The following is a 54,609-nucleotide window of genomic DNA, read 5'->3' as shown; positions in this document are numbered from 1 at the left end:
CAGCACGGGCCAGCCCATAGAGCGCATCAAGAAGGATACGGAGCGGCTGTTTTTCATGACTCCGGAAGAGGCCAAAGCCTACGGTCTTATCGATCAGGTGTTGACCAGCTCCAAAGCCCTGCCGAAGTTGGCAACAGCCAAAAGCTGAAGCAGAGGGATCCGTCGATGGTTCAGGTCCCTGTACAGCCTTTAACGGCGGAGGAGTACCTACGCCTCAAAAGCTGGCCTTATGAAGGACGGCTTGAACTTGAAGACGGGTATATTCGGGAAGTGCCAACTGAGGAGCGCATTAACACCCTCATTGAGCTGTTTCTGATTGCGGAATTGCTCAAGTTTTTGCCCGTCCAACGCCTGAGCTTGGGCCAAGTTGAGGTCGAAGTGCCCGCAGCCAAGGCTCGGTTTCGCAACCCAGATGTGATGGTTTTACATCCTGACCATGTGAGCTTGCTGGGGAACGGTCGCGGAACCCTTCGGCTGCCCATGCCCCCGCCGCTGCTGGTGGTGGAAGTGGTTTCTCCTGGAATAGACAATGAAAAACGTGATTATCAAGACAAGCGCAAAGACTATGCTGCCCGTGGGATCCTGGAATACTGGATTGTGGATCCCGCCAAGCAGTCGGTGTCGCGCTGGGTTGGCGGGGAATACGAAGACGAGGTTAAAACCGGCCCTGAACGCATTGTTTCCTCGGTTTTGCCCCAGCTAGATTTAAGCGCGCAAGACCTCTTGCAAGCGCATCGTTCTGTGTAGTGTTCTGTACTTTGCCAGGAGAAACTTATGCCGATTGGAGTGCCTCGCGTTCCCTACCGTCTGCCCGGTGAGCCCTACAGCCAGTGGATCAGCCTCGACGACCGCCTGTACCAAGAGCGGATCTTGTTTATCGGCGAGCCCATCGACGACAACCTGGCCAATACCATCGTGGGGGTGATGCTCTACCTCAACTCCCAGGATCCGCAAAAGGATATTGTGATGTACATCAACTCTCCTGGTGGCTCTGTAACGGCGGGCATGGCCATTTACGACACCATGAACCACGTCAAGCCCGACATTGTTACCGTTTGCGTGGGCCAAGCAGCCTCGATGGGGGCCTTCTTGCTGGCTGCCGGCACCAAGGGAAAACGCTTTGCCCTGCCCCACTCCCGCATCATGCTGCACCAGCCTTCCCTGGGGATGATCCAAGGTCAGGCCAGCGATATCGAAATTCGCGCCCGCGAAACTTTGCGGGTCAAGCGGCGTATGAATGAGCTCTTGGCGCAAATGACTGGCCAGCCGCTGGAGAAAATCGAGCGGGATGTGGAGCGGGATTTCTACCTCTCGGCTACGGAAGCCCAAGCCTACGGCATTGTAGACCGAGTGATCCAAGAGCGCTCGGAAGCAATGGCCGGCTAAGGGGGATTTTGGCTCGCTGCAAAAAGACGGCCTGGGCAAGATCCCGAGTAAGATTAGGGAGCTGAGGACTGGCTCGCTGTGGTTTGACCGTTTGACGGGCCTGGATTCCGGCAGGTGTGATGTTCCCCGGCTTATACGGTACTGGTTCTAGGGTGCTGGGAGAGGGGCTGAGGATCCCTGGGGTAGCTAGGATAAGGCGGAGTGGACCGAGAGATTTGCATCCGGTGAACCGAAAGCATTGGGTCAAAAGGAGCAGTGGATGGGCCAGTCTGCTGGTGTTCCTGCTGTATCCGCCGAATCAGGCCTTGGCTTTGCCCCCGGCTTCTGAAATCCCTGAGGAGGTGCTGCGGGCGCAGCCAGATTTGCAGGCTCGCTCTCCGGTCGATAATCAGCCCCTCACCGCTGGCGAAGCTCTGCAACTCCAGGCAGCCCTGGCAGCCCGGCCCGAAACCGGATCTGTTTCTCCAGAGGTGGAGCGGCTGATCTTTTTGCTCAAGCTGCGCAGGGGTTTCCGCGACCTGTTTCCTTTTTTGTTCCCATAGCCCTCCTAGCTAGCCCAACAGTTTTCCGAACCCTTAGGGGCGAGGGGGAAATACCACAGGGATCCTTTTCTGGTAGCGGTAAGGGCCGGCGCGGGATCCCCAAGTTTGTTGGCCGGTGGTGGCGTCGAAGCCGCGATCCCAGGTGATGAATTCCTGGGCTGTGAGGTCAAACTCGATGTGGATGTAGGTGCTGTCGCCGGGGTTGAGGCGGCAGCCACCGCCCGGCAGCATCTGGCCGTGGTAGCAGTCTGCGCGCTTTTCTACGAGGATGCGACAACCGGGCAAATGCTGCAAGTCAGACAGAGAAAGCTGCGCCAAGCGCTGCAGATCCTGAGAGGCACCTGCCCAAGCCGCTTGATCCCGCAACTTATAGTTCTCGATCCGCAAGGGATCCGCCAATACCTGCAGCACCCGGCTGCGGTAAAACCGGCCCGGCGTGTGCTCGTTAAATTGCTCGGTAAAAAAGCCGATTCCTTCTGAAAACAGGTGGGGAAGGCGCACGTACCAAAGGCTCACCGGTACAAACCACACCGGTTCTGCCATGGCTTGGGCGCGGTTGCTGTAGTAACCTTCCAGCCAATCGGCAAAAGTATTGAGGTCGGAATCGGAAGTTGCCGCAGCAGAAGCTGTCATATGCAAGAAGGAGGATCGCCTGTCTTCGGGATTTCTCGATCCTAGGGTTATTCTCACCCCTAACCCTGCTTCCGGAGGGAGAAGGTTGGGTGCCGAACCGGAGGGCTCAGTGTTGAGGAGCTTGCTCTGCTGAAGGCAATTTTTCTTCTACTATAGAAAGCTATGACAAAACTCACCCCCAGCTCCAGCTACAGCATTGCTCTACGTCTGCGCCTGCCCAACCAGCCAGGAGCGCTGGCCCGTGTTACCCAAGCTATTGCCGAGGTGGGAGGCAGCCTCAGCCAGATCGACCTCATCCACCAATCGGCAGCCGAAACGGTGCGGGAAATCTGCGTGGATGCCGTTAGCAGCGAGCATGCCGAGCAAATTCGCGCCGCTGTTGCCTCTTTGCCCAACGTAAAAGTGGAGCGGGTGGTGGATCGCACCTTTGAGCTGCACCGGGGGGGAAAGCTACAGGTGGTGGCCAAAAGCCGCCTGGAGAGCGCCGCCGATCTGGCCATGGCCTATACCCCGGGCGTGGGTCGGGTGGCGCTGGAAATTGCCGCCGATCCCAGCGCTGTGTATGAATACACCATCAAGGGCAATTGCGTTGGCATCGTAACCGATGGCAGCGCCGTGCTGGGCCTGGGGAATATCGGCCCGGAGGCGGCTCTGCCAGTGATGGAGGGAAAAGCAGCCCTGTTCAAACGCTTTGCTGATATCGATGCTTTCCCGCTCTGCCTGGCCACCCAGGAGGTGGGGGAAATTGTGGAGACGGTGGTGCGCCTGGCGCCGGGGTTTGGCGGCTTCAACCTGGAGGACATCAGCGCCCCCCGCTGCTTTGCCATCGAGTTGCAGCTCAAGGCCCGTCTCAACCTGCCGGTGTTCCACGACGATCAGCATGGCACCGCCATTGTGGTGCTGGCAGCGTTGTTGAATGCCTTGAAGGTGGTTAAAAAAAGCCTAGAGGAGGTGCGCATTGTCCTCAACGGGGCAGGAGCAGCCGGTATTGCGGTAACTCAACTGCTGCGACGGGCCGGGGCCAGACATATCCTGGTCTGCGACCGCCAAGGGATCCTCAGCCGCTCCCGCGCCGACCTCACCCCCGAGAAAGCTGCCGTTGCCGTTGAGGAGAGCGGATCCCTGGCAGAGGCTTTGGTGGGAGCAGATGTGTTCATCGGGGTGAGCGTGGCCAATGCTTTGACACCAGAGATGGTGGAGAAAATGGCGCCGGATCCCATTGTCTTTGCCTTGGCCAACCCGGTGCCAGAGATCCAGCCCGAGCTGGTGGCAGATCGAGTCGCCGTGATGGCCACCGGGCGCAGCGACTACCCCAACCAGATCAACAATGTGCTGGCCTTCCCAGGGGTGTTCCGCGGCGCTCTCGATTGCCGCGCCAAGCAGATCAACACTGAGATGTGCCTGGCTGCCGCCCAGGCCATTGCCAATTTGATCCCACCGGAAGATTTGGATCCCCAGTGGATCATTCCCTCGGTCTTCGATGGGCGGGTAGTTCCTCAGGTGGCTGCCGCCGTGATCCAAGCTGCCCGCCAAACAGGAGTGGCCGGGATCCCTTGAGGGTTCCCCCTGGCCAAAAGCGGGTGGAAGGCAGCAGGCCTCAGCTAGAAGCCGCAGGAGCCCCGCACTGTACCCCCCTCAATCCCCCCGCCCCCCTGCCCCCCGTATACGGGGGGTTGGGGGGGAAGGGGGGCGGTCGGAGCCGGGTAGTTTACGATTTGCTTTTGCGGAGATCCGCACTATCAAATTGCTCTATCCACAACTCCCAGCAATCGGCGCGCCGGTTGCAAAGTTGCTCAAGATATTTGCAATAAGATCTTTGGGCTCTGACAGAGTTAACCGGAGACTTGCTTGTTATTTTTGTTACAAGATCGGGGATCCTCTCTACCTAGAGTCGAGGAAGCCGGACTAAGTCCTGATAGGCTGGAGGAAAGTTTGGGATCCCTGCCATGTTCTACTTGCCGGTCTCGCTGTTGCTGTTTTTGATGCTGGTGCTGCTGCTGCCTTTCCTCTGGCTGGGGCTGGCGGTGGATGTGGTGGCGTTGGCGGTGGGCAAGTTGGGGTTCTCGCGGGAGGGGGCGCTGTTGCTGCTGCTGGCTATCCTGGCGGGCAGCTCGGTCAATATTCCCCTGTATCGTGTGAAGTGCGAGGTAACGCTGGTGGAAGACCTGGCCAGCCTGTGGATACGGCAATTTTGGGGGATCCCGTTGGCCAAGATCTCTCAGGAGACCGTGGTTGCTCTGAACGTGGGCGGGGGGCTGATCCCGGTGCTCTTGGCCCTGTATCAATTTGGCCGGGCCGATGGGCTGTTGATCCTGGCCGTAACGGCGCTGGTGACTGTGGTCAGCTACTATGCTTCCCACGTGGTGCCCGGAATCGGCATTCAGATGAATCCCTTGACCGCCCCGGCTACGGCAGCCTTGGCCGCCATGTTCTGGGCTGGAGATCAGGCGCCGGCGGTGGCCTTTGCTGGCGGGGTTTTGGGCACGGTGATCGGAGCGGATCTGCTGCACTTGCCGGAGGTGCTGCGGCGCAATTGCTCGGGCATTCTCAGCATTGGCGGGGCCGGGGTTTTCGATGGCATTGCTCTCTGTGGCCTGTTTGCCCTGTTGCTGAGCTAAACCAGCAAATAGGTGAGGGAAAGGGTAACAGCCTGGCCGGGATCCAGCCAGCGCAAGTCGGGATCCCCTTCGGGGGCACGCTGGGTCAACTCCTCGAGGAGAATTTGCGTCCATTCCAGCGGCCCATTGAGCAACAGCGGCGAACGGGCTACCCCCAGCTTGCGGGCCATGGTTTTGAGGGCTTCCAAGCTGGCCGACAAGGGGCGAGTGCTGGCCACAAACAGCAGCTCGGTCAGCCCCTGGGCATGGCAGGTGAGCAGATCGGGATTGACGGCAGAGCGCGAATTGCCAGCCATCTCAGGCAGAGGTGGCAAAGTCAGGCTGCTCTTGGCCTCCAGGCGCAGCGGCAGGGCAAAGTCCTCCTGGGGCATGGGGGCCAGCAGGTGCAGTTGCCCGCTGGAATCGACCATCAACAGGTACCCGAACAGATCCTGCTCGCCCTCGTTGCGCAGAGTGAGATAGAGGGGATCCCCGCGCATAAAGCGTGGCATGCCTGGCTCGCCAGGAGCAGCGGCCCCTTGGGCAAGCCGTGACCCCCGCAAGGGTTTGCCCTTGGTGGACAATTCCCCCACCACCGCCAGCGGCGAGATTGCCGCGTTGAGGGTAGCCCGCAGGCGCTTGGCCGCCAGCAGATGGGCCAGACGGGGCACCAGCCGCTGCACTGCCGTAGCGGCAGCTTCCCCAGCCGGCCCGCAGGAATTGAGCAGCAATTCTCGCCCCGGCCAAAAGAGGCTGTAGCTGTTGACTTCCAGGGGTTTGGGCAGAGCGTCCAATTGAAAGGCGGCGGCCATTTCGGGGGTGATGCGGCCCAGCAGGCAATCCACCTGGCGCTCGCGCGGGTTGGCCGTCTCCATCCAGCTGTAGCCGGCGATGGCGTTGGTCAGATCTACTTTTTCAACGCGGCCTAAGTTGTCTTCCAGACCCACCAAAAGCTTGAGGCTGCTGGAGAGGCTGCGCAACTGCTCCCGCACCAGCGTGCCCACGGGGGGAAATTGACCTTCCCCGTTGGCCGGCTGCACCTGTGCCAACAGGCCGCTGCGAGAACGAATCAGCAGCGGCACCGGCGAGGCGGTGGAAGGCTCGGCAGCAATGGGAACCAAAAGAGTACCTGGCTGCAAGCCGCAGAGTGCCGCCGGTGGGATCCCACCCAGCCACACCTGGGCCCGATTCCCCTTCACTTCCTGGATGGCGCCGCTGACTCCCACCTGAGGGGGGGTGAGGAAGTAGGGCGGGATGCGCCGAGCCGTTTCTTTGCCCTCCAGGATGGGGCGCTGACAAGCAAACAGGCCCAGCTCCCGCTGACCGGCCACTTGGTTGAAGGCTATCAGCAGGCGGGTGGCAGGTGTGGTCTCCCACAGGTACTGCGTCAACAGGTAGGTGAGTATCCCTGCATGAAATCCCGGCCAAGCGGCTTCTGCCGCCAAATCTTGGGGGGTGGTGGCGGCAATTAACAACCCCTTGGGCGGAGAGGGCCAAATCTGCTGCACTTCACCAGAAGGCAGGCGACCGGGAGCCACCGCCTCTGGGGAGGTAGAGGCTACTTCCTTGGGGACTTTCGGCGGGCGGGAGCGCAGTTGCAAGTTGCCCCGTACTGCGGGTGCAACATAGGTAAAGCCACAATCGAGTACGGTCGTGAGCTGGGCTGTGCCCAAGCTTTGCACAAGCTGGAAAAAGCGCTCCAGACCCATAGCCGCCGCTTCTTCAGGGCCAGCCAACAGCAGCGCCGGCTGCCAGCGCTCGGGCGAAGATCCCGCCCGCCATTGGCCGTAGCCGCTAAACTGCACCACTACCGTTTCAGCCGTCTGACTTGCACTTCCCAAGTGCTCGGCAAAGGCTGACTGGATCGCGCTTGAAGTGGCAGCTCCATCGGTGAGGATGAGAATGTCTGCCGGGTCAAAGCCAAAGCGATACCGCAGCAGCTCCCGCTGCAGCTCCACATCCGTGACACACCCCTGTAACGGGGATCCCTCGCCGGGGTAGCGGTTAATGCCTATCAAGAGAGCCAACTTGCGGGAGCTGGCCGCCAAAGCTTGCCCGTAGCGCTCAGCCTGACCCACCAACCAGCCGGGAGAGAGACCAAGGCCGGCAGCAACCAGGAGTAACTTTTGTAGAAAAGACCGCCTTTCCATGTCAACCCTGTGGGCTGCCTCGCTGGCGTAACAGCCACCCTGTTGGCGAACGAGCCACAGCTCAACTCTGCACCGGATCTGTTGCTGCCTATTTCAGGATATCCCCACCCCTCCAGCTTTTTCGAGGGATCGGGTGACAGTTTTTGGCGTTTCGTTTACATTCTTGGCGGGATCCCGCCTCAAGTCCTTTCCGTCTGGGGATACCGACGCCAAGGCCGCTTAGGAGTTCAGCTAGAAACGGCAGGAGGCCCGCCCTTTTCCTCCTGTACACGGGGGATACGGGAGCGTGTCAATCAACAGCCGCGCAGCAAAACAGAGCGTTGGCGGTCGAACAGTTGGCGTTTTCTCAACTGAGGCAGTTTCTGCACTCCAAGGCGGTGGGGCCGGGGTCAAGGTTGTGGTGGTGCCGCCTGCCGACAGTTTGCAAACCGGCCACCGATGTTTATGGCTTGGCCAGCAGGAAGGGAAGCGTTTTCGTTGTGTGAACCCGGCCTGGGGCTGGGAAGGGGAGGCAGATTTTAACGGTGCCAATGTGATTGCGGTTTTGGGGGCTGCTGTAAGCCGGCCTGCCCCCCGTACACGGGGGGTGTGGGGGGCCCTTGGTTGGCTTGCCAACTGCAGGGCTACCCAAAGCCTGCACTCTATGTGTCAGCATGAGTGCGGGCAATTTACAAAATAGGGCAAGTGAGCCCCCCGTTCCGGCCAATGGCAGCGGAGGAAAGGGATTACGATGAACCCAGCCAAAACTAGACAGCACAGGCTGTAGTAGAGGTGAAAGCTCCCGATGGGATCCACCTGTTCCACTACCCCTCCTCCCAGGGATCCCAGCGCTAGAGCCAGGATATTGTTCAAAGCATGGGCCAGGATGGGTAAGCTCAAGGAGCGTGCTTTCAGGTAGAGCAGCCCCATCACCAGGCCAAACACCGTCAGCCCAAGTGGGTTAGGGTGCAGTAGGCCAAAGACCACGGAAGAAGCCAGCAGGCCTCTGTCAAGCCCCCACTTGAGGCTCCAGCGGTGGAGCAAAATGCCGCGAAACAGCCATTCCTCCGTTATGGGGGCCACCACTGCAATCGAGAGCCAGCGCAACCCCTGGTACACCTGCGGCCAGGCTGTCTCCCCCTCCTCTTCCCCCAGGGAGTCCAGCATCGACTCCGCCAGCTCCGGGAAAGACAGCGACACCCAGTAGAGCATCAGCAAAGTGGTGCCCATGGAGAGCACAACCAAAGCCGGCACTACCCGCAGCAGGGATCCCCAGGGAATCACAGCTCGCCAGTTGCCCCACAGCCGCCTCATCTGCAAATGGGCTCGTCGCCCGCGCTGCCAGCTCCAGATACAAGTGAGCACAAACGTGACGCAATAGACAACGTAGGCCAGCACCGGATCGTCCGAGGGCAGAGGCAACAGCCTGGCCAAAGCGACAACCCCCAGACCCACCCCCCCGTTGATCGACAGGAAAGCCAGCAGCAGATAGCGGGCCTTCAGCGCTGAAAATCCGGCTGAACCCGGCTCGGCAGGCGGCAAGGCGGGGGATCTGGACATAAAAAAGTAAGAGGTAGGAGTTTTCCCATCTTATAAGGGTGGGGGAGAGAGCACCGACTTTGGAAAGCCAATCCTCCGGGCAAGCTACCTCGTGGAAGGGGAAAGCCCCCCTCTTCAAAGGGAGAGGAGGTCACTGCTTGCGCTGAATCCAATAGGTGGTAAATAGCTCGCCACTGGCCTGTTTCTGGATTTTGCCCCCCAAGTCGGCGATGCGCCGCTCCCACTCCTGTAGGGGCGTGAGAATCGGCTCGCTGCCTTTGAAGAGCTCAATCAACCCCCACTGTTCGGCCCACACCGACTCAGGATTGACCACTTCGATAATCACTGGCGCAGCCGGACGCAACACCCGCCTCAGTTCTGCCCAAACCGCGTCAAAGTAGTCTATCGGGTAGTAGTACAAAAATCCTGTAGCAATGGCCAGATCGAACTGCTCTGGCCCGTAGTTTTCCAGGTGATGGGCGGATCCCTGCTGCATCGACTTGAACAGCTTGGAGTTAAGCTGCGGTGCCCGCGAGCGCACAAAGCGCACGATCCCCCCGCTCAGCTCATGGCCGTAAAAGTAGGCCTGCCAATCGTTCCAGGGATAGGTCAGGAAACTCACTCCACAGCCCAGATCCAAGCAGGCTTCCCGCTTTTTGGGGGCGCGCAATTGCCAAAAGGGGATCCCCAGGCGTTCCTGGAGGTGATCCCGCTTTTGGGCTTGCCAAAAGGGCAACTGTTCCAGGTCGGGGGGAAGCTGCCAACTGGCCCGACCCAACTGCACCTCCAGCTCCCGGTTGAAGCGGGCGGCTACGGCGGCAAGATAGGGATCCCAGCGTTCCCCGCTTTGCGGTAGCTCCATCTTTGGCCGGCTCTGTTGTGGAGGCTTGGGCGCTTAACTGGCCTTTAACCTAGACTACCAGGAGGCCCGGCCCATAGGCCCCCGGCTGCAGGGATCCATTGACCCAACTGTAGCTGCCGAGGATGGTGCCGGCGGGGACTTGAGCTTGGGAGCCCAAGCGCGTGTAAGCGCCGATGTAGCAGGGCGCGTGCAATTGAACGTCAGGGTGGATCTCGGCGGTCTTGTGAACCCATACCCCTGGCGCCCGTTCTTCCACATCCTCGAGAGGGAAATCCCTCATCCGGCTCAGGAGAATGTCCAGTTGGCCGTGGTAGTAGCTGGCCGGCGTGCCCAGATCCCGCCAGTAGCCAGTGTGCAGGTAGGCTTGCAGCCGTCGCCCCTGCCGCAGCAAGTCGGGGAAGATACGCCGCTCGAAGCTGAGGGGATCCCCGCTGGGGTAGTCTTTGAAAATAGCCGGATCGAGGACATAGGTACCAGCGTTGATGGTGTTGGTGGTGAGGGTGAGGGCTTCGGCAGCAGTGGGCTTTTCCCGAAAGGATTGGATCCGGCCCCCTTCCCCTACCTCCACCAGGCCGTAGGCGGTGACGTCCTCCACCTGGGCGAGGGTGAGGGTGGCGACGGCCCCGCTCTGCAGGTGGCAGTGTATCAAATCTAATAAATCCAGATCGGTGAGGATATCGGCATTGAAGACCACTAAGGGATCCCCGCTGAAGTAGGGTTGGGCCAGCACCAAAGCTCCCGCTGTATCTAGCGGCGTCTCCTCGACGACGTAGCGGAGCTTTACCCCCCAAGCAGTGCCATCTCCCAGAGCCGCCTCGATCTGTCTGCCCAGATACCCCACGCTGAGCAAAATGTCCGTCAGGCCGGCCCGGCGGCAGCGCCCGATCAGCCAGTGTAAAAAAGGCACCTCTAGCAACGGCAGCAGAGGCTTCGGTTGCCACAAGGTCAGCGGCCGTAAGCGAGTTCCTTGCCCCCCTGCCAAAATCACCGCCTGCATAGCTATCCCCAACCCATTTTCCCAGCCTAGATGGTAGGGGAAAAGGATCCAGCCTGCCACAGCCAACTGGCTGAGGCCAGAGGCAGGGAGAGCCCCCCTTTGCCGCTGTTCTGCTGGGCAGCGAAGGCCCGCTAGGCTGGCGGCGACGGCTGGGGATCCCGGCAGGCGGCCAGGATGGCCTGGGCGGCCAGGTGGCCGGAGAGGGTAGCCCCTTCCATGCTGTCGATATAGTCTTGGGCGGTGTAGCTGCCGGCAAAGAAGAAGTTGGGCACGGGGGTCTTCTGGTGCGGGCGATAGGGATCCATGCCTGGCGCTTCTCGGTAGAGGGAGTGGGCCAGCTTGACGACGCTGTACCAGGTCATGTTCAGTTGCCGCGACGAAGGAAACAGCTCGTGCACTTGGCGCAGCACGTGCCGGGCAATTTGTTCGTTGGACATGGAGATGAAGGGATCCCCCGGCGTGAGCACACACTGCAGCAGGGATCCCTGGCCGGGTTTGTAGTAGTCGGCGGGGCTGGTGAGAGCCAGATCGGCAAAGCAGGAGAAATCGGCATCGGGGGTGTAGAGGAGGTTGTCGATGCCAACTGGCTGCGGGTGGTCAGCGGCGCGTTTGGCCCGGCCCTTCAGCTCCGTCACCCAGCCGTCGAAGCGCAATTGCACCGTTGCCACGGGTACGGATTCCAGCTTGTAGAGGTTGTCGAACTGGGGCCACTGCCGCCACACCTGGGGGATCAGCCGTTTCGCCCCTTCCACGGCTGTTGCACACACGTACACATCCGCTTCCACCCGCTCGCCATTGGCCAAGACCAGACCGGTTACTGCGTAGGGAGGAGAGTCGCTGACTTCAATGCGGCTGACCCCTCTGCGGGTGTAAACCTGGCCGCCGCGGGCTTGCAGGTAGCGGACGATGGGCTGGGTGAGGTAGTTGTCCGGGGATCCCTTGAGGAGGTTGAGCTTGGAGGCATCGGTTTTGCTGGCAAACATCTGAAAAATGGTCAGCATGCAGCGGGCGGAAATCTGCTCCGTATCGATGAAGCCCAGGGCATAGGCAATCGGGTTCCACATCCGCTTCAGGCTGGCCTCGGATCCCCCGTGGCGGCGGAACCACTCGGCAAAGCTCATCCGATCCAAAGCGCGAATCTGCCGCATCGCCCCCTCGTAGTCCAGCAGGCCGCGAATCAGAGGGCTGGTGCCCAGCGCCAGGGCGTTGCGCAGCTTATCGGCCCAAGAGAGCTGCTCGGTGGCAAAAAAAGCCTTGAGGCCGTTGAAGGGCGCCCCTAGCGGGAAGCGAAAATCGAGGCTGGCCACCTGCCCCCCGCGGTTGACAAAGGTGTGGGTGTGTTGCTTGGGCAGCAGGTTCTCGTAGGCCCCCACCTTCTTCATCAGGGCAAACAGGTTGCTGTAGTTGCAGAAAAAAACGTGCAGCCCCATCTCGATGTGGTTGCCCTCGGCATCCTGCCAGGAGCCCACCTTGCCGCCCACAAAGGGCCGCGCCTCGTAGATCTGCACCTGGTGCCCCGCTTCCACCAAATCCACCCCTGTGACCAAGCCGGCCAACCCGGCCCCGATAATGGCTACCCGCATCGTGATCCCCTCAAATGAGCTCAGCCAAAGGCTGAGGCAACTGCAAAGAAAGATAAACTTCTCTCATTCTGGAACAAAATGCGCCAGGGATCCCTGGCTTGACAAACGACCGCAAAACTTGCCATGATAGATGTCCGATGCGGATGTAGCTCAGTGGTAGAGCTTCTCGTTGCCAACGAGACGGTCGCGCGTTCGAATCGCGTCATCCGCTTTTCGATCCCTCACCCCCGTCCCCTCTCCCAAGGGGAGAGGGGAGGTGTTAGCGCTTGTAGAAGGTCTCCAGGCTGTGGCGGTCGCCCACAAAGCGCCAGTGCCAAGGTTCGTAGTTCACCCCCTGCGGATTGTTTCTGGGGAAAGACAGCTCAAAGCCAAAACGGGCGGCATTTCTCTCCAGCCACCGGAAGGCAGGGGTGGTCTCAAAGGCTTCTTGAGTGTCCCACTGAGGAAACTGGGCATCGCCAATATCAATGGCGTAGCCGGTGTGGTGCTCGCTGTAGCCGGGGGGAGCGCTGAGCGCAGCCCGTTCTTCCGGTCGCAAGGCTCGCGATTGGGCCAGTTGAAAAAACAAAAACTCCTGCTCCGCTATCGAGCGAAACCCAGAGATAGGGACAAGGCGGATCCCGTCGGCTTGGGCTGCTTCACTCATGCGCAGGTAGCTCTCGGCAGCCGCCTGGCGCAGGCGCACCTCTCGACCACGGTAGCTGCCCACCACCCGCAAGCTGTCTGCAGGGGCTTCGGAATAGGCATAGTGCCCCAACAGAGAAGGTCGCCCATTCTGCACAGTTGGCTGCGGCAGAGAGGGCTGACCGGCTTCCTCCAGAACTTGGGGATCCGCCGCCTGCTGGGATCCCGGTAACTTCTCTATCCCCCAACCCGCCAGGAGCACTAGCCCAACCAGCACCAGGCCCAAGACTAGACGGGACCTCAGGGCAGGCACCGAACTTTGCGCTTTTTTCGCCGGAGTGGACTGGCGACGGGCGACCGGAATGTCGTCGTTCATGCGCAAAGGCCGGGATCTAGCGAGGAGTACTGAAAAGAGGCAGCGCTTCTACAAACCCAAATCCGCCAAAATATCGCGGGCGTGGGTTTCGGTGTTGATGTTCTGATAGACCTTGGCAATTTTGCCCTCGGCGTCGATGACGTAGGTCACCCGCTTGGCGTAGCCGCCTCCATCCACATCGTAGGCGCGGGCGATCACCCCACTGGTATCCACCAGCAGAGGGAAAGGCAAGTTGTACTTCTCGGCAAACTTTTGGTGAGAGGCCTGGTCGTCCATGCTCACCCCCAACACCACCACGTTTTTGCTTTGATAATCAGCGTAGGCGTCGCGGAAGCCGCAGGCCTCTTTGGTGCAGCCAGGGGTGTCGTCTTTAGGGTAAAAGTAGAGGACAACGGTTTTCCCGGTAAAATCAGCCAGAGAAACTTGGTTGCCGTGGGTGTCGGTCGTGTTGAACCCTGGAGCAACGGTGCCAACAGCGAGAACCATAGACAGGTGACCTGAAGAGTGCAAGAGAGAAAGCTGCCCTCAGCATTTTCTTCAGCCCTGGTCGTCTCTGTCAAGCTGTTGCCGGCCCCGACCCGGCTGCCCGTTGCAACTCGACCACCAGCTCTTGGAACTCCACTGCCAGCCTAGAAGGCAGCCGTCGCCCCAGGATCTCCGCCAGCGACCGGTAGTACCACAGGGATCCCTCTTTGCCGCCGGAGAAGCGCTCCCAGAGCTGATCCCCCAGTTGGCGAAAGTCGCGTAGGATGCAGCGGACGTTGTGCAGCTTGTCGGAGGCGGCCACCAGCAAAACCGAGGCATCTGCGGTTTCCAAGTGCTTGAGATAGGCCACTTTGCGCTCTTTCCAGTCTTCTTTGGGCTCGCCCAGGGAGCTATCGCTGTCGGTGTCCGTGCATCCCAGGACGATCTGCAGCACCCGTTCTCCGAAGTGCTCCCGCAGCTCCCGTTCAATCTGAGCCCGCGGCTCGCCGCTGTAGCGGGGGCCATCCTCCAGGCTGTCGTGGAGGAGGGCAGCAATGGCCTCATCTTCGTCGGCGCCATGCTCCAGGGCGATGGACGCCACCGCCAGCAGGTGGCTGAGGTAGGGGATCCTTGTTCCCTTGCGGGTTTGAGCGGCATGCCAGCGGTAGGCGTAGCGCATGGCCTCGGCAAACCGCGGCGTCAACTGGGTAGACATAGGTATCTCTCCGGTCGAGGTTGGCAGTTGAGGGGATTGGTATTGGTAGGAAATCGTATCCAGAAAGCGTCTATTCCAAACCAAGCTTTGACCTGGTTGCCGAGCGGCACTCTGACTTTTGCTTCTTGGAACTTAAGCCACTTTTTCGGGTATGCTACTGAGAACATCCCCTTCTTACGGTAGCGCGGCAGGTTTGGTCTTAAACTCATTCCTTCTTGCCAGGAGAGCCTCAGCTTTTTCTTAGAGCTACTGAGTGCCTCAGCTACAGACTTACACGTCTGTTGTGCGGCGGAAACATACATTGCGATAAAGTGCTTGTTTTGGGTTCTGGCCATCTCAGCACAAAGCTCACCATAGCTTGCCCATCGCTTCGTTTTGAAATAGACTTGTCTCGCATCGTACAGAGCACAGTTGCTTATTAGACTGTTGACACAACTCTAATAGGGGGACTAGCTCCCTGTTCTTGACTCGAACCTGCTGACAGCCGTACTCCATCATTGTTGATGAGCAGTATGATAACTACAGTCTGACATGAGTAAGCGATAATGCGAGAGGAAAGTCAACGGTACAATCACTACAACCATGCTGTGGGGCTAGCGGTTGTTTATCTCATTTTTTGGCCAAAGAGAAGGAAAAAGGTCTTGGTAGGAGAAGTCAGGAAGAGGTTGTTTGAGCTATGAAACTATATCAACGACCCCCATCATGGGTAAGCGACTAAAGTGGCTAGCGGGCTTTTCCGCCCTGCACTCAAGTGCGGGGCTACCAAGCTATCCTTTTGTGTGCAGGTGGGGACTGGCCCGCAGGGCCTGGATCACCGGAGCCAGCTCGATGGCTGCGGGCCGCGTACCCAAGATCACAGAAACCAGGGGAAGGGTGGCCATAGGCTCATGGGCAGCGGCACCTGTAGAGGCTGGAAAGAGCTGATCCACTCCGCGCAGCTCATTGGGGTGAGCCTCTTAAAAACACAGGCAGCATAGGGCAGCGTTTTCCCAAGGTCACAAGCTGCCAGGATGGGGACTCTACTCAGTCAGGCTGCGAGCAGAACCCGGAAGAGGTTGTGCTCTCTTGTTCGCTTACCCCGATCTTAACTCCCCATCTGCTCCGCTGATCGTTCACCGAATATGCCAGAAAAAGGTTGACGGGATCCCCTTCCTGCAACTAGCCTAAAAAGGGCTGAAGAGATCCTCTTCGGGCTGTCCGGGTTGTTCCGGTTCAACTCTTTCGGAGGAAAACGTTCAACAACATGGACGCTTCTGGCAGTTGTAGCACCGGCCAGCGGAGATCGCTCTTAGGAGCTCAAGTCCTTGGAGATCTGCGCCTTCCTGGTGCCTTCCATTTTCCCGCTGACAGCCTCAGTCGTCGCTTGAGAGGATCCCGTTTCGCCAACGCGAAGGGACAGGAGAGCTTTCTCAAATAGCTTCTGGCTTGGGTGGCTCTCTCGGTCGGCGACGAACAGATGGGCTGAGCAGAGCTCGACCTGAGCATCGGAAAAGGGAAAAGCAGGAGTGCTTCAAAGGGGACTTCCCCTAGCCTTGGGTTTTGTATTTGTTGTTCGTGGGCCAGGGGGAACCCTTTGGATTCCCTTTTATCGACTTGGGCTTGTGGGCGTCGAGTCGGGCCTAAGACGTTGAGAGGCGTTCAGCTTCAGGGCTCCCATGAGCCTCGGAGCAGGGGTTGGTCGTTGCCCTCCGGGTCTTTTATCCGGCTGACTCCAACCTTCGGAGGTTTGTTATGCAGCAAAACATTCTTCGCGATCTTCTCTCTCCTGCCTCTTTGGAAGCCGCCAAGCGAGCGGCCAACCGCGCCCCTATTGCCGAGCTGGTGCAGCAGTTGATGGAGATTTCTCCGCGGCAGCGGGTACTGGCTTTTCGGTTGCTGGAAAAAGACAAGGCCATGGCGGTATTTGAGTATTTGCGGCCTGAAGAACAGGCCGATCTCATCCGCAGCATGGAAAACCCAGAGGTGATCCGGCTGGTGGAAGCATTACCCCCAGACGAGCGGGTGCGCCTGTTTGAGGAGCTGCCGGCCAAAGTTACCAAGCGGCTGATCGCCAACCTCAGCCCAGAAGCCCGCGAAGCCGTGAATATCCTGCTGAACTACCCGGAGCGCAGTGCCGGTCGGCTGATGAACCTGCGCTACTTGGCGGTGCGCGATACCCTCACCGTCGGGGCAGCTTTGGCCAGTGTGCGCGACTCCCAACTGGGGGATGACGAGCTGGATGTGATCTTTGTGGTCGATGACCAGCGGTTCTACAAAGGTCTGGTGCGCACCGTGCGGCTGGTGAAGGCGGATCCCGACCTGCCCATTCGGGAGCTGATCGAGGGATCGGATATTGTTGCTCGGGTTACCGACCGGGATCTCCAGGCAGCTCGTTTGCTCAAAGATTCCGGCTTGCCGGCCATTCCGGTGGTCGACAGTGAAGGACGCTTGGTGGGAGATATCACCTTTGAAGATGTCATCAACTTGGTGGAAGAAGAAGCCACCGACGCCGCTCTGGCCCAAGCAGGGGTGGGCAACTTGCTCAGCCGAGACAAGGTTTGGAGCGAGCGCCTGGTTAAAGGCTCCCGTTGGTATGCCGTCCGCCTGCGCATCACGTTTTTAATCATCACCTTGATTGGCGGCATGGTGGTGGGGGGAGTGATCGAAACCTTTGAGGAAGTGTTGGAGGCGGTGACGGCAGCGGCTGTTTTCATCCCCTTGGTCATGGATATGGGCGGTAATGTCGGCACCCAATCTACGACCATCTTTGCCCGTGGCTTGGCTTGGGGCCACATCAACGTGCGGCAGTTTCTCCCCTATTTGCTGCGGGAAGCCAGCATTGGTGGCATTATCGGAGTGATCCTGGGGGTCACGGCTGGGGTGATTGCCTACTTCTGGCAGGGGGCACCGAATGGGATCCCACAATTGGGTCTAGCGGTGGGCTTGGCTCTGGCCATTGTCCTCACTTTGGGGGCTATCTTGGGCGCCATTTTGCCCTGGGTGATGTTAAAGCTGGGCTTTGACCACGCTCCCGGAGCAGACCCTTTCATCACTACCATCAAAGATTTCACCGGCCTCTGGGTGTATTTCACCTTGGTAGCTTGGCTGGTCGGCGTTGAAGTCGAGTTCTGAGGCTGCTCTCTTCGCCTTGCAGTCCAACTTTGGCTCCCAGGCTACCCCCGGCCTGGGGGAGCTGGATTCAGATTGAATCCGATTATTCGTTCAGGAGGTGTGCCATGACTTTGAAAGCTCCTTCCACCACAGCTCAGTTCCGGTTGCTGCTGCAGCGCTACGCCCATCGAGTCAGCATAACCTGCGCTTTAGAAACGGGTGGTAAGCTGGCCCCAGAAGTGGCCTTTGCTCAACTGGAAACCCTCTGGCAGGCTCTGGAACAGGAGGCCAAAGCCCTGGGGATCCCAGATGTGGCCGGCTAGCCCTCACTCCTCCACGGCAACTGGAGCATGCCCTATGACCTGGATTGACTTCACCTTCCGCCTAACGGTTGCCTTTATCTTGGGATCCCTTATCGGGCTGGAGCGCCAGTGGCGGCAGCGCATGGCCGGCCTGCGCACCAACACCTTGGTGGCCACTGGCGCAGCCTTGTTTGTCATGCTCTCAGTGCTCACCCCTGATGAAAGCAGTCCAACTCGCATTGCCGCCCAGGTGGTGTCGGGGATTGGCTTTTTGGCCGGGGGCGTGATCCTCAAAGAGGGGGCCAGCGTGCGCGGCTTGAACACCGCTGCCACCATCTGGTGTGCAGCAGCCGTAGGGGCTTTTGCCGGATCAGGGTACATTCCCCAAGCCACCATTGGGGCAGGAGCCGTGTTGATCGCCAACATTCTGCTGCGCCCCCTGGGCTACCGCATCAACCAACAGCCCCTCAAAGGCACGGAGCTGGAACTGGTCTATGAGTGTTCATTTATCTGCAAAAGCCATGCGGAAGCCCACCTGCGCGCCCTGCTGCTGCAGGGCATAGCGCCCACCCATCTCAAATTGCGAGCCCTCTACAGCGAAGACCTAGAAGACAAACCCGACCTGGTCAAAGTTGAAGCGGAGCTGGTCACCCAAACCCGCGACGACCAGGCTCTAGAACTTGTCGTCAGCCGCCTCAGCCTGGAGCCAGGAGTGATTACTGCCAGATGGCGAATTATCGAACAGGAATTTGGATAATCCGAACTTTTTTTCCGACTTCATGGGAGTTCTGCAGCCAAAAGGCAGAATGTGCCCAGCTCAACAAAGAGCGGACCTTCGCGCCATGAAGCGAGAGGAGATTTTGCAGTCCAAGCGGGAGCAGCTCCTACGGGTATGGTTGTTTCAAACCCGATTAAGACGCTCCTCCAGTGCTCGGCTCCACTGACGCAACGAGCTGTTTCATTGCTCTTTGAAATAACTACAGTTGTTTATCCTAACAATTCCCAACTGGTTACCAACGCAAACAGCAGAAACAAGCCGCCCCCCACCCAATGCACGGCGCGTTCAGAGATGTGGGCTGCTAAGAAGCGACCGCCCACCACCGCCAACCCCACCATCAGCCCATGGCCGAGGGTGGCCCCTGCCCAGACACTCAATCCCGGGTGGGTGGCTGCCAAGGAAACGGTGGCAATCTGGGTTTTGTCCCCGAACTCGGCCAAGGCGGTCAGGCTAAAGGCCTCCCACACAACAGCCCAAGCCCCGCCGCGGCCAGCGCCTTTTGCTTCGGCTTGCTCCACCAGCCTGAGGGCTTCTTCCTCTTCTTCCTTCTCCTGCTGGGGAGTCATTTGGTAAGCTTGCCAGAGCATTCTTAGCCCAAAAGCCGCGAAAACTCCAGCCGATAGCACTCGCACGCCCAGGGGTGGCAGCAGCTCAAAAAGCACTTTCCCGGCCACCACAGCCAGCAAGGTCATCGCGGCCAAAGCCAGCCACGTTCCCAAGAAGACCCAGCGGCGTGGGTGCCGCATAGCCAGAATCAGGGGGGTAAAAAAGGTCTTATCCCCAAACTCAGCTACCGTAACCAACAGCAAACTTGACGCAAAACCGGCCCACATCGTTTAGCCTCCAACCTCTCTTGTGTGCAGAATCGGTTCACACCTGGAGGCGAAGGCTGGGAAAGTCAGACGGACTCACCAAGCTCACCTCCGCGTGAACTCAGTGAAAGTCTCGTCACCAAGGCAAGACGATGGGCTTGCCTTGTCTCTGGCACCGGGCTGCTTTTAGCCAGTATGTCGATGCAGAGGGCGGTAAGCCGCCTGACTACTCCCTTTCTAGCCTGAATGGTAGCATGCTCAGCTCATCCAGGAAAGCTCTCCGTTCGCGCCCGTAGGCCTTTGGGATCCCTGCCTTGCCGATGTTGATGCTGCTTCCCACAAGAGGGCTATGCAGGAGAGACAGGCTATCATGGTTACGGTTCAGGAGGAAATCAGGAGAAGGCCACGTGGATGCAAAGCTAGTCTTGGTGGGGGTTGCTTTTGCCCTCTCTTTGGCAAGTTTTTACTTCGGCACCCGCAACGGCTTTTACGACACCGATAAATATCACGGCAACGGCTCTGCCCACTAGGGCCAAGGGGGGAGCGATTCTGAATAGTTCCTTCGAGGAGTTTGTATCTAGGTAGGCTGGGGATCCCTTGCCCAAGCGAACTTCTCTCCAAAACATGGGCGAGGCTGGCGAAGCTTGTGTGCGGCAGTACCTGGAGGAGCAAGGCTGGCAGATCCTGGCGCAACAGTGGCGCTGTCGTTGGGGAGAGCTGGATCTGGTGGCCTCTAGGGCAGGGGAGTTGATTTTTGTGGAAGTGAAAACCCGCAGTGGCCAGGGCTGGGATCAAAAGGGGCTTTTGGCGGTTGGGATCCAAAAGCAGCAGCGCCTAATCCGGGCCGCCCAAGCTTTCTTGAGCCAGCACCCTGATCTTGCTGAACTAGCTTGTCGCTTTGATGTCGCGCTGGTGGAACAGCGACCGGGCAAGGAAGGGGTGAGCTACGCTTTGGCAGACTATCTGCAGGGCGCTTTTGAGCTCTGGGAATAGCGCCGCTCGTCCAGCCAAGTTTGGAGAATCACTGCCGCCGACTGCTGGTCGATAAGCGCTTTCTGGGCCTTAGCCGGGATCCCGGCCTGGCGCAGATCCCACTCCGCCTGTACGGTGCTCAGGTACTCGTTGACCGTAACCACCGGCAAATCCACGGCCGCCTGCAGCGCCCGCACAAACCGCTGCACCTTGCGGGCCTGGGACCCCACCGATCCATCCGCCAAAAGCGGGATCCCGACCACCACCACGGTGGCTTGGCGGCGGCGGATCCACGCCTGCACTTGGGCGATATCTTCCGGCAGGGAACGGCGCCGGATCACCCCCAGCCCCGTGGCCAGCAGCCCCAGCCCGTCGGAGCCGGCCACGCCGATGCGGCGGTTGCCCACGTCCAGCCCCAGCGCCGAAAAGGGATCCCTTGTGGCAGAATAGTTCAGGTCTGTTGACATCTGTTTGTCCCTCTTGCCGACATTGTAACGGCCTGAAACTCCCTCTCTCTGGCCGTGTAGCTCGGCTGAACCTCTATCCTTTTTCGACAACTCTCTTTGGAGCCTTCTCGATGACCAGCGCCACCCTGTCTCTCCCCAAGCACGAAGTTAAAGACCTGGGCCTCGCCTCTCTGGGCAGGCAACGGATCCAGTGGGCGGCGCGGGAGATGCCGGTGCTGGCCCAGATCCGGGAGCGCTTTGCCCAAGAAAAGCCCCTGGCCGGCCTGCGCCTGGTGGCCTGCTGCCATGTCACCACCGAGACGGCCAATCTGGCCTTGGCGCTGCAGGCAGGGGGAGCGGAGAGCGTCCTCATCGCCAGCAACCCCCTCTCCACCCAAGACGATGTGGCCGCCAGCCTGGTGGCCGACTACGGCATCTCGGTCTTTGCCATCAAGGGGGAAGATGTGGAAACCTACCGCCGCCATGTGCAAATTGCCTTGGATCACCGTCCCAACTTGATCATCGACGACGGCGGCGATGTGACGGCGGAGCTGGTGCAGCATCGCCAGGAGCAGCTCCCGGAGATCATCGGCACCACGGAAGAGACCACCACCGGCCTGGTGCGCCTGCGGGCCATGTCTAAGGCGGGGGTGCTCAGCTTCCCGGTGATGACCGTCAACGATGCCGAGACCAAGCACCTGTTCGACAACCGCTACGGCACCGGCCAATCCACCCTGGACGGCATCCTGCGCTGTACCAACATTCTTCTGGCCGGAAAAACGGTGGTGGTGGCCGGCTACGGCTGGTGCGCCAAGGGGGTGGCGATGCGGGCCCGCGGCATGGGATCCCAGGTAATCGTGACCGAGGTCAACCCGGTGCGGGCCCTGGAGGCGGTGATGGACGGCTTTCGGGTTATGCCCATGGCCGAGGCCGCTTCCCTGGGGGATCTGTTCATCACCGTCACCGGCAACAAGCACGTCATCCGCGGCGAGCACTTCGACCGTATGAAAGATGGGGCGATGGTCTGTAACGCCGGCCACTTCGACATCGAGATCGACCTGGTGGCGCTGCAAGAGCGGACGGTTTCCCGGCAGACGGTGCGCCCCTTTGTGGAAGAATACCGTCTCCAGTCGGGCAAATCGGTGTTCGTCCTGGGAGAGGGCCGGCTGATCAACCTGGCTGCCGCCGAAGGCCATCCCGCCAGCGTCATGGACATGAGCTTTGCCAACCAGGCCCTGGCCTGCGAGTACCTGGTGAAAAACCGTGGCCGCCTGGCGCCAGGGCTGCACCCCATTCCGGCAGAGATCGACGAGGCCATCGCCCGCCTCAAGCTCAAAGCCATGGGGATCTCCATCGACAGCCTTACCCCGGAGCAGATCGAGTACGGCAACACCTGGACGGCAGGAACCTAGAGAGAGCCCCTCACCTCCGCGGTGGCAAACCTGGCCCACCTGCGCCGTCGTGCCAGCAGGCAAGCGGCTTGACACCTCCCCCCCAGCAGGCTAGCCGGTTGACCAGCACCCCGGATGGACAAATTGCCTGGCGGTAGAGTTCAAGCACCACTGCCGCGGTGCACCTGCGCCCAAGTGCGGGTAGGCAGGCCCCAGATGTAGATGAAGCCTTCGGCAGCCCGGTGGTCGAATTGATCCCCTTCCCCGTAGGTGGCCAGCTCCGCGTTGTAGAGGGAGTAAGGGGAGCGGCGGCCCACGCAGACCGCCTGGCCCTTGTGCAGGCGCATCCGCACCACGCCGGTAACGCTTTTTTGGGTGGTGCGGATGAAGGCGTCCAGGGCCTCCCGCAGCGGCGAGTACCAGAGGCCGTTGTAGACCAACTGGCTGTAGGTGGTCTCGATGCCGTACTTGTAGTGGAGGACCTCGCGAGTGAGGGTGAGGCTCTCCAGCTCGCGGTGGGCCTGGATCAACACCGTTAGGGCCGGGCACTCGTAGATCTCGCGCGACTTGATCCCCACCAGCCGATCCTCGATCATGTCGATGCGACCGACACCGTGGCTGCCGGCCAAGGCGTTGAGCCGCTCGAAGAGGGCTCTGGGGCCGAGGCGCTGCCCGTCCAGCTCCACCGGGATCCCCTCTTCAAAGGCGATCTCCACGTAGGCGGGCTCGTCGGGGGTTTGAGCAATAGAGCGGGTGAGGGCGTAGACTTCCTCCGGCGGCTCTTGGTCGGCGTCCTCCAGGATCCCGGCTTCGACGCTGCGGCCCAGGATGTTGAGGTCGATGCTGTAGGGGCTGGATTTTTGTACTGGCATAGGGATGCCGTAGCGCTCGCCGTAGGCGATGGTCTCCTCGCGGGTCATGCCCCACTCGCGCGCCGGGGCCAGCACCTTGAGCTTGGGGTTCAAGGCGGCGATGGCCAGGTCGAAGCGGACTTGGTCATTGCCCTTGCCGGTGCAGCCGTGGGCCACGGCGTCGGCGCCCACCTCTTCGGCCACCTCCACCAACAGCTGGGCGATCAGGGGCCGGGCCAGGGCAGTGGAGAGAGGGTAGCGCTGCTCGTAGAGGGCATTGGCCTGGATAGCGGGGAAGGCGTAGTCGGCAATCAGGGTCTGGACGGCCTCCCGCACCAGGGATTGCTCGGCCCCGGCCCTCAGGGCCTTGGCTTGAATGGCCTCCAGCTCCGCCCCCTGACCCAAGTCCACCGCCAGGGTGACCACCGATTCCACCCCCCACTCGTGCTTGAGATAGGGGATGCAGACGGAAGTATCGACGCCCCCCGAATAGGCCAATACCACTTTCTTTGCCCGTCCCATGCTGCTGCGGATCCCTGTTCAAAAGAAGTTGCTAGCCCATTATGCCCTGTGGCTTGGATCTTGAGGCGGGGGGTGGCAGCGGACGAAGGGGAGACATCACGGTATCGGGGCGCGCCAAGGGATCCCTCCTCGGCCAGGCTTACGGAGGGAGGAAGAACGCCTTGTGCGCAAGGACGGTTTCCACCCTCGACCCAAGCCCAGAGGGCAGGCAGCAAGGCCGAAAAGGCAACAGCAATCGAGCTACCGGAAAAAAGCTAAAAGGGATCCACGGTTACCGAAAAGCGCCACAAAGCCCCTCCTGATCAAGGCTCCAACTGCTTACCCTGAAATTGGGGATGGCTTCTTGCAAGACTGGTTGGAAGACTGCTACTGGAATTGGGATCCGCAGCGTTACCCAAGTCGCAAAGCCCATCATCTGGCCCGCTGCCAATGGCAAATCCATTTCTACCAGCATCTGATGCAGATAGGGCTCCCACTCCCGGAGTCCACACGCGCCCGTGCCGCGACAGAAGTTTTTTAAATTTGTGTTAATTTAGGGGCAGCCTCCTCTTCGTTGCGCAATCCCTATGAACAGCATTCAACTTCCCCAATGGCTGAAGCTGGCTTTGCCCTTCTTTCACCCTGTGCTGATGATTTTCGCCTTTGCCCTAGCTCTCTACGCTCTTTACCTGGGCCTGCAGGTGCGACGGCTGCGCACTGCTTCTGCACAAGAGCGCAAAGAACTCGTCAAGGGTAAGTTTGGCCAGCGGCACTTTCTTGCGGGATCCCTGTTCTTGCTGTTGATGGTGTTCGGGGCCCTGGGCGGCATGGGGGTGACCTACCTCAACAACGGCAAGCTGTTTGTTGGCCCCCACTTGCTGGCGGGATTGGGCATTGTGGCCTTGGTGGCTAGCTCTGCGGCTTTGGCGCCCCTGATGAAGGATGGCCAAAAGGCCTGGGCTCGCAATGTCCACCTCCTGCTGAATTTGGTGATTTTGGGGATCCTGGGCTGGCAGGCGGCGACTGGCTTTCAAATTGTGCAGCGCATCGTCAACCAGATGCTAACCTCTCCTCAGGTGGCCTAGCCCTTTTCCGGCCAAGGGCGATCGATCTGGAAGGCGTCCATGCCACAATGGACGCTATCTCTTCTTTCTCGTCCTCCCATGCCTGTTAGCTCTCTTCCCAGTTGGGTCAAGCGCTCTATCGGCAAGGCCAGCGATATCTCGGCAGTGCAGCAGGTGATCAAGCAGCGGGGCCTGCACACCATCTGCGAAGAGGGGCGCTGTCCCAATCGGGCCGAATGCTACAGCCAAAAGACTGCCACCTTCCTGCTGATGGGCGGGATCTGTACCCGCGCCTGTTCCTTTTGTCAGGTGGCTAGCGGCCGGCCCGCGCCGTTGGATCCGCAGGAGCCGGAAAAGGTGGCTGAGGCCGTTGAGCTGCTGGGGCTCCGCTATGTGGTGCTCACCTCGGTAGCTCGCGACGACCTGCCCGACCAGGGATCCGGCCGCTTCGTGGAGGTGATGGAAGCGATTCGGCGGCGCTGCCCTGGGATCCAGATCGAGGTGCTCACCCCCGATTTTCGCGGGGAGCGCGACTGCATTGCCCGTGTGGTGGCGGCCCGACCGACCTGCTACAACCACAACATCGAAACGGTGCGCCGGCTGTCGCAGGCGGTGCGGCGCAGCTCTGGCTACGACCTGTCGTTGCGGGTTTTGCGAACGGTGAAGGAGCTGGATCCCGGCCTGCCCACCAAGTCCGGCCTGATGCTGGGGCACGGCGAGACCCGCGCAGAAGTGCTGGAAACCTTTCGAGATCTGCTGGCGGTAGGCTGTGACCGGCTCACCCTGGGGCAGTATCTGCAGCCTTCCCTGGCCCATCGCCCGGTGCAGCGCTACTGGACGCCGGAGGAGTTTGTCGAGCTGGGCCAGATTGCCCTCCAGATGGGGTTTCGCCAGGTGCGCTCTGGGCCCCTGGTGCGCAGCTCCTACCACGCCGCCGAAATGGCTCAGGATGGCCGGGAAGAGGAACCCTAGGCCTTTTCAGCCAGCTCTTGGCTGCTGATGAGATCCCGCAAGAGGGCCCCTAGGCCGAACCCCTCTGGGGCAAACCGGAGCAACACCCGTGGCGCCAGGGATCCCAAGCGGTACAAACTCGCCCCCGCCACCAGACCCGGCAAGAGGCTGTTGCTCCAGCCTCCCCACAGCCAAGAGCTCACCCCCTCGGCCAAAAGCAGCAGCGCCCCATTGAGCAGCAGCAGTCGCCACAGCCCCTCCTGGGCGGATCCCAGCGCCTCCCGTAAGGATCCCCAGGGCAGGCGCAGCCGCATTCCCAGGCCCAACAGCCACAGCCCATCCAGTAGCGGCGCCAACAGCAGATCTAGCCCCAGTGGCGCCAAGCCCACCGCGATCCCCTTGCCGAGGGCGCAGGCCGTGCCCCATTGCTCGACAAAGCGGGCGTGGTGCTGCCACTGCTTTTGCCAGAGCTGGGCCTGGAGGTGCTCCAGCCGCTTCAGCACATTGAGGGCCAAGAGGGATCCCGCCTCTGCCTGCAAAATTTCCACAATGCGCCCTCGCAGGGCCTCGATCTGGGGTGCGGGCCGCTCCCATTCCAAGGTGATGCGGCCATCTGGCCAGTGGGTGCGCACCTTAGTGGGCTTGGGACGGGCGGCCACCGTCAAGATCTCCTGCGGCAACACCCAGCCCAAGTGGCGGCTGATCTGGGCGCGAATGGCCTGCAACTCGGCTTCCGAATAGAGATCGCACTTGTTCAACACCAGCAGGATGGGCTTGTGCAGGGTGCGCAGCTCCAACAGAGCCTGGTACTCCAACTGGGTCAGGTCTGCGGCGATGACAAACAGGATCAAGTCGGCGGCGCGGGCCACCTCCCAGGCCAACTGTTCGCGGGCTTCTCCGTTGATCTCGTTCAAGCCGGGCGTATCGATGAACCGTACCTGCCAAGGGATCCCCGGCCCCGGCTGCCACAGCAGCGATTGCGGCTGTTGCGTCACCCCGTTGAGGGGCCCTACCTCCAAGCGGGCCTCGCCGGTCAGGGCGTTCAAGACAGCCGACTTGCCGCGGTTGACCAGACCAAACACCGCAATGGAAAACACCCGAGTGACAAGACGCTTGCGCAGAGTGGATAAAGCTTTGAACTCCGGCTGCAGATCCTGACGGCTGGCCAGAGCTTGCCAGTGATCCCAGCAACGCTGAAAAACGGTTTCGGCTTGAGTTAGAGGAGTGGTCATCGACAACAAAAATGGCCTAACCCCCACTCTAAAAGGAATTGGTCCCCATAGCCACGCTGGTATTCCCCCCCAGCGTGGGGAAGTCCGCCGGGATCCGAAGCTCACAGAATGGGGCATGATCACCTTGGGGCATTGGCGCTCCTAAGTTAGGATCCCATCGACTGTTGCTATGCTGTACCGCCTCCCCAACTCTCTCCGCTGGCTCCGCCTTGGCGGATCCCATCGCTCCAAACAAGAGCGTCAAATTGTGCGCAGCCTGCTGGCCTTTGCAGGTGCCCTCCTGGTCGTGGATATCGTGCTCCTGAGCGCCCTTTACTAGTCCGATGGCATTTCCACGCTTGTCGGGAAAAAGCGCTATCATGGAGATCCATTGGTCAAGCTCCGTTGATGGCTCTGTAACTCCTACGAGGCAGGTCGGATGGATTGGGTAGAAAAAGTTCTCGAAAAGATCCGCGAATGGGTGGAACGTGTGATTGATACTCTTCTGGGAAGTCCTCAGCCCCAACCTGCTCCCATTCCCGTAGAAAATGGATCCCATCGTCGTCGTTAATCCGACTGCCATTGCTTCCGCTGGTGAGCTCCTAAGCCTTCTGGTTCTGCACGGCCCCAACCTCAACTTGCTGGGGGTGCGAGAAGTAGGCATCTACGGCTCGGTGTCCTTAGAACAGATCGATCGGGCGCTCCACCAGCAGGCAGAAGTTCTTGGGGCAAAGCTGGAGATCCTGCAGTCTAACCATGAGGGGGTGTTGGTCGATGCCATTCACCGGGCTCGCCAGCAGCACTCCGGCATCCTCATCAACCCTGGCGCCTACACCCACACCAGCATCGCTCTGCGGGATGCCATTGCTGCCGTAGGGCTGCCCACGGTGGAAGTTCACCTGAGCAATATCTATCGCCGCGAACCTTTCCGGCAACACTCCTACATTGCTGCTGTAGCCATCGGCCAAATCAGTGGATTTGGAGCCCACAGCTACCTATTGGGCCTACAGGCTCTAGTTCAGCACCTGCGGCTGCAGGCTGCCCAAGCCTAACCGAAGAAGTTTGGCCTTACCTCGACGCTGCCGAGACAGTCGCTGCTTGGCGATCCTCAACCGCGGGGACTCCCCCACCTGGAAGAGGTAGGCGCTGGTTTTCCCGGTGGAGAACATCCGTCCTCAGCGGCGTGGGAGAGGGGGGCGGGCGCAACTCAGGGAGCGGTTAACTGGCAAGACCAGTGGGCGGCTTAGAGGGACAGTTGGGAGCCTCAAGCCCGACAACTGCGAGCTCCTAGGTCTCTATCCATGGCTGCGCGGATCCGCCTGATGCGGGAGGACAGGCCTGCCCCGATCCAACTCAGACACCTGTCCGGCATTGGTCAACTGCAGGGGCTGCCCAGTTGCCAGAGCCAACACATTGCCCCGCAAAATGGCGGCAGGCTGCTCTCCGATGGCAAATCCCAGCACTTCCCCTTGACCATCCAAAAAGAGAAAGTGAGGGATCCCGTTCACCCGGTAGCGGCTCAACTCCGGCAGCCACTTGGGGTTGTCCACGTTCAGCATGACGAAGTTCACCTGATCGGCAAATTCTTTCTTCAGGCTGGCCAGGAGAGGTGCCATCGCTCGGCAGGTGGTGCACCAATCGGCGTAAAACTCCACCAGAGAAGGCTTGCCGTTGGCCTGCGCTTCCTCCCAGGACACTGCCTCTGCAGCCAAGTCAGCCAAGCTGGTGCCAGCCTGACGAGCTTGATTGGCTAAAAACAAGCCTGCCGCCAGGAGCACGGCCACCACGGCAACTAAACTGTTGCGCAACCGTTTTGCCCAGTCTTCCTTCATAGCTCCATCACTCCGCCATCTGGTGTTCCGCCTTCCCCGTTCTAACATCCCCCTCGCTCCGCAGTGGGCCAACTAGGTTCTGGATGGCTGTCTCCCGGGATCCCGGCTGGCGAGGAGGGCAGATGGACGTACTCCCCCTAGCTATAGCTTGCTCCGGCCCAGCAGTAAGCCTAGGAACTCTTAGTTACTGGTTCCGCAACCGCACTTGCTCCTTCGGGTTGCTCCGCCTCAGCAGCAGTGCCAGTTTCCCTGGTGGGCTCAGGGCGGTGGGACAACCGTTTTCTGGCTGTGGCAAAACTTGGGATCTAGCCAATAACTTCATAAACTGGAGCAAATGGCTCATCGCCATTGCTTTGCAGCGACCAGAGCCGCCCTTGTGATCCCAGTTCGCCTGACCTTACACAATTTTCTCTGCTACTCTCAGGCGGTTTTGGATCTGCGCGGGATCCACACCGCTTGCATTTGCGGCCCCAACGGGGCGGGCAAATCGGCTTTGCTCGACGCCCTTACCTGGGGCCTCTGGGGACAGAGCCGGGCCAGCAACGACAGCGATCTCATCCGCAAGGGGGCCAGCGAAACCTGGGTGGAGGTGGTCTACCGCTCGCGGGGGCAAACCTACCGCGTCCTGCGCAGTCGCCACCTCGCGGGGGAAGGATCCCTGGAGTGGCAAATTCAAACTGGAGAAAGCGACGGCCAAGCCCGTTGGCGCAGCCTCACCCGCCGCGGCCTGCGTGCCACCCAACAGGCCATCCAAAATCAGCTCGGCCTCGACTACGATACCTTTGTTCACTCGGCCTACCTGCGGCAGGGGCAGGCCGATGCCTTTACCCTGAAGCGTCCCGGCGAGCGCAAGCAGATCTTGGCCGACATGCTCAAGCTGGGGCAGTACGATCTGCTGGCGGAGCGTTGCCGCGAACAGGCCCGCAGCGCCAAGCTCAAAGCCGACCTGCTCCAAGAGCGCCTGCACAAGCTGGATCAACACCAGGTCTCTATCGAGCAGATGCAAGCCGAACTGGAGCAGCTTCAACAGCGGCAAATCCATCTGCAACAGCTCCTGGCCCAACAGCAGCAGGAATTACAGGCCCTAGAACGCGCCTATGAACATCGCCACACCCTGGAGGAGCGCCACCAGCAGCTTGCCCAGCACCTGAACAAGCTCAGCGTCAACCTGCACCACACCGAACAGCAGTGGCGAGCTCAACGACAGCACCTGCTCCAGTTGCAAGAGCTGATTGCCCAAAGCGAGGAGATCCTGGCGGGCTACGAACGCTATCAAACCCTGATGGCCCAGGATCGCCATCTTCACCACCTCTTCGAGCAACAGCAATACCTGCTCCAAGAACGCCAAAAGCTGCAGGCCCAACAGGCCGAGCAACAACAGCAGCAACTGCGCAGAATGCAGCGGCTGCAACAGGAATTGGCCGCCTGCCAGGCCCAAGCCCAGGCCGATGCCCAGGTGCTGGCCGAACGAGAGCGCATCGAAAACGCCCTCCACCACTACCGGCAAGCCCAGGAGCGCCTGCAAAGCTTAAACGAGGCCCAGGCCCAAGCCGCTGCCCTCCTGGAGCAACAACGGCACTGGGAGGAGGAGATCCGCCGCGAGGGAGAACGTCTGCAAGCCCGCCTCCAGTTCCTCCAGGAGCACCTGCAAAGCCAGGAAACCCTGGCCCAACAGCAGCAGCACCTGGCCCAGAAAATTGCCGCCAGCGCTGCAGCCCTGGCCGAGCTGGAGCGGCAGCGCCTCTACCAGCAGCAGGTGTTGGAAAAAATCCAGGAGCGCCGCCTCTTTGTGCAGAAGCTGCAGGAGCGGCAGCGGGTTCTCCAGCACCAGTGGCAACAGGAGGAGGAACGCTGCCGCCTGCTAGAGGCTCCTTGGGAAGAGTTTCCTGTTGGCGATAGCGGAGCGGAGTCCCTCCACGCCGAGCGCTTGGATCCTGCAGAGCTAGAAGATCTGGATCGCCCGGATCACTTGGGCCCTTCGGATCCAGACTCTGGCCGGTGCCGTCCCACCCATGCTTTGTCGGGGGCGAAGGCCATTGCCGAGGGAGCTGCAGAACCGGGATCCGAAGTAACCGCAGACCCCCTCTTCTCAGAGCAGCCTGCCGAGTCCATGCCAGCACCGCCCACCAAAGTGCCGACCGCCCCAATTTGGGTTTGCCCTCTCTGTGCCCGTCCGCTCAGCCCGTCCTTGAGGGCAGTGGTGCTGAAGAAACACCGCCAGCGGCAAGAGGAAATTGCTGGCGAGCTGTTTGTAATCCGCGAGCAATTGGCGGTGGCCGACCGGGAGATCGGGCTGCTGCAGGAAGAAGCCCAGCGTCTTGGCCAAGAGTTGGCCACCTGGGACGAGCGCCTGCACCTTCAGGGGCGCCTGCAACAGCAGTGGGAGGCTGAGCAGGAGCGGCAGCGGCAACTGGAGGCGCGGCGGGCAGAAGCCGCAGAACTGGAGCAGATCCTCAGCCAAGAAGCTTATGCCCAAGAGGCGCGGCAGCAGCTTGCCCAGATCCAACAGGCCCTGCAGCAGCTGGGCTATGACGAGCGGGAACATGCCTTGCAACGGGGAGAGGTGGAGCGCTGGCGCTGGGCCCTGGGCCGCTCCCACGAGCTGCGCAAAGCCCAGGAGCGCCGCGCCCGCCTAGGCGAGCAAATCGCCTCCCTGCAAGCGCAACTGGAGGCCCTGCAACAGGCGGGATCCCCTGACTCGCCGCTGGCAGAACGCCTGGCCCAGATCGAGCAGGCGCTGCACCAGGTCGGCTACGACGGATCCCTGCACCAGCAGGTAAAAGCAGAACTGGCCCAGGCGCAACTGTGGCCGGCCCGCCTGCAAGCCCTCCAGATGGCCCGCCAGGAGCTGCCGGAAGCCACAGCCCGCAGCCAGGCCCTGTCCCAACGCCTGCAGGAAAGCCGGCAACACTTTGCCCAGGCTGCCCAAGAGCTGGAAGCGCTGCAGCGACAACTGGCCGAGCACCCCGATGTTTCCCCGGCTCATCTAGAAGGGATCCGCCAAGCTCTGCAGGAGAACCGGCAAGAGCTGGATCTGGTGCTTTCTCAAATCGGGGCGGCCCGACAGCGGCTGCAGCAGGCTCTTGAACAGCAGGCGGAGCGGACGGAGCTGGAGCGACAACTGCAGCAGGCCCGCCGCCAGCAGCAGGTGTACCAGGAGCTGGCCAACGCCTACGGCCGCAACGGCATTCCCGCCCTGATCATCGAAAATGTCCTGCCAGAGCTAGAGGCCCAGGCCAACCAGATCCTGGGCCGCCTCACCCAACACCGCCTCCATCTGCGCTTTGTAACCCAGCGCTCGGGGCGGCGCTCGGAGAAGCTGATCGAGACCCTCGACATCCTCATCGCCGATCCCCGCGGCACCCGTCCCTACGAGACCTACTCTGGGGGAGAGGCTTTCCGCATCAACTTCGCCATCCGCCTGGCTCTTTCCCGCCTGCTTACCCAGCGCTCGGGATCCGACCTGCAAACGTTGATCATCGACGAGGGGTTTGGATCCCAGGACGCCACCGGGCGGGCCCAGTTGCTGGCGGCCATCAACGCCATTGCCTCCGACTTTGCCTGCATCCTGGTGATCACCCACATCCCCAGCCTGCAAGAGGCCTTTCCCCACCGCATCGACGTGCAGCCCTCCCCCCAGGGATCCCGCCTCTTCATTCGCGGCTAGTCATTTGGCTGGTCATTTGAGGATGAGGAGTTGTCGGCCCGGCTTTGCAACCACTGCTGCAGCAGGGGAACTATAGTCTCGCCAAGCTGGCTCCACTGGCTGGGCTTTTGGGCCGTGGTTAGCAGCTCCACCCGCTCCCCCCGGATCACCAAAAAGCCCACCGGCTCGATGCGCACCCCGCCCCCCGCTCCGCCAAACAGGCTGGCCGGATCCCGTCCGTTGCTGCGAAAGCCGCTGGCCGTTTTGCCAAAATGGCCCCCTCCTCCCCCAACGCCAAAGTAGAGCGACACGTAGGGGACAATCGTTGTGTCGCCAATGGTAATCGGCTGGCCAAAGGTCTGTCCCGTCTCCGCCAAAACCTTCAGCTTGCTCAGCACCGCCTCCAGGACGGCTGCCACCTCGAAATCGGAACTGGAATCGGATCCCATTGGTGACGTTTGCGCAAACGCTGCAGGCCAGCTCCAGAGGCCACTGGGTGAAGAACCAGATTGACTGCAGTTGTCTCAGACAAGATTAAGATACCTTGCTGCCTACCCAAGCGCCCCGCGCCGCTGCCCTCACCCCTGGCCTCTCTCCCTGAGGGAGAGGGGAGTTGGGGATAGTTCTCGGCGCCAAATGTTTTACTGCAACTTCATCCAGGAAAGGCTGCTCACCCCCACACCTGACTCGGGCCGACACCGAGAAAGGGGGAGCTCCTGCGCCGCTCTTGAACTCCCTTTTTTAGTCCTCGTCGGGAGAGCCAGAGTAGAGATCCTCCAGGCGGCTGCGGGCCTCTTCCAAGCTGGCCGAGCGAATGACCAGCAAGGGCTCTTCCGTCAGGTTGCCTTCTTCATCCAACAGCTCTGGGTGGGGCACCTGCCGGCGGCCTCGACGTGGCGAGGCCTTGCGCTCTTCTTTGCTCAGAGTAACCACGTTGGCCACCAGGTTGCGCAGGGCTACAAAGGCAATGGCCACAAAAGCGATGAGGTAGAGGATCTGCAGCATCACGGGTCAGATGAGTCGGAGGAGGGGTGAATTTGGCGAAAGCGACGGCCCAGCTCGGCGCACTCCATCAGCAGGCGATGCCATTTTGCCATCAGGGCCGGGTCAACGCCAACTTCATTATCCGACAACTGATAGAGAGCTTCCGCTGCCTGGAGCTCCGCTTGGGCAGCCAAAACCCACTCCAGGAGGGCCTGCTGCGCCTCTGGGCTGATGAATTCTAAAGTTTCTTCTTGCAAAAAGCGACGAGAGCGCTCAAACCAGTAGCGGTAATCTTCCAGCAGGGGCCCCAGAATCTCTCGCAACAGCTTGGCTTTGCTCATGGATCGGGATCCCTCCGCGTCTGGTTTGCTGAGAGCATCTTAGCCGAACTTAACCTTCCCCCGCCAGGGATCCCTGGGTAGCCTCCAGGCGGGCTTCCGTCTCCAGCATCAGGGCTTCTAGGTGGGGCACCAGCTCCGGCGCCTGCTCTTGCCAGTAGCCCCGCTGGTGGGCTTCCAGCAGCCGCTCGCTCATGTCCCGCAGCGCCCAAGGGTTGTGGTTGCGCAAAAACTGCTGCACCCGGGGATCCAGCAAGTAGGCGCGGGCCAGGCCAGCGTACATAAAGTCCGGCACGGCGTGGGTGGTGACATCGTAGGCAAAGAGATAGTCCAGGGTGGCGGCCATCTCGAAGGCGCCTTTGTAGCCGTGGCGCATCACGCCGGCAATCCACTTGGGGTTGACGACGCGGGCGCGGTAGACGCGGTCGATTTCTTCGGCCAGGGTGCGGATCTTGGGGTTGTGGGGACGGGCGTGATCCCCGAAGTAGATCTGGGGGTTGCGGCCCTGGAGCGCCCGCACCGCTGCCACCATGCCTCCCTGAAACTGGTAGTAGTCGTCCGAGTCAAGGAGATCGTGCTCGCGGTTGTCTTGGTTGTGCAGGACAATTTGCAGGCGGGCCAGTTGCCGCCGCAGGGCTGCGGGGGCCGGCTCTCCTTCGCCCTCGGCCCGGTAGGCGTAGCTGCTCCAGTTGAGGTAGGCGCGGGCCAGATCCGCTTCCGTTTCCCAGTTTTGCGCCTCGATCAGCCCCTGCAGGCCGGCTCCGTAGGCCCCCGGCTTGGAGCCAAAGATGCGCAGCCGCGCTTGCTTTGCCGCTTCTGAAGGCGGGATCCCTTGCTCCTGCCAGTACTGGGTATCGGCCAGCACCTGGGCCCGCAGGGGGTTGTCGCTTTCCGGCTCCTCCAGGGCGGCCACGGCCTGCACGGCGCGGTCGAAGAGGGCAATCAGGTTGGGAAAAGCATCGCGAAAGAACCCAGAAATGCGCAGGGTTACATCCACGCGGGGCCGGCCCAAAACCGCCACGGGCAAAATCTCAATATCCACCACCCGTCCCCCCTCCCAGCGGGGCCTGACTCCCAAGAGCGCCAGCGCCTCGGCCCAGTCGTCGCCGCCGGTGCGCAGGGTAGAGGTGCCCCAAACGGATAGGCCCAGGTGGCGGGGATATTCCCCCTGCTCTTGCACGTAGCGCTCCACCAGCCGCTCGGCAGCCAGCGAGCCAACCTGCCAGGCGGTGGGGGTAGGGATGGCGCGGATATCCACCGAGTAGAAGTTGCGCCCGGTGGGCAACACCTCCACCCGGCCCCGGGTGGGGGCACCGGAAGGGCCGCTGGGCACATAGCCGCCGTTGAGCCCGTGCAGGAGATGCCTCAGCTCCTGGGGGGTTTGCTGCAGCCGAGGGAGCAAGTCGGTCTCGATCCAGTGCAGCACTTGTCTGGCCGCCGGCCCCGGCGGCGGATCGTAAGGGATCCCCTGCAGATACTGGGCAATCCAGCGGCGGGCCTGGGCCTCCAGGGCGGCTACTGCGTCTCCAAAGCGGCGAAAGCTCTCGCCCATAGGGCTTGCTTGCCTGGCTAATTTCTCAGATAAACGGCTGCCCCCAGTCCGACCAGCATTTCTTCGGGAGTAATTTTGCCATCTTGGTTAGTGTCGAGGGCATCGAAGACGCGATCTGCTCCCATCCACTCCTCGCGGGTGATGAAGCCATCCCCATCCAGGTCGTAGATGCGGAAGACATCCTGGGCGGCGTGGGTAATCGTTTCCTTGGCGCCCTCCAGCTTCTGCAGCCGCTCGGTGAGCAGTTTTTCCAGCACCTCCAGCGCCTTGGAGAAGCCCTGGATCCCTTCTTCTAGTTTTTCCGAGGCCATGCGGTTTTCCCGGTGCATCTGGTCGAAGGTGGCCCGATCCATCACCAGGCGGGGAATATCCATTTTCTTAGCTTTTTCCGGATCCAGCTTGCGCTCCAGGTGGCCCTCGGTGTTTTGCAGCTCCGCCAACAAAGCCGGCGAGATGGTTAGGAGATCGCAGCCGGCCAGCTCGATGATCTCGCCAATGTTGCGAAAGCTGGCCCCCATCACTTCCGTTGGGTAATCGTATTTGCGCAGATAGTTGTAGATCTGGGTTACCGACTGCACGCCTGGATCTTCGGCGGGCGGGTAGCTCTCCCGGCCTGTGTGTTTTTTGTACCAATCCAGGATGCGGCCCACAAAGGGCGAGATGAGGGTTACCCCCGCTTCGGCGCAGGCAATGGCCTGGTGCAGGCCAAACATCAAAGTCAGGTTGCAGTGGATCCCTTCTTTTTCCAGGATCTCGGCGGCGCGGATCCCTTCCCAAGTAGCCGCAATCTTAATGAGCACCCGCTTGGGATCCGCCCCTGCCGCCTTGTAGAGCTCGATGAGATGGCGGGCCTTGGCCACGGTGGCTGCTGTGTCGTAGGAGAGCCGGGCGTCCACCTCCGTCGAAACCCGACCGGGGATGATGGACAAAATGCGCACGCCAAAGGCCACCGCCAGTTGGTCGATGGCGTGGGCCACCACGGCTTTGGTGTCGGCTTTGGATCCCAGGTCTTGGCGGGCCTTGAGCAAGGTCTCATCGACAATGCCCTGGTACTGGGGCATTTGGGCGGCTGCTGTAATCAAAGAGGGATTGGTGGTGGCATCCTGCGGCTTAAAGGTCTCGATGGCGTTGATATCCCCCGTGTCGGCCACCACCACCGTCATCTCTCGCAACTGCTCCAGCAAGCTCCTGCTCATACTCCCCTCCTTAGATATCGCGCTTCTGCGACCTAGCCCCAGTGTCGCCCACCTAGGCAAGGGATCCCGGTAGATGTGAGATTGTCTTAATTGTCTAGCCGGCTACTCCCACAGATGTGGGGACAACGTACAGCAGGAGAACTACCAGGGGGCTCATAGATTGGTTCACCCCCACGGGTGTGGGGACAACTCTCAGCACTGGAGATTTGTGAGCAGATTGAGCGCGGTTCACCCCCACGGGTGTGGGGACAACGCTCTGCTGGCGGCTCATCTGGCGCGTCCGGCGGCGGTTCACCCCCACGGGTGTGGGGACAACGGGTTGTTCACTTCCATCGTGAATCTCTTACTGGCGGTTCACCCCCACGGGTGTGGGGACAACCCAAACTGGAGCCGGCGGGGCGCACCAGCACCACCGGTTCACCCCCACGGGTGTGGGGACAACTGCCCAACCTGGCCGACGCGGTGCGACGGGTGGCCGGTTCACCCCCACGGGTGTGGGGACAACTCTCCGGGGAATAGGTGAACCTTGGCGCAACGCCTGGTTCACCCCCACGGGTGTGGGGACAACTCGGCAAATGACGCACCAGCTGGCTGTATTTGTCGGTTCACCCCCACGGGTGTGGGGACAACGAACCAGCGCACTTCTTGTCTTTTGTGGCACCAGCCAATCACGTAGGGATTGGTGCCGCGGTAGATGTGCAAGAGATAGGGATCCAACTCCCGTTCCGACACTTGATCGCCTCGGCTGGCGGTGCGATAGCGCATCCACACTCGTCTTTTCTCCCGACAGGCATCCTCCAACCGCTGCCAAATCTCCCAATCCAGATGGGTTTCTGCCCCTGCCCGAAAGATGAGCCGCTCATCGGCTAGCTGCTGGAGATCCAGCCACTCCTGCTCTGGAAGCCGTTGCGCCAACCGCCCAATTGCCGAGCGCAACTGCGGGGCATAGGCCGATCCGGCGTAGGCTTCCAGCATTCTCCCTCCCAAAGTCAGGGCAAACAGCTCCCCCTTAGTGAGGGGTATCGTCGGCAAGCGCCATTCCCGATCAGTGTAGTGATACCCTTTTTCACGGCTGACTTTGATGGGGGCTTGAAAGCGATCCTTCAAGAAACTAATATCCGCTCGAACCGTTCGTTCACCTATTTTCGGGCTGGAGGCCCGCACCATAGCCGCAGGCTTGGTGCCGGGAGGAAAGCCCGCCTGCTAGTCAAAGCCTGGATGAGCTACAATAAGCCCATGAGCCAGATTATCTCTGTACGTTGCAAGCTGATAGTCCCACAAGAGTTGCGTCAAGAAATTGACCGCACTTTGCAGGGCTTTGCGAATGCTTGCAACCAGATTCTCGACACCGCCAAACAAAAGAACTGCTGGAACACCGCCAAGCTGCACCACTTGGTTTATAGGCCAGTGAGAGCGGCAACGGGGTTGAAAGCCAACCACGTCTGTCAGGCGCTCCGCCGTGTGATTAGCAACGCCAAAGCGGTGAAACAAGTCCACAAGTTTCGCCCCACCAGCCTGACTTTGGATGTGCGTACTTTTAAGTACCGAGAGTCCGACCAAGCCGTGGGCGTGACCCTGATGAGCGGACGGGTTTGGCTCAAGCTCAAGATTGGCGGTTATCAAATCGCTTTGCTGCGGGGGCAAACGCCCACCAGCGCTACTCTGTCCAAGACCAAGCAAGGGGACTACTACATCAACATTGCGGTTGAGTTGGACACTCCCCCGACCGGTAAAACTCCAAAGGTAATCGGAGTTGACTTGGGCAGGCGGGATATCGCCACCGCTAGCAACGGACGCTCTTGGAGTGGAGAACACATCCAGGCCGTCCGTGACCGGTTCAGCCGTGTACGCGCCAAGGTTCAATCCAAACGCACTCGCAGCTCTAGGAGGCTGTTGAGAAGGCTCTCTGGGAGAGAACGGCGCTACCAGACATGGCTGAACCATAACATCAGCAAAACCTTGGTCAGGGATGCCCAGGCTATTGGTGCGGCACTGGCTTTTGAGGACTTGACAGACATCCGAGAGCGCTTGAATCAGAAACCTCGGAGTAAAGCTGAGCGCCGCAGAACCAATAACTGGGCGTTCTACCAACTCAGGATGTTTGTGACCTACAAGGCTGCCATTGCTGGAGTGCCTGTGGTGCTGGTGCCGCCTGCCTACACGTCGCAGACCTGCCACAAATGCCTGCACATCCACCCTGAGCAGGGTAAGTCCTACCGCAGCGGCAAGTTGTTCAAGTGTGGACACTGCGGGTGGGAAGGGGATGCTGACTATAACGCTGCTCAAGTAATCTCTCTCCTTGGGGCGACTGTAAACTCGCCTGAAATTCCGAAACTTAGCTGTCCTCTGGGTCAGCTAGGGATTGGGATAAAGCCCGCACCCTGCGCATAGCGCGGGTGTCGGGTAGTTTACTTACCTCCAAAGCCTCAGCCAGCGAAGCGGCTGTCTTTCGCTGTCCGGAGCGCAGCAGCATATCTAGCTTCAGGATCCGCTCTATCTGACGTAGCATTGCTTACCTTGGCCAGGATGAGCGCATTCTAAACAACTCACCTGGCAAAAATACTTCCGACTTCTCTAAAGATTTGCTGAAGGCTGAAACTTCTTGGGGACGGGGATCAGCATGAACCCCAATTGGACAGGCTAGACAGAGCGGAGAGCGACCTCTGAGGCTGCCTAGCCGGCCTGGCTGCGCAACTGCCGTAGCAGCCGCTCGAACTCTTCCGGCAGAGGGGCGGTAACCTGCAGCGGCTGGCCGGTGCGCGGGTGGACAAAGGAGAGCTTCCAGGCATGCAGAGCTTGGCCGCTGAGTTTGACGGGGCTGGTTTTGCTCTGGGTGTAGAGGGGATCCCCGACAATGGGCAGGCGCAGGTGGGCGGCGTGCACCCGAATTTGATGGGTGCGCCCGGTCTCCAGCTCAAACTGCATCAGGGTGTAGTTGCCCAGGCGCTCCAGCACCTGCCAGTGGGTTACCGCTGCTCGCCCTTGGCCGGGGGGCACAACCGCCATCTTCTGGCGATCCACCGGGTGGCGGCCAATGGGGGCAGAGATGGTACCTTGGCTTTGGGCTGGCCGGCCAAACACCACCCCTAGGTAGATGCGCCGAGCGGTCTTGGCTTGAATCTGAGCCTGCAGGTGCTGGTGGGCCTGATCGTGTTTGGCGATCACCAGGGCGCCGGTGGTGTCCTTGTCGAGGCGATGGACGATCCCCGGACGCTGCTCGCCGTTGATCCCAGAAAGGCGAGGACAGTGGGCCAGCAGCGCATGCACTAGGGTGCCGCTGGCATGTCCAGGAGCCGGGTGCACCACCAGGCCGCGCGGCTTGTTGATGACAAGCAGATCCTCATCTTCATAGAGGATATCTAAGGGGATCCGCTCCGGCTGCAAGGGGGTGGGGGTGGCCGGCGGGATCCGCACCTCGATTTGATCCCCGGCCTGCAGGGGGCGATCCTTATCCAAGCAGGGCTGGCCGTTCAGCCAAACTTGGCCCTGGCGGATAAGCTGCTGCAGGCGCGAGCGCGACAGCTCCGGCAGTTGTTCTGCCAACCCCCGATCCAGCCGCAAGCCCTGCTGTTTTTCCGTCACTCTTACCTGGCGAATTGCTGCCACCGGATCCCTGAGGCCTTCCATTTGCCCTGTTGCCGCCAACTGCTGCTTTGAAAACATGGTGGCAGAGCGGTTACTTTTGCATTAGGTAAAAAAGGTCGAAGATTTGTGGCAACCTTCTCAGATGGATCCTGGCGAGATGGCTTTGTGTCAACCCCTTCTCAGCCTTTTCTAGGGGGTTGCGCCGGGATTTTAACCAGCGGAAAACCCTCAGTACAGTGAGGGTATAGACCCTCAAAGCCAGGCCAGATTCTGGCTGGGGGATGGTTTTTGGCTGCACGTAAGTATTGCAGCCGTGGTTCACATTTGAGTCTGATGGGCATAAGGAGACAGAGCATGTCGGATGGAGCAACGCTGGGATCCCAACTTCAACAGCCCTCTCAACGCCAGCTTGGCTCAGAGCCGCCCTTGGTTGTGCCCCTCACCGAAGTGGGGCTGCGGGACGTGGCCCAGGTGGGCGGGAAAAACGCCTCCTTGGGAGAAATGCTGCAGCAGTTAGCCCCCAAAGGGATCCGCGTGCCCCTGGGGTTTGCCACCACCGCCCATGCCTATCGCCAGTTCATCGCCGCTGCCGGCCTCGAGGAGAAGCTGCGGGAGATCTTCAAAGACCTCGATATCGAGGATGTGCGGAACCTGCGCGAGCGGGGCAAGGCCGCCCGCACCTTGATTTTGCAGACGCCTTTCCCCCCAGAGCTGGAGCAGGCCATTGCCAAGGCCTACCAGGAGCTGTGCGAGCGCTACGGCCCCGATACCGATGTGGCGGTGCGCTCCAGCGCCACCGCCGAAGACCTGCCGGATGCCAGCTTTGCCGGCCAGCAGGAGACCTACCTCAACGTGCACGGGATCAAGGCGGTGCTGCAGGCCTGCCACCGCTGCTTTGCCAGCCTGTTTACCGACCGGGCCATCTCCTACCGCCAGATCAAGGGCTTCGACCACTTCCAGGTGGCCCTCTCGGTGGGGGTGCAGAAGATGGTGCGCTCCGACCTGGCCTGCTCGGGGGTGATGTTCTCCATCGACCCAGAAACGGGCTTTAAAGACGCGGTGCTGATCACCGCCGCCTACGGGCTGGGGGAAAACGTGGTGCAAGGGATCGTCAACCCCGACGAATACGTGGTCTTTAAGCCTACCCTGAAGCAGGGGCTGCGGCCCATCCTCTCGCGCAAGCTGGGCAGCAAAGCCCTGAAGCTGGTCTACGACGAGGAGGGATCCCGCCTCACCAAAAACGTACCCGTCCCCGAAAGCCTGCGCCGGCAATATGCCCTCAAGGACGACGAGATCCTGGAGTTGGCTCGCTGGGCCTGCCTTATCGAAGAGCACTACTCGGCGCTGCGGGGCCGCTTCACCCCCATGGACATCGAGTGGGCCAAAGATGGGATCACGGGCGAGCTGTTCATCGTCCAGGCCCGCCCCGAGACGGTGCAGTCCCAAAAGGCGGCCAACCGCCTCAAGACCTATCGCTTGACGCAGCCGCAGGCGCGCCCAGAACCCCTGGTTCGGGGACGAGCAGTGGGGGAGGCCATTGGCCAGGGCACAGCTCGGGTCATTTTGGATGTGCGCCGCTCGGATCAGTTCCAAGCGGGCGAGGTGCTGGTGACGGAGAAAACAGATCCCGACTGGGAGCCAATCATGAAAAAGGCCAGCGCCATCGTCACCAACCAAGGGGGGCGCACCTGCCATGCGGCCATCATCGCCCGCGAGCTGGGGATCCCGGCCATTGTTGGCTGCGGCAACGCCACGCAGTTGCTCCGCTCCGGCGATCCTATCACCGTCTCCTGTGCCGAAGGGGAGGAAGGGCGCGTCTATCCTGGCTTGCTGTCCTATGAAGTTACAGAGATCCCCCTCGAGGAGCTGCCCCGCCCCCGCACCCAACTGATGATGAACGTGGGCAACCCGGAAAAAGCCTTTGGCCTCAGCGAGATCCCTTGCGATGGCGTGGGTCTGGCGCGGCTGGAGTTCATCATCGCCAACCACATCCAGGTCCATCCCTTGGCTTTGCTCCACTACGAGCAGGCCGTCAAGGAGGAGCCGCGCCTGGCGGAGCTCACCGCCCAGTACCCTGACAAGCCGGAGTACTTTGTGGACAAGCTGGCCCAGGGGGTGGCCACCATCGCCGCCGCCTTCTACCCCAAGCCGGTGATCGTGCGGCTGTCGGACTTCAAGAGCAACGAATATGCTCACCTGCTGGGTGGATCCCGCTACGAGCCCCATGAGGAAAACCCCATGATTGGCTGGCGGGGGGCCTCCCGCTACACCGATCCCCGCTATCGCGACGGCTTTGCCCTCGAGTGCCGGGCCATGAAACGGGTGCGGGACGAGATGGGCCTGGCCAACGTCATCTTGATGATCCCCTTCTGCCGCACCCCCGAAGAGGGACACAGGGTGCTGGAGGAGATGGCCCGCCACGGCCTGGTGCGGGGGGAAAACGGCCTGCAGGTGTACGTCATGTGCGAGCTGCCCAGCAACGTCATCCTGGCCGACGAGTTCTGCCAGATCTTCGACGGCTTCTCCATCGGCTCCAACGACCTCACCCAGCTCACCCTGGGGTTGGACCGCGACTCCGCCCTGGTGGCCCATCTTTTTGACGAGCGCCACGAGGCCGTTAAGCGGCTGATCGCCCAGGTAATCCAGACGGTGAAAAGCCACGGGCGCAAGATTGGCATCTGTGGCCAGGCCCCCAGCGACTACCCCGACTTTGCCCGCTTCCTGGTGCAGCAGGGGATCGACTCCATCAGCCTCAACCCCGATTCCCTGCTGAAAACCCTGTTGGTGGTGGCCGAGGCAGAAGCTGGCCGATAGGCCCAGGGGGCGGCGCCGGGATCCCGTCTGCTGGGTTACAATCTTCTCTGCTGTGTTGCCATCCCCGCCATGATCCACGAACTCTCCATGCCGGCCCTCAGCTCCACCATGGAAACGGGCAAGATCGTCGCCTGGCTGAAAAACCCCGGCGACCGGGTGGAGAAAGGGGAAAACATCCTGGTGGTGGAGTCGGACAAGGCGGACATGGACGTGGAGTCCTTCCACAGCGGCATTCTGGCCAGCATCCTCATCCCAGCAGGGGAATCGGCGCCGGTGGGCGCCCCCATCGCCCTCATTGCCGAAACCGAAGCGGAGGTGGCCGAGGCCCAAGAGCGAGCCAAGGCCCTCTCTAAGGGTGCTCTACCGGCAACTGCACCTACTGCAGTCCCCACCCCCACAGTTCAACAGCCAACCCCTGTCCCTGCGGCGATCCCCACCCCCACCCTTCCAACTGGCTCCAACGGGGCCGGATCCCAGCGGATCCTGGCTTCCCCACGGGCGAAAAAATTGGCAGAAAGCCTGGGGATCGACCTGCGCACGGTGCGCGGCTCCGGCCCTGGTGGGCGCATCGTGGCCGAAGATGTGGAGCGGGCTGCAGCTCAGGCCGCCTCTACGCAAGCGGCAGCTCCCCCCCCTGTCTCTGCGGCTGCCCCGTTGGGAGAAGTGGTTCCCTTGAGCACGTTGCAGGCGGCGGTGGTGCGCAACATGAACGCCAGCTTGGGCGTGCCGGTGTTCCACGTCGGCTACACCATCACCACCGACAGCCTGGATCAGCTTTACCAACAGGTGAAGCCCAAAGGGGTAACCCTGACGGCCCTTTTGGTGAAAGCGGTGGCCCTGACCCTAGAAAAGCATCCCCTCCTCAACGCCAGCTACACGGAAAACGGGATCCACTACAAAGCCGAGATCAACATTGCCGTGGCGGTGGCCATGGAAGACGGCGGCCTGATCACCCCTGTGCTCAAGCAGGCCAACCGGACCGATCTCTACGAGATCTCCCGCCGCTGGAAGGATCTGGTGGAGCGGGCGCGGCGCAAGCAACTGCAGCCGGAGGAGTACAACAGCGGCACCTTTACCCTCTCCAACCTGGGCATGTTTGGGGTGGATCGCTTCGACGCCATCCTGCCTCCCAACCAAGGAGCTATTTTGGCCGTCGGCGCTGCTCGCCCCACCGTGGTGGCCACACCAGAAAAAGCCATCGCCATCCGCTCCCAGATGCAGGTCAACCTCACCTGCGACCACCGCGTTATTTACGGCGCCCACGCGGCGGCCTTCTTGCAAGATCTGGCCCAGTTGTTAGAACAAAAGGTGGGATCCCTGACGCTGTAGAAGCTCAATAAGTGGGCAGGCTGGGATCCACCTCAAGAGCCCAGGCGTGGATGCCGCCGCTGATGTTGTAGACCTGGCTGAAGCCGTTGGCCAGCAGCCACTGGCTCACTTGGGCAGAGCGGATGCCGTGGTGGCAGAGGACAAAGGTTGGACAATGGGGATCGAGCTCCCTCAAGATTTGCTCGCGCCACTCTTGGTACTGGCTCAAGGGGTAGTTGCGAAACCCGAGGGCACTGAGATTGGCCAACTCCAACTCGGCCGGTTCCCGCACATCGATGAGTTGCAGAGGGCCAGCCTCGGGATCCCTCAGGCGGGCAGCTAGCTGCTGCGGCGCAACCGAGCGAACGAAAGAGGACATGGCTGACCTGTAACCCTATCTGGACCCGTTCTCAGGATATAGCGGCTCAGCGTCTACCCTGGTCTGCTTGCCATTGTTGCAGGTCGTGGTTGGCCGGCAACCCTTCCTTCAGCAACCCCCTGTCGAGTTACTTGGGGCAGCCCCCCTAGAACTCCAAATTTCTCGAAGAAATTTTAACTGTACTGATTGCGGATCCTCTGCCAAGTTCAATAGGGCAGGGATCCCTTTTGGGAGGCTCTGCTTGAGAGAATTGGATCCCAGGGGTTCATCCGGGCTCTAGGTATCCGCAGTTCTGATAGGCTTGACCGATAGGGACTTGCCAAGGATTTTCCACCGATGAAAGGCCCCCTTTCCACAGACGGCCAAGTATCCCGATCTAGCTGGCGAACCGGTTCCCTCTTGCTGACTCTGTTGGCAGGGATCGCTTTCGGCTGTGGAGGAGGAGGCACGGGCAACTCTCCTCCCCCACCATCGCCAGGTGGTGGGCCCGTCATCCTGCAAGTGGATCCAGCCAAGGGCCCCTTTACCAAGCTGGCCGATGCTGTGGCACAGGCGCAGCGGCTGCAAAATGCCACAGAGGGGCTAGAGGTGCTGATCCAGATTTTGGGGGCGGGCAAGGAGAGGCTAGAGAAGGATCTGGCCTTGGATGGGGGCGACGGCACCAATGGCGGGCGGATTCGGATTACCAGCTCCACAGCTTATGAGATCCTGGCCGGGTTGTTCGACGTGATCGTAGCCAGCCAAACCAGCCTGCAAGGGGTGGAGGTGGTGTTGGAAGGCGGAAGGGTGCAGGTCAACGGTGGCACCTTTCAGCCGAGCAAGGTTACCCTCAACGACCCCCGCTCCAACATCTTGGTCAACGGCAACGCTGCCGTTTTGGAGGGAGCTTTAAACCAATTGGCCCAGATTTTTTGCCAGCAATTTTTGGATCCCTGTGTGCAGGTCTCGGGCAGTGGCCGTATTGCAAGCATCTCAGTCAGTGTCAGCAAGGCAGGAGGCGTAGGTGTAGGCACTGTGCCGGGGAGTAACCCGCTCCTGGAGAACAACGCGATCCTTCTGCAAGCTTTGGGAGCTTTGGCAGTTCGCTACAGCAACAACTCCGGCGGGATCTTCCGCAACAACCAGATCGAAGGGGATCCAGCCACCGCCGCGGCTGGCTTGGCGTTGCAGGCGCGGCAAAGAGACATGGCTGGCACCACCGGGATCCAACTGGATGGAGCGGGATCGGCGCCAGCGATTCAATCCAACCGGATCGGCGTGGGCAGGATAGTCGGCAGTGTCGGCATTCGCATTTTGCAAGGAACCCAGGCTCGCACCATTGTTGGGAATACGTTCCTAGCTCGGGGCGAGGGCGCGGGGGTAGCCATTCAAGTGGCCCCCGGCACGCCAGAGGCAGTAGTCGCTGCCTACTTGGCCGGCAACAGCTTCCAGGGCAACTTTGCTGAGAGGATCGGCGGCGGATCTGCGCCTACCCCGATACCGACAGTTACACCTGCCCCAACCCTGGCTCCTGCCCCGATACCGACAGTTACACCTGCCCCAACCCTGGCTCCTACCCCCACTCCGAGGCCATCGCCAACTCCTCGGGTGCTCGGCACCGGCCCTATTCAGATTACTCTAGCCTGGAACACTATCGATGAGCTTGACTTATATGTCACGGATCCCGGGCAGCAGACGGTGTTTTTTAACAATCGGGTTATCCCTTCTGGAGGACGGCTGGACGTGGATGCCAATGCCGACTGCGTTGCCGTAACGGAAAACCCTGTGGAGAATGTCTTTTGGGCCTCCAGCCCGCCCTCAGGCCTGTACCTTATTGAGGTTTATTGAGGTGAGCTTGTTCCGTCGCTGTTCGCAGGTAACCGCTCCCGTTCCGTTCACCGTAACGGTTCGCAAAAGCGGAAGCGCCGCACAAACCTTCAGCGGATCGGCCACCTCTCCTGGCTTGGCAGGTAGGTTTACCTTTTCCTTTCCCTAAAGTTAGCTAAAGCTGGCATCCATCCATCTTGGACACCCCCATTCAAATTAATTCTTGACTCAGGGATCCAGAAAACTTTTCTCCCACAAGTTCAAACAGCCATAGTAGCCACAAAACACCTTCTTAAAGCAGAGTCTACATCCCCTCTCCCCCTGGGAGAGGGGTCGGGGGTGAGGGACAGCAGTGCCGAGTGTTTGGAAAGTGAAAAAGCTGTAGTCTTACTTGAGACGACAATACCGCTGCCGAACCACCCATATACAAACAGACGGGATCCCTACTCCAGGGATCCCGGTCATCTGTTCAGGCTATTCTACGGCGGCCTTGGCTGATTTCGCTTCCGCCTCTTTGGCTGCTTTCATCTCGGCCAGAATCTCCTCCGGTCGCTTGCCGGCCCGCTGAGATCCGGCAGGCAGCTCGTGGGGATCGATCACCCCCTTGGGCAGATAGGCAAACTCCCGCAGCGGCGTCACCATCGGGTCTTCCGTGACCTTGGAAGGCAAGCGGCCCAGCGCCACCTGGTGGTAGTTCAGCTCGTGGCGGTCGTAGGTGGCTAGCTCATAATCTTCGGTAACCGAGAGGCAGTTGGTGGGGCAAAACTCCACGCAATTGGCGCAGAAAATGCACACCCCAAAATCGATGCTGTAACTGTAGAGCTCTTTCTTCTTCAGCTCGGTGTTGTAGACCCAGTCCACCACGGGCAGGTCGATGGGGCAAACCCGAACACAGATCTCGCAGGCAATGCACTTATCGAACTCAAAGTGAATGCGTCCCCGAAAGCGCTCAGAGGGGATCAGCTTCTCAAAGGGATACTGGACAGTTACAGGCCGGCGGTTCATATGGTCGAAGACCACTCCCATCCCCTGACCGATGTACTTGGCTGCTTTGAAGGCATCGCTTACGTATTCGCCAACGCGCTTGAGAAAAGTCATGGCCTGTCCTCTCCCTCTCTCGCTTTCTTTACTTTTCATTCAACCCCCGAAAACGCTCGGGAAGGCAAGTTTCAAAGCCGCCGTCAACAGCAAATTCACAAACGAGACGGGCAGCAGAAATTTCCACCCCAAATCCAACAGCTGGTCAATGCGCACCCGCGGCAGGGTCCAGCGCAAGAGGATGGCCAAAAACACAAAGATAAAAGCCTTGACCATCGTCATGAGAATGCCCAACACCGCCGCGCCGATCTGCAAAAAGGGGTTGTCCAACGGGATCCCGAGCCAGGCGGCAATTGTTTCCACCGGCACCACAAACGACCAGCCGCCCAAGTACAACACCGCCGCAATGAGAGAGGCCAGCAGCAAGTTGGCGTAGGATCCCAGGTAAAACAGGGCAAATTTCATGCCGGAGTACTCCGTCTGGTAGCCGGCCACCAGCTCCTCTTCGGCTTCCGGCAAATCAAAGGGGATCCGTTCGGTTTCCGCCAGCGCCGAGATCAGGAAAATGACAAAGCCAATCGGCTGCCGCCACACGTTCCAACTGAGGATCCCCAGCCCACTCTGCTGCTCCACGATCCCCACGGTGTCCAGGCCGTTGCTCATCAGCACCACCGCCAGCACCGACAAGGCCAAGGGCAGTTCGTAGCTAATTGACTGGGCCGCCGCCCGCAGCCCCCCCAGCAGAGAATACTTGTTGTTGGAGCCGTAGCCCGACATCAACAGGCCGATGGGCTGCACGCTGGAGGTGGCGATCAAGAAAAACACCCCGATGGCGATGTTGGAGATCAATAGGTTCTGGCCGAAGGGAACCACCAGATAACACAAAAAGACCGGCAGGAAAACCAGGATCGGCCCCAGCGTGAACAAAACTGGGTCGGCCAAGCTGGGCAGCACATCTTCCTTCGTTAAGAGCTTGATGCCATCGGCAATCGGGATCAGTACCCCGTGGGGCCCAGCCATGTTGGGGCCAATCCGCTGTTGGGCCGCCGCCGAGATCTTCCGCTCTAGCCAGGTCATGACCATCACTCCCAAGGTGGCGGCGATGACCATGAGCAACATGGGCAAAGGTACCCACAAAGCGTGGGCAGCGCCTGGGCTCAGGCCCAAGTTTTGCAGGGCTGTTTCAAAACCAAGCTGTAGGTCAATGCCGGCGGTTGTCATGGGGTTGAGTGGCTCCCTAGAGACGGTGAGTCAAAAAAGGCACTGGAGTCTGTGGATCTAATAACTAGGCTTTGCCGTTGGGATCCGACTGAGGGGGACGGTGGCGGCGGCGCAGCTCCTGCTGAATGATGGCCTGCAGGCGGGCGTCGGATAACTCTTCGGCGCGGCGGCGCCTTTCTTCTTGGTACTTGGCCCATTGCTTGGGACCGATAATCGCGGCAATAGTTACGACAATCAGGAGCGGCAGAAGCAAGATCGCCCAGGCCATCGCCCTTGTCCTCCCTTTCCTACGAGTATCTTAGCGATCCACCTCCCCCATAATGATGTCGATGCTGCCCAAGATGGCGATCATGTCGGCCACCTTCATGCCGCGAATGAGCTGAGGCAACACCTGCAGGTTGACAAAGCCGGGTGGACGGATCTTCCAGCGCCACGGACAGACGTTGTCGTCGCCGACGATGTAAATGCCCAGCTCCCCTTTGGCGCTCTCCACCCGTACGTAGGCCTCTCCTTTGGGGATCTTGAAGTTGGCCGAGGGCTTTTTGCTGATGAACTGGTAGTCGCCCTTGTTCCACTCCGACTTTGGCCCCTCCAGCATGCGCTTGGCTTCCAGATTTTCAAAGGGGCCACCGGGCAGGGCCTTCACCGCCTGCTGCACAATTTTGCAGGACTCGCGCATCTCCTTCATGCGCACTCGATAGCGGGCCAGGCAATCCCCCTCTGGGTAAACCGCCACCTCCCAGTCGAAGTCGTCGTAGCACTCGTAGTGATCCACCTTGCGCAGATCCCAGTTGACGCCGCAGGCCCGCAGCATGGGCCCAGACAGGCCCCAGTTGATGGCATCTTGCTTGGAGATGACCCCTATCCCTTCCAGCCGCCGGCGGAAGATGGGGTTGTCGGTAACCAGCCGCTCGTACTCATCTACCTTGGGCAGGAAGTACTCGCAAAAATCGAGGCATTTTTCCGTCCAGCCGTAGGGCAGATCCACCGCCACGCCCCCGACGCGGAAGTAGTTGTTGTTGATGAGGCGCATGCCGGTGACGGCTTCAAACAAATCCAAGATCCACTCCCGCTCCCGCATGGCGTAGAGGAAGGGGGTTTGGGCGCCCAGGTCGGCCAAGAAGGGGCCAAACCAGAGCAGGTGGTTGGTGATGCGGGTCAGCTCCAACATGATCACCCGCAGGTAGCTGGCCCGCCGGGGCACCGGGATCCCAGCCAGTTTCTCGACGGCGTTGACGGTGATGGCCTCGTTGAACATGCCGGCACCGTAGTCCCAGCGGGAGACGTAGGGCAGGTACTGCACCACGGTGCGGTTTTCGGCAATTTTTTCCATGCCGCGGTGCAGATAGCCAATCACCGGCTCGCAGTCGACGATGTTTTCGCCATCGAGGGTGACCAGCAGGCGCAAGACCCCGTGCATAGAAGGATGGTGCGGCCCAAAGTTGAGCAGCATCCGGTCAGTACGGGTCTCGATCATGGGCATGGGCATGGCCGCCGCCTCCGCAACTGAAGAATGTTTATGGTCTGCAACATTTGCAGTATAGCGGCTTTCCCGCGGTTCCTCGAGCTCTCGGGCCATCAGGGATCCCAATTCTTGCTATTGAGGAGCTCTTGATGACTCAGCTAACGTGAAAAAAAGGAGGGAGAGCAATGGCTGGTTCCCCTACAAACAGCTCCTCTCGACGGGAGCAGCAGCATCCGCAATACGACACCGATCGGGCTCTTCTCAACGAGCTGATGGCCCAAGTGCAGGAGAGCCCCCCCTCGGATTGGGTGCTGGCCGAAGTGGCCCGTCTGCGCATCCGCTACCACGGCTTTCCCGGCGCCTGGGATCTGCAGCGGGATTTGGATCAGATCTTGGAACAGTGGGGCCTGAGCGAAGAGGAGCTGTTTGCCCGCACCCGCCAGATCCACGCCCGCGGCCAGGTCTACGGCCGCAGCTTCAGTACACGGGATGACTGGGCCTAGGCAGCAGCCTTTATGGAAGGGTGTCTATCCTTCTGCCCCCTTTTTTGGCAAAAGAGGGGAGTTCCTCCATCCTTCATCAGCACCTGGGAAACTAGGAAGCCTGGAGCTGCTCGGCAAAGATGGGATCCAGAGGCACATCCAAAGCGGCGATGACCTTGGTCCAGAAGTTCATAAAGCCAATCCAGGCCGAGAGCTCCACCAGATCTTCGTCTGACCAAATGGTTTTGAGGCGGGCAAAGAAGCTGTCGGTCACCACCATGCTGGGCACGGTCATGCGCTCGGCGTACTCGATGGCCAGCTTCTCGGCTTCGGTGTAGAGGGCGCTGGTGCGGGCCTGGGCCACCGCGGCAATTTTGGCCGGGGAGGCGCCGTGTTTTTGCGCCTGCAGGGTGTGGTAGGGCAGGCAGTAGTGGCGGCAGCCGTTGATCTGGGCAATGCGGATGCTGACCAGCTCTTTTAGCTCCTCGGGCAGGTTGGGGTTGTCGGTGTGCAGCGCTCCGTACAGGTTCATCACCGCCCGCATCAGCTGCGGCTTGTGGGCCATTACCTGTAGCGGGTTGAGGGCGGTGCCATAGGTTTTTTCTAGGCTTTCGTAAACCTTCTGCAGTTGCTTGTCGGCTTTTTCCGGAGGAACAGGAGGGATCCGCATGGATGATCTATAAAAAATTGCAGCATTCTCGACTTTAGCGCGTTTGGGGGATATCTCCTCCTGCCCGCCACAACTAATTGCCCAAGGACTGCTCGAGGGCTTCTACCTGCTGTTGGGTAGCTGTAGCCCCTTGGTTGAGGGTTTGCTGGAGCTGTTCCCGCGATTGGTAGATCTGCAGCGGCCCTCCCTGGGGGATCCCTTGCTGGGCGGCTTCTGGGCTGGCCTGCTCTGGACTTGGCTCTGAACTGAGCGGGTTGCGGTAGAGCCGGTTCACCACCAGAAAGCCCACCAGCACTACGGCAGTTGCCACCAAAAGTCGAACCATACCCGGATCCCTTGCAAGCGTCTAGTTCTAGAATGCCCAAAAAGAGTATCAGGTATCAGAGGTCGGGCAAAATGGCGCAGACTGCTCAGCCGGTGCGGGTTGGCATTGGCGGCCCGATGGGATCCGGGAAGACCGCCCTGGTGGAAAAGCTCTGTCTGGCACTGCGGGATCCCTTGTCTTTGGCCGTGGAGACTAATATACCCGCGAAGATGCCGAGTTTTTGGTGCGGGCCAAGGCGCTGGCGGCGGAGCGGATCATCGGCGTGGAGACCGGCGGCTGTCCCCACACGGCCATTCGGGAAGACGCCTCCCTCAACCTCGATGCCATTCAGGAGCTGGAGCGCCGCTTCTGTCCCCTGAATCCCATCTTGGTGGAATCGGGAGGGGATAACTTGGCGGCCACCTTCAGCCCAGAGCTGGTGGATGCCTGCATCTATGTTATTGAATGTTATTGATGTGGCCGAAGGGGACAAGATCCCGCGCAAGGGGGGCCGGGGATCACCCGCTCCGACCTGCTGGTGATCAACAGGATCGACCTGGCGCCCTATGTGGGGGCGGACTTGGGGGTGATGGAACGGGATGCCCGCCGCATGCGGGGAGACAGGCCCTTTGTCTTTACCAACCTGCGCACGGGCGAGGGACTGGATCAGATCCTGAGCTGGCTGAAGCGGGAGGTGCTCTTTTGCCCCATCCAGGCTAACTCCCCCTCTGTAAGCCGCCTGTGACCTTCGGCAAGGCCCTCTTGAAGATCAGCCGCCAAGGCGAACATGCCCGCATTTGGGAGTATTCTCAGGCCCCCCTGCAATGGCTGGGATCCCCCGGTGAGCCGCCCCTCTATTACCTGCGCAACCCCAACGGCGGCCTGCTGGGCGGGGATCGCCACCACATCGCGATCGAGCTGGGGGCAGGCGCAGGGCTGGCAATTCGCACCCAGGGGGCAACCCGCCTCCACCCCGGCCTGATCCGGCAACAGGCCAAGGTCAAGCTGGCCCCCACCAGCCAACTGATCTGGATCCCTCACCCGACCATTCCCGGCGCAGGAGCAGACTTCCGCCAACAGGTGCAGATCGAGCTGGATCCCAGTGCCCGCCTGGCCTATGCCGAGATCTGGACGGCCGGGCGGCTGGCCATGGGGGAATGCTGGCAGTTTCGGCGCCTTTCCAGCAGCTTGCGGGTTTGGGTCGCTGCCGGGAGCCCATCTGCTAGCCGCCAGAAAAAGCTCTGGCTGCAAGAACACATCGATCTCCGCTTTCCCCACCAGCATGTCTCCACCGCGTCGGTGCTGGGATCCCATCTCTGCTGGGGATCCCTGTATTTGCTGGGGGACTGGCCGGAACCCACTTGGCCGACCGTTCACGTCAGCGGGACAGAATCCCCACACTGGCTGGTCAAGTCTCCGGATCCCGTCTGTCAGGGCTGGATCCTGCGCCAGGTGGGGCCACAGGCAGAGGCCATCTGGCAGCAGTTCGGCCAGGTTGTGCAACAGCTTGCCGCGGCCCAGAGAAGCTCAAGCCAGGGGTGGTAGGCTAGGGCTGGCTTCACCCGACCCGTTGCCCGAGATCATGAACGCGGCCCGACGCATTATCAAACGTTCTGTTCGCAAGGGACGAAGTCGCTGGCTGCTCCTCTACGAAAGAGGAATGGCTCTGCTGGCCCTGGGCAACCTGTGCTGGGTGCTCTTCGACCTCAGCTACGTGCCCTGGCGGGACTTTTGGCTCCAGGGGCGGGTGCAGATCTTCGGCGCCTTTGGCCCTCCCATTCCCCTGCCCATCCTCTCCCAACAGACCAGCCGCTCCCCGGTAACCGACCTGTATGACCCGGTGAAAGGCATTGAGCCCAACCCGGAAACCCAGCGCTACTTGGCCCTGGTGGATGAGCTGCGCCAGGTCACCCTGCGCTTTGGGGTGGAGTCGGAAGCGGCGGCGCCGCTCCTGGCCCGCTTGCGGCAACTGAGCGACGAGATGATCGAGACCAACCCCTTTCAGGCCGCCAACAAAACCGGCCAGTTTGTGCGCATCCTCAACTTGATGCGGGAGCACATCCCCGGAGCCGACTCGGCCAGGGCCGCCTTCGCCCGCTTCTGGACTGCCGAATACTTGGCCAGCGTCGATCCCAAAGACGGGATCGAATTTTTCCAGGCCCGGCTGCGCCCCCTCTTCGAGACCAACTACTCCCGCCCCATCGGCGAGAGCGGCAGCCCCGTGGACTTTTTTCCGCTGCTGGATTTTCCCTTTGTGTTGCTGTTTGGGCTGGAATTTGTCCTGCGCACGGTGGCCATCAGCCGCCGCTACACCGGCGTCAATTGGCTGGATGCCATGCTCTGGCGCTGGTACGATGTGCTGCTGCTGTTGCCCTTTTGGCGCTGGCTGCGGGTGATCCCCGTCACCATCCGGCTGGGACAGGCGCAGTTGCTGGATCTGGAGCGGGTCCGGGCCCAGGTAAGCCAGGGCTTTGTCACCAACTTCGCCGAAGACCTGACCGAGGTCATCGTCGTGCGGGTGATCAACCAAATCCAGGCATCCATCCAGCGGGGATCCCTGCCCCTGCTGCCGGCAGCCGATCCCTCCCGCAGCTACATCGACCTCAACGAGATCAACGAGCTGGAAGCCATTGCCAACCTGGTTTTTCGCACCGTCCTCTACCGCGTCTTGCCCCAGGTTCAGCCGGAGGTGGAGCAATGGCTCCGCTACAACCTGGATGGCCTGCTCAAACAACTCCCCGCCCTGCAAACCCTGGAACGGCTGCCCGGCCTCGGATCCCTGCTCAGCCAACTGACGGAGCGCCTGGCCGGCGAGCTGACCACCACCACCTACAAAGCCTTGACCAACAGCTTCGAGGATCCCGTCGGCTCCAAGCTGGTGGCCCAACTGTTGCGGCGATTTGGCGAAGTCTTGGCAGGTGAACTTACCCAGCAACATGCTCTGGATGAGATCCGCTCCCTGCTGCAAGACTTGCTGGAAGAGATCAAGATCAACTACGTAGAGCGCCTCTCCCAGGAAGATCTGGAGGAGGTGATGGAGCAAACCCGCAAGCTGCGGCAAAAAGCCCAGCAACTCGAGCAAGCCCGCGGCGCGTAGGGGTGGTTGACGAGGTTTCGCCGGTTCAGTAGGATAATGGTTCAAGCCTGGGCGAGTGGCGGAACTGGTAGACGC

The 54,609-nt window shown here is 60.6% G+C and carries 50 protein-coding genes, 1 tRNA gene, 5 pseudogenes and 1 CRISPR repeat array (1 of these 57 only partly in view); of the genes and pseudogenes, 28 read left to right on the top strand and 28 right to left on the bottom strand.

Annotated features, from left to right (window positions below):
• From SYN63AY4M2_RS04155 to SYN63AY4M2_RS04140, 4 genes are all read left to right on the top strand, one after another.
• On the top strand, nt 1-148 hold the end of the coding sequence (locus SYN63AY4M2_RS04155) for an ATP-dependent Clp protease proteolytic subunit (protein WP_011429553.1). The gene continues 485 nt to the left of window position 1, outside the view; the window shows 148 of its 633 coding nt (coding positions 486-633); the start codon falls outside the window, past its left edge; its stop codon occupies nt 146-148.
• 17 nt (nt 149-165) lie between these two features.
• Entirely contained in the window at nt 166-747 is a 582-nt protein-coding gene (locus SYN63AY4M2_RS04150; RefSeq protein WP_011429554.1) for a Uma2 family endonuclease, read from the top strand.
• Between the two features lie 27 nt (nt 748-774).
• Nucleotides 775-1,386, top strand: a complete 612-nt coding sequence (locus SYN63AY4M2_RS04145; protein ID WP_011429555.1) for an ATP-dependent Clp protease proteolytic subunit — start codon at nt 775-777, stop codon at nt 1,384-1,386.
• A 275-nt stretch (nt 1,387-1,661) separates the two neighbouring features.
• A complete protein-coding gene (locus SYN63AY4M2_RS04140; protein WP_041438869.1) occupies nt 1,662-1,928 on the top strand; it encodes a hypothetical protein in 267 nt (88 codons plus the stop codon).
• 33 nt (nt 1,929-1,961) lie between these two features.
• On the opposite strand, the gene SYN63AY4M2_RS04135 is transcribed toward SYN63AY4M2_RS04140, so the two are convergent.
• A complete protein-coding gene (locus tag SYN63AY4M2_RS04135) occupies nt 1,962-2,561 on the bottom strand; it encodes a chromophore lyase CpcT/CpeT (RefSeq protein ID WP_071813501.1) in 600 nt (199 codons plus the stop codon).
• A gap of 162 nt (nt 2,562-2,723) precedes the next feature.
• Here SYN63AY4M2_RS04135 and SYN63AY4M2_RS04130 point away from each other — a divergent pair, with 162 nt between their 5' ends.
• Complete coding sequence (locus tag SYN63AY4M2_RS04130; RefSeq protein WP_011429558.1) at nt 2,724-4,118, top strand: malic enzyme-like NAD(P)-binding protein; 1,395 nt, start codon at nt 2,724-2,726, stop codon at nt 4,116-4,118.
• A gap of 389 nt (nt 4,119-4,507) precedes the next feature.
• Nucleotides 4,508-5,179: a DUF1614 domain-containing protein gene (locus tag SYN63AY4M2_RS04125; RefSeq protein ID WP_011429559.1), complete on the top strand. Its 672-nt coding sequence runs from the start codon at nt 4,508-4,510 to the stop codon at nt 5,177-5,179.
• Here SYN63AY4M2_RS04125 and SYN63AY4M2_RS04120 read toward each other — a convergent pair.
• Nucleotides 5,176-7,308 (bottom strand): caspase family protein, encoded by a 2,133-nt coding sequence (locus tag SYN63AY4M2_RS04120; protein ID WP_011429560.1) that lies wholly within the window; start codon nt 7,306-7,308, stop codon nt 5,176-5,178. The two genes, SYN63AY4M2_RS04125 and SYN63AY4M2_RS04120, sit on opposite strands and share 4 nt — an antisense overlap.
• Nucleotides 7,309-7,581: 273 nt before the next feature.
• Between SYN63AY4M2_RS04120 and SYN63AY4M2_RS14115 the strand changes: the two are divergent.
• Nucleotides 7,582-7,987 (top strand): annotated as a pseudogene (locus tag SYN63AY4M2_RS14115) (zinc ribbon domain-containing protein); the annotation flags it as partial.
• Here SYN63AY4M2_RS14115 and SYN63AY4M2_RS04110 read toward each other — a convergent pair.
• From SYN63AY4M2_RS04110 to zds, 4 genes are all read right to left on the bottom strand, one after another.
• Nucleotides 7,957-8,847, bottom strand: a complete 891-nt coding sequence (locus tag SYN63AY4M2_RS04110) for a CPBP family intramembrane glutamic endopeptidase (protein ID WP_011429561.1) — start codon at nt 8,845-8,847, stop codon at nt 7,957-7,959. The pseudogene SYN63AY4M2_RS14115 and the gene SYN63AY4M2_RS04110 overlap by 31 nt on opposite strands.
• A 130-nt stretch (nt 8,848-8,977) precedes the next feature.
• On the bottom strand, nt 8,978-9,688 hold the full coding sequence (locus tag SYN63AY4M2_RS04105) for a class I SAM-dependent methyltransferase (protein WP_011429562.1): 711 nt from the start codon (nt 9,686-9,688) through the stop codon (nt 8,978-8,980).
• A 49-nt stretch (nt 9,689-9,737) separates the two neighbouring features.
• Nucleotides 9,738-10,685, bottom strand: coding sequence for an NDP-sugar synthase (locus SYN63AY4M2_RS04100; protein ID WP_011429563.1), 948 nt, complete (start codon nt 10,683-10,685; stop codon nt 9,738-9,740).
• 131 nt (nt 10,686-10,816) lie between these two features.
• Nucleotides 10,817-12,268, bottom strand: a complete 1,452-nt coding sequence (gene zds, locus SYN63AY4M2_RS04095) for a 9,9'-di-cis-zeta-carotene desaturase (protein WP_099812379.1) — start codon at nt 12,266-12,268, stop codon at nt 10,817-10,819.
• 139 nt (nt 12,269-12,407) lie between these two features.
• Between zds and SYN63AY4M2_RS04090 the strand changes: the two genes are divergently transcribed.
• A tRNA-Gly gene (locus tag SYN63AY4M2_RS04090) sits at nt 12,408-12,479 on the top strand.
• 48 nt (nt 12,480-12,527) lie between these two features.
• Here SYN63AY4M2_RS04090 and SYN63AY4M2_RS04085 read toward each other — a convergent pair.
• The 3 genes from SYN63AY4M2_RS04085 to SYN63AY4M2_RS04075 form a co-directional block, all read right to left on the bottom strand.
• Entirely contained in the window at nt 12,528-13,268 is a 741-nt protein-coding gene (locus tag SYN63AY4M2_RS04085; protein ID WP_099812378.1) for a M15 family metallopeptidase, read from the bottom strand.
• A gap of 48 nt (nt 13,269-13,316) precedes the next feature.
• Nucleotides 13,317-13,754, bottom strand: coding sequence for a peroxiredoxin (locus SYN63AY4M2_RS04080; RefSeq protein WP_011429567.1), 438 nt, complete (start codon nt 13,752-13,754; stop codon nt 13,317-13,319).
• 70 nt (nt 13,755-13,824) lie between these two features.
• On the bottom strand, nt 13,825-14,448 hold the full coding sequence (locus tag SYN63AY4M2_RS04075; protein ID WP_011429568.1) for an HD domain-containing protein: 624 nt from the start codon (nt 14,446-14,448) through the stop codon (nt 13,825-13,827).
• Nucleotides 14,449-14,993: 545 nt separating this feature from the next.
• Between SYN63AY4M2_RS04075 and SYN63AY4M2_RS04070 the strand changes: the two are divergent.
• The 4 genes and pseudogenes from SYN63AY4M2_RS04070 to SYN63AY4M2_RS04055 all read left to right on the top strand — a co-directional run.
• Nucleotides 14,994-15,125: pseudogene (locus SYN63AY4M2_RS04070) on the top strand (IS200/IS605 family transposase); the annotation flags it as partial.
• A 1,054-nt stretch (nt 15,126-16,179) separates the two neighbouring features.
• Nucleotides 16,180-17,559, top strand: a complete 1,380-nt coding sequence (mgtE, locus tag SYN63AY4M2_RS04065; protein WP_099887226.1) for a magnesium transporter — start codon at nt 16,180-16,182, stop codon at nt 17,557-17,559.
• 104 nt (nt 17,560-17,663) lie between these two features.
• Nucleotides 17,664-17,861 (top strand): hypothetical protein, encoded by a 198-nt coding sequence (locus SYN63AY4M2_RS04060; protein WP_099812376.1) that lies wholly within the window; start codon nt 17,664-17,666, stop codon nt 17,859-17,861.
• 34 nt (nt 17,862-17,895) lie between these two features.
• Nucleotides 17,896-18,597 carry an MgtC/SapB family protein gene (locus SYN63AY4M2_RS04055; RefSeq protein WP_011429571.1) on the top strand — a complete coding sequence of 234 codons (702 nt, stop codon included), beginning with the start codon at nt 17,896-17,898 and terminating at the stop codon, nt 18,595-18,597.
• 230 nt (nt 18,598-18,827) lie between these two features.
• Here SYN63AY4M2_RS04055 and SYN63AY4M2_RS04050 read toward each other — a convergent pair whose 3' ends face one another.
• Complete coding sequence (locus SYN63AY4M2_RS04050) at nt 18,828-19,421, bottom strand: TMEM165/GDT1 family protein (RefSeq protein WP_240527955.1); 594 nt, start codon at nt 19,419-19,421, stop codon at nt 18,828-18,830.
• A gap of 416 nt (nt 19,422-19,837) precedes the next feature.
• Between SYN63AY4M2_RS04050 and SYN63AY4M2_RS14345 the strand changes: the two genes are divergently transcribed.
• A complete protein-coding gene (locus tag SYN63AY4M2_RS14345) occupies nt 19,838-19,960 on the top strand; it encodes a hypothetical protein (protein WP_041438124.1) in 123 nt (40 codons plus the stop codon).
• 94 nt (nt 19,961-20,054) lie between these two features.
• The gene (locus tag SYN63AY4M2_RS04040; protein WP_049749715.1) at nt 20,055-20,423 is read left to right on the top strand and encodes a YraN family protein; all 369 of its coding nucleotides are present in this window, start codon (nt 20,055-20,057) and stop codon (nt 20,421-20,423) included.
• Here SYN63AY4M2_RS04040 and ruvX read toward each other — a convergent pair.
• A complete protein-coding gene (gene ruvX / locus SYN63AY4M2_RS04035; protein WP_011429602.1) occupies nt 20,390-20,869 on the bottom strand; it encodes a Holliday junction resolvase RuvX in 480 nt (159 codons plus the stop codon). The two genes, SYN63AY4M2_RS04040 and ruvX, sit on opposite strands and share 34 nt — an antisense overlap.
• Nucleotides 20,870-20,979: 110 nt before the next feature.
• Here ruvX and ahcY point away from each other — a divergent pair, with 110 nt between their 5' ends.
• Nucleotides 20,980-22,260 carry an adenosylhomocysteinase gene (gene ahcY, locus SYN63AY4M2_RS04030; RefSeq protein ID WP_011429603.1) on the top strand — a complete coding sequence of 427 codons (1,281 nt, stop codon included), beginning with the start codon at nt 20,980-20,982 and terminating at the stop codon, nt 22,258-22,260.
• 140 nt (nt 22,261-22,400) lie between these two features.
• Here the strand turns inward: ahcY and SYN63AY4M2_RS04025 are convergent, their stop codons facing one another.
• Entirely contained in the window at nt 22,401-23,612 is a 1,212-nt protein-coding gene (locus SYN63AY4M2_RS04025) for an argininosuccinate synthase (protein WP_011429604.1), read from the bottom strand.
• 566 nt (nt 23,613-24,178) lie between these two features.
• Here SYN63AY4M2_RS04025 and SYN63AY4M2_RS04015 point away from each other — a divergent pair.
• Both SYN63AY4M2_RS04015 and lipA read left to right on the top strand, forming a co-directional pair.
• Nucleotides 24,179-24,676 carry a DUF4079 domain-containing protein gene (locus SYN63AY4M2_RS04015; protein WP_011429606.1) on the top strand — a complete coding sequence of 166 codons (498 nt, stop codon included), beginning with the start codon at nt 24,179-24,181 and terminating at the stop codon, nt 24,674-24,676.
• 78 nt (nt 24,677-24,754) lie between these two features.
• On the top strand, nt 24,755-25,627 hold the full coding sequence (lipA, locus tag SYN63AY4M2_RS04010; protein WP_011429607.1) for a lipoyl synthase: 873 nt from the start codon (nt 24,755-24,757) through the stop codon (nt 25,625-25,627).
• Here the strand turns inward: lipA and SYN63AY4M2_RS04005 are convergent.
• Nucleotides 25,624-26,838 carry an Era-like GTP-binding protein gene (locus SYN63AY4M2_RS04005; protein ID WP_011429608.1) on the bottom strand — a complete coding sequence of 405 codons (1,215 nt, stop codon included), beginning with the start codon at nt 26,836-26,838 and terminating at the stop codon, nt 25,624-25,626. The genes lipA and SYN63AY4M2_RS04005 overlap by 4 nt on opposite strands.
• Nucleotides 26,839-27,007: 169 nt before the next feature.
• Between SYN63AY4M2_RS04005 and SYN63AY4M2_RS13755 the strand changes: the two genes are divergently transcribed.
• Nucleotides 27,008-27,157 (top strand): hypothetical protein, encoded by a 150-nt coding sequence (locus SYN63AY4M2_RS13755; RefSeq protein WP_011429610.1) that lies wholly within the window; start codon nt 27,008-27,010, stop codon nt 27,155-27,157.
• Nucleotides 27,158-27,365: 208 nt separating this feature from the next.
• Nucleotides 27,366-27,869: a type II 3-dehydroquinate dehydratase gene (gene aroQ / locus SYN63AY4M2_RS04000; RefSeq protein WP_011429612.1), complete on the top strand. Its 504-nt coding sequence runs from the start codon at nt 27,366-27,368 to the stop codon at nt 27,867-27,869.
• Between the two features lie 243 nt (nt 27,870-28,112).
• On the opposite strand, the gene SYN63AY4M2_RS03995 is transcribed toward aroQ, so the two are convergent.
• Nucleotides 28,113-28,649, bottom strand: a complete 537-nt coding sequence (locus tag SYN63AY4M2_RS03995; protein WP_011429613.1) for a thioredoxin domain-containing protein — start codon at nt 28,647-28,649, stop codon at nt 28,113-28,115.
• A gap of 334 nt (nt 28,650-28,983) precedes the next feature.
• Here SYN63AY4M2_RS03995 and SYN63AY4M2_RS03990 point away from each other — a divergent pair, with 334 nt between their 5' ends.
• The gene (locus SYN63AY4M2_RS03990; protein ID WP_240530493.1) at nt 28,984-32,316 is read left to right on the top strand and encodes an SMC family ATPase; all 3,333 of its coding nucleotides are present in this window, start codon (nt 28,984-28,986) and stop codon (nt 32,314-32,316) included.
• Here the strand turns inward: SYN63AY4M2_RS03990 and SYN63AY4M2_RS03985 are convergent.
• The 6 genes and pseudogenes from SYN63AY4M2_RS03985 to SYN63AY4M2_RS14110 form a co-directional block, all read right to left on the bottom strand.
• Nucleotides 32,313-32,744: a GerW family sporulation protein gene (locus SYN63AY4M2_RS03985; RefSeq protein WP_011429615.1), complete on the bottom strand. Its 432-nt coding sequence runs from the start codon at nt 32,742-32,744 to the stop codon at nt 32,313-32,315. The genes SYN63AY4M2_RS03990 and SYN63AY4M2_RS03985 overlap by 4 nt on opposite strands.
• Nucleotides 32,745-33,036: 292 nt before the next feature.
• The gene (locus SYN63AY4M2_RS03980; RefSeq protein ID WP_041438126.1) at nt 33,037-33,300 is read right to left on the bottom strand and encodes a DUF2973 domain-containing protein; all 264 of its coding nucleotides are present in this window, start codon (nt 33,298-33,300) and stop codon (nt 33,037-33,039) included.
• Entirely contained in the window at nt 33,300-33,620 is a 321-nt protein-coding gene (locus SYN63AY4M2_RS03975; protein ID WP_099812374.1) for a DUF2605 domain-containing protein, read from the bottom strand. Before SYN63AY4M2_RS03975 ends, SYN63AY4M2_RS03980 begins: the two co-directional genes overlap by 1 nt.
• 49 nt (nt 33,621-33,669) lie before the next feature.
• Nucleotides 33,670-35,226, bottom strand: a pseudogene (locus SYN63AY4M2_RS03970) (cobaltochelatase subunit CobN); the annotation flags it as partial.
• A complete protein-coding gene (locus SYN63AY4M2_RS03965) occupies nt 35,187-36,365 on the bottom strand; it encodes a transaldolase (RefSeq protein WP_011429619.1) in 1,179 nt (392 codons plus the stop codon). The pseudogene SYN63AY4M2_RS03970 and the gene SYN63AY4M2_RS03965, both read right to left, overlap by 40 nt.
• Before the next feature lie 98 nt (nt 36,366-36,463).
• Nucleotides 36,464-36,995: direct repeats of the CRISPR family, unit length 28 nt; unit sequence GGTTCACCCCCACGGGTGTGGGGACAAC.
• Nucleotides 36,996-37,049: 54 nt separating this feature from the next.
• Nucleotides 37,050-37,130: pseudogene (locus SYN63AY4M2_RS14110) on the bottom strand (hypothetical protein); the annotation flags it as partial.
• A 471-nt stretch (nt 37,131-37,601) separates the two neighbouring features.
• Between SYN63AY4M2_RS14110 and SYN63AY4M2_RS03955 the strand changes: the two are divergent.
• Nucleotides 37,602-38,756 carry an RNA-guided endonuclease TnpB family protein gene (locus tag SYN63AY4M2_RS03955; RefSeq protein WP_099813241.1) on the top strand — a complete coding sequence of 385 codons (1,155 nt, stop codon included), beginning with the start codon at nt 37,602-37,604 and terminating at the stop codon, nt 38,754-38,756.
• 282 nt (nt 38,757-39,038) lie between these two features.
• On the opposite strand, the gene SYN63AY4M2_RS03950 is transcribed toward SYN63AY4M2_RS03955, so the two are convergent.
• Entirely contained in the window at nt 39,039-39,992 is a 954-nt protein-coding gene (locus SYN63AY4M2_RS03950; protein WP_099884588.1) for an RluA family pseudouridine synthase, read from the bottom strand.
• Nucleotides 39,993-40,304: 312 nt separating this feature from the next.
• Here SYN63AY4M2_RS03950 and ppsA point away from each other — a divergent pair, with 312 nt between their 5' ends.
• Complete coding sequence (gene ppsA, locus SYN63AY4M2_RS03945; RefSeq protein ID WP_206337003.1) at nt 40,305-42,764, top strand: phosphoenolpyruvate synthase; 2,460 nt, start codon at nt 40,305-40,307, stop codon at nt 42,762-42,764.
• 69 nt (nt 42,765-42,833) lie between these two features.
• Complete coding sequence (locus tag SYN63AY4M2_RS03940; RefSeq protein ID WP_099812373.1) at nt 42,834-44,093, top strand: dihydrolipoamide acetyltransferase family protein; 1,260 nt, start codon at nt 42,834-42,836, stop codon at nt 44,091-44,093.
• Nucleotides 44,094-44,097: 4 nt separating this feature from the next.
• On the opposite strand, the gene SYN63AY4M2_RS03935 is transcribed toward SYN63AY4M2_RS03940, so the two are convergent.
• Nucleotides 44,098-44,451 carry a rhodanese-like domain-containing protein gene (locus SYN63AY4M2_RS03935; protein ID WP_099812372.1) on the bottom strand — a complete coding sequence of 118 codons (354 nt, stop codon included), beginning with the start codon at nt 44,449-44,451 and terminating at the stop codon, nt 44,098-44,100.
• A gap of 399 nt (nt 44,452-44,850) precedes the next feature.
• Between SYN63AY4M2_RS03935 and SYN63AY4M2_RS03930 the strand changes: the two genes are divergently transcribed.
• Nucleotides 44,851-46,278 (top strand): right-handed parallel beta-helix repeat-containing protein, encoded by a 1,428-nt coding sequence (locus tag SYN63AY4M2_RS03930; protein WP_276307357.1) that lies wholly within the window; start codon nt 44,851-44,853, stop codon nt 46,276-46,278.
• A gap of 453 nt (nt 46,279-46,731) precedes the next feature.
• On the opposite strand, the gene ndhI is transcribed toward SYN63AY4M2_RS03930, so the two are convergent.
• From ndhI to SYN63AY4M2_RS03910, 4 genes are all read right to left on the bottom strand, one after another.
• The gene (ndhI, locus tag SYN63AY4M2_RS03925; protein ID WP_099812371.1) at nt 46,732-47,355 is read right to left on the bottom strand and encodes an NAD(P)H-quinone oxidoreductase subunit I; all 624 of its coding nucleotides are present in this window, start codon (nt 47,353-47,355) and stop codon (nt 46,732-46,734) included.
• Between the two features lie 39 nt (nt 47,356-47,394).
• On the bottom strand, nt 47,395-48,516 hold the full coding sequence (gene nuoH / locus SYN63AY4M2_RS03920; RefSeq protein WP_099887225.1) for an NADH-quinone oxidoreductase subunit NuoH: 1,122 nt from the start codon (nt 48,514-48,516) through the stop codon (nt 47,395-47,397).
• A 64-nt stretch (nt 48,517-48,580) separates the two neighbouring features.
• Nucleotides 48,581-48,784, bottom strand: coding sequence for a hypothetical protein (locus SYN63AY4M2_RS03915; RefSeq protein ID WP_011429640.1), 204 nt, complete (start codon nt 48,782-48,784; stop codon nt 48,581-48,583).
• A gap of 30 nt (nt 48,785-48,814) precedes the next feature.
• Entirely contained in the window at nt 48,815-49,999 is a 1,185-nt protein-coding gene (locus SYN63AY4M2_RS03910) for an NAD(P)H-quinone oxidoreductase subunit H (RefSeq protein ID WP_011429641.1), read from the bottom strand.
• A 167-nt stretch (nt 50,000-50,166) separates the two neighbouring features.
• Here SYN63AY4M2_RS03910 and SYN63AY4M2_RS03905 point away from each other — a divergent pair, with 167 nt between their 5' ends.
• Nucleotides 50,167-50,484, top strand: coding sequence for a DUF3288 family protein (locus SYN63AY4M2_RS03905; RefSeq protein WP_011429642.1), 318 nt, complete (start codon nt 50,167-50,169; stop codon nt 50,482-50,484).
• Between the two features lie 91 nt (nt 50,485-50,575).
• Here the strand turns inward: SYN63AY4M2_RS03905 and SYN63AY4M2_RS03900 are convergent, their stop codons facing one another.
• Both SYN63AY4M2_RS03900 and SYN63AY4M2_RS03895 read right to left on the bottom strand, forming a co-directional pair.
• Nucleotides 50,576-51,133, bottom strand: a complete 558-nt coding sequence (locus SYN63AY4M2_RS03900) for a carboxymuconolactone decarboxylase family protein (RefSeq protein WP_011429643.1) — start codon at nt 51,131-51,133, stop codon at nt 50,576-50,578.
• A 73-nt stretch (nt 51,134-51,206) separates the two neighbouring features.
• Nucleotides 51,207-51,458: a hypothetical protein gene (locus SYN63AY4M2_RS03895; protein ID WP_011429644.1), complete on the bottom strand. Its 252-nt coding sequence runs from the start codon at nt 51,456-51,458 to the stop codon at nt 51,207-51,209.
• A gap of 71 nt (nt 51,459-51,529) precedes the next feature.
• Here SYN63AY4M2_RS03895 and ureG point away from each other — a divergent pair.
• From ureG to SYN63AY4M2_RS03880, 3 genes and pseudogenes are all read left to right on the top strand, one after another.
• Nucleotides 51,530-52,182 (top strand): annotated as a pseudogene (ureG, locus tag SYN63AY4M2_RS03890) (urease accessory protein UreG).
• Entirely contained in the window at nt 52,179-52,982 is an 804-nt protein-coding gene (locus SYN63AY4M2_RS03885; protein WP_011429645.1) for an urease accessory protein UreD, read from the top strand. Before ureG ends, SYN63AY4M2_RS03885 begins: the two are co-directional and overlap by 4 nt.
• Before the next feature lie 37 nt (nt 52,983-53,019).
• Nucleotides 53,020-54,534, top strand: a complete 1,515-nt coding sequence (locus SYN63AY4M2_RS03880; protein ID WP_011429646.1) for a hypothetical protein — start codon at nt 53,020-53,022, stop codon at nt 54,532-54,534.
• Nucleotides 54,535-54,609: the final 75 nt, after the last annotated feature.

Source organism: Synechococcus sp. 63AY4M2 (genome assembly GCF_002760475.1).
GTDB lineage: Bacteria > Cyanobacteriota > Cyanobacteriia > Thermostichales > Thermostichaceae > Thermostichus.
This window is presented reverse-complemented; position numbering and strand designations above follow the sequence as displayed.

Bases quoted from the DNA above. Each gene is read 5' to 3' on its own strand.
- SYN63AY4M2_RS04100 (WP_011429563.1), bottom strand. From the start codon at position 10,685: ATGCAGGCGGTGATTTTGGCAGGGGGGCAAGGAACTCGCTTACGGCCG.
- SYN63AY4M2_RS03975 (WP_099812374.1), bottom strand. From the start codon at position 33,620: ATGAGCAAAGCCAAGCTGTTGCGAGAGATTCTGGGGCCCCTGCTGGAA.
- SYN63AY4M2_RS04130 (WP_011429558.1), top strand. From the start codon at position 2,724: ATGACAAAACTCACCCCCAGCTCCAGCTACAGCATTGCTCTACGTCTG.
- SYN63AY4M2_RS04085 (WP_099812378.1), bottom strand. From the start codon at position 13,268: ATGAACGACGACATTCCGGTCGCCCGTCGCCAGTCCACTCCGGCGAAA.
- SYN63AY4M2_RS04025 (WP_011429604.1), bottom strand. From the start codon at position 23,612: ATGGGACGGGCAAAGAAAGTGGTATTGGCCTATTCGGGGGGCGTCGAT.
- SYN63AY4M2_RS04080 (WP_011429567.1), bottom strand. From the start codon at position 13,754: ATGGTTCTCGCTGTTGGCACCGTTGCTCCAGGGTTCAACACGACCGAC.
- SYN63AY4M2_RS04105 (WP_011429562.1), bottom strand. From the start codon at position 9,688: ATGGAGCTACCGCAAAGCGGGGAACGCTGGGATCCCTATCTTGCCGCC.
- SYN63AY4M2_RS03900 (WP_011429643.1), bottom strand. From the start codon at position 51,133: ATGCGGATCCCTCCTGTTCCTCCGGAAAAAGCCGACAAGCAACTGCAG.
- SYN63AY4M2_RS04040 (WP_049749715.1), top strand. From the start codon at position 20,055: ATGGGCGAGGCTGGCGAAGCTTGTGTGCGGCAGTACCTGGAGGAGCAA.
- nuoH (WP_099887225.1), bottom strand. From the start codon at position 48,516: ATGACAACCGCCGGCATTGACCTACAGCTTGGTTTTGAAACAGCCCTG.
- SYN63AY4M2_RS03915 (WP_011429640.1), bottom strand. From the start codon at position 48,784: ATGGCCTGGGCGATCTTGCTTCTGCCGCTCCTGATTGTCGTAACTATT.
- SYN63AY4M2_RS04120 (WP_011429560.1), bottom strand. From the start codon at position 7,308: ATGGAAAGGCGGTCTTTTCTACAAAAGTTACTCCTGGTTGCTGCCGGC.
- zds (WP_099812379.1), bottom strand. From the start codon at position 12,268: ATGCGGGTAGCCATTATCGGGGCCGGGTTGGCCGGCTTGGTCACAGGG.
- ndhI (WP_099812371.1), bottom strand. From the start codon at position 47,355: ATGACTTTTCTCAAGCGCGTTGGCGAATACGTAAGCGATGCCTTCAAA.
- SYN63AY4M2_RS03980 (WP_041438126.1), bottom strand. From the start codon at position 33,300: ATGCTGCAGATCCTCTACCTCATCGCTTTTGTGGCCATTGCCTTTGTA.
- SYN63AY4M2_RS03995 (WP_011429613.1), bottom strand. From the start codon at position 28,649: ATGAAGGAAGACTGGGCAAAACGGTTGCGCAACAGTTTAGTTGCCGTG.
- ahcY (WP_011429603.1), top strand. From the start codon at position 20,980: ATGACCAGCGCCACCCTGTCTCTCCCCAAGCACGAAGTTAAAGACCTG.
- SYN63AY4M2_RS04110 (WP_011429561.1), bottom strand. From the start codon at position 8,847: ATGTCCAGATCCCCCGCCTTGCCGCCTGCCGAGCCGGGTTCAGCCGGA.
- SYN63AY4M2_RS04135 (WP_071813501.1), bottom strand. From the start codon at position 2,561: ATGACAGCTTCTGCTGCGGCAACTTCCGATTCCGACCTCAATACTTTT.
- SYN63AY4M2_RS04055 (WP_011429571.1), top strand. From the start codon at position 17,896: ATGACCTGGATTGACTTCACCTTCCGCCTAACGGTTGCCTTTATCTTG.
- SYN63AY4M2_RS03905 (WP_011429642.1), top strand. From the start codon at position 50,167: ATGGCTGGTTCCCCTACAAACAGCTCCTCTCGACGGGAGCAGCAGCAT.
- SYN63AY4M2_RS04150 (WP_011429554.1), top strand. From the start codon at position 166: ATGGTTCAGGTCCCTGTACAGCCTTTAACGGCGGAGGAGTACCTACGC.
- aroQ (WP_011429612.1), top strand. From the start codon at position 27,366: ATGGATCCCATCGTCGTCGTTAATCCGACTGCCATTGCTTCCGCTGGT.
- ppsA (WP_206337003.1), top strand. From the start codon at position 40,305: ATGTCGGATGGAGCAACGCTGGGATCCCAACTTCAACAGCCCTCTCAA.
- SYN63AY4M2_RS04060 (WP_099812376.1), top strand. From the start codon at position 17,664: ATGACTTTGAAAGCTCCTTCCACCACAGCTCAGTTCCGGTTGCTGCTG.
- SYN63AY4M2_RS03990 (WP_240530493.1), top strand. From the start codon at position 28,984: ATGGCTCATCGCCATTGCTTTGCAGCGACCAGAGCCGCCCTTGTGATC.
- SYN63AY4M2_RS04005 (WP_011429608.1), bottom strand. From the start codon at position 26,838: ATGACCACTCCTCTAACTCAAGCCGAAACCGTTTTTCAGCGTTGCTGG.
- SYN63AY4M2_RS03965 (WP_011429619.1), bottom strand. From the start codon at position 36,365: ATGAGCAGGAGCTTGCTGGAGCAGTTGCGAGAGATGACGGTGGTGGTG.
- lipA (WP_011429607.1), top strand. From the start codon at position 24,755: ATGCCTGTTAGCTCTCTTCCCAGTTGGGTCAAGCGCTCTATCGGCAAG.
- SYN63AY4M2_RS04125 (WP_011429559.1), top strand. From the start codon at position 4,508: ATGTTCTACTTGCCGGTCTCGCTGTTGCTGTTTTTGATGCTGGTGCTG.
- SYN63AY4M2_RS03985 (WP_011429615.1), bottom strand. From the start codon at position 32,744: ATGGGATCCGATTCCAGTTCCGATTTCGAGGTGGCAGCCGTCCTGGAG.
- SYN63AY4M2_RS03940 (WP_099812373.1), top strand. From the start codon at position 42,834: ATGATCCACGAACTCTCCATGCCGGCCCTCAGCTCCACCATGGAAACG.
- ruvX (WP_011429602.1), bottom strand. From the start codon at position 20,869: ATGTCAACAGACCTGAACTATTCTGCCACAAGGGATCCCTTTTCGGCG.
- SYN63AY4M2_RS03950 (WP_099884588.1), bottom strand. From the start codon at position 39,992: ATGGAAGGCCTCAGGGATCCGGTGGCAGCAATTCGCCAGGTAAGAGTG.
- SYN63AY4M2_RS13755 (WP_011429610.1), top strand. From the start codon at position 27,008: ATGCTGTACCGCCTCCCCAACTCTCTCCGCTGGCTCCGCCTTGGCGGA.
- mgtE (WP_099887226.1), top strand. From the start codon at position 16,180: ATGCAGCAAAACATTCTTCGCGATCTTCTCTCTCCTGCCTCTTTGGAA.
- SYN63AY4M2_RS04075 (WP_011429568.1), bottom strand. From the start codon at position 14,448: ATGTCTACCCAGTTGACGCCGCGGTTTGCCGAGGCCATGCGCTACGCC.
- SYN63AY4M2_RS04015 (WP_011429606.1), top strand. From the start codon at position 24,179: ATGAACAGCATTCAACTTCCCCAATGGCTGAAGCTGGCTTTGCCCTTC.
- SYN63AY4M2_RS03955 (WP_099813241.1), top strand. From the start codon at position 37,602: ATGAGCCAGATTATCTCTGTACGTTGCAAGCTGATAGTCCCACAAGAG.
- SYN63AY4M2_RS03895 (WP_011429644.1), bottom strand. From the start codon at position 51,458: ATGGTTCGACTTTTGGTGGCAACTGCCGTAGTGCTGGTGGGCTTTCTG.
- SYN63AY4M2_RS04145 (WP_011429555.1), top strand. From the start codon at position 775: ATGCCGATTGGAGTGCCTCGCGTTCCCTACCGTCTGCCCGGTGAGCCC.
- SYN63AY4M2_RS03935 (WP_099812372.1), bottom strand. From the start codon at position 44,451: ATGTCCTCTTTCGTTCGCTCGGTTGCGCCGCAGCAGCTAGCTGCCCGC.
- SYN63AY4M2_RS03880 (WP_011429646.1), top strand. From the start codon at position 53,020: ATGAACGCGGCCCGACGCATTATCAAACGTTCTGTTCGCAAGGGACGA.
- SYN63AY4M2_RS03910 (WP_011429641.1), bottom strand. From the start codon at position 49,999: ATGCCCATGATCGAGACCCGTACTGACCGGATGCTGCTCAACTTTGGG.